This window comes from Nocardia gamkensis NBRC 108242, from assembly GCF_001612985.1.
GTDB lineage: Bacteria > Actinomycetota > Actinomycetes > Mycobacteriales > Mycobacteriaceae > Nocardia > Nocardia gamkensis.
This window is the reverse complement of the sequence record NZ_BDBM01000017.1, coordinates 110,514-157,231: the sequence shown is the minus strand read 5'-3', so window position 1 is coordinate 157,231 and position 46,718 is coordinate 110,514. Positions and strand designations below refer to the sequence as shown.

46 protein-coding genes (1 of these 46 only partly in view) are annotated in these 46,718 nt (G+C 69.2%); 30 read left to right on the top strand and 16 right to left on the bottom strand.

What is annotated here, in order from left to right; translation table 11 throughout:
- The first annotated feature begins 115 nt into the window (after positions 1 to 115).
- The 3 genes from NG1_RS16500 to NG1_RS35715 are packed head-to-tail and all read left to right on the top strand — an operon-like array spanning position 116 to position 1,930.
- Positions 116 to 847 (top strand): rhomboid-like protein, encoded by a 732-nt coding sequence (locus NG1_RS16500; RefSeq protein WP_062971747.1) that lies wholly within the window; start codon positions 116 to 118, stop codon positions 845 to 847.
- Between the two features lie 37 nt (positions 848 to 884).
- Entirely contained in the window at positions 885 to 1,574 is a 690-nt protein-coding gene (gene nucS, locus NG1_RS16495) for an endonuclease NucS (RefSeq protein WP_040865179.1), read from the top strand.
- Positions 1,575 to 1,621: 47 nt separating this feature from the next.
- Positions 1,622 to 1,930, top strand: a complete 309-nt coding sequence (locus tag NG1_RS35715; RefSeq protein WP_084498967.1) for an Rv1322 family protein — start codon at positions 1,622 to 1,624, stop codon at positions 1,928 to 1,930.
- 586 nt (positions 1,931 to 2,516) lie between these two features.
- Here the strand turns inward: NG1_RS35715 and NG1_RS16485 are convergent.
- The gene (locus NG1_RS16485; RefSeq protein WP_062971743.1) at positions 2,517 to 3,518 is read right to left on the bottom strand and encodes a coiled-coil domain-containing protein; all 1,002 of its coding nucleotides are present in this window, start codon (positions 3,516 to 3,518) and stop codon (positions 2,517 to 2,519) included.
- A gap of 86 nt (positions 3,519 to 3,604) precedes the next feature.
- Complete coding sequence (gene mce, locus NG1_RS16480; protein WP_309247347.1) at positions 3,605 to 4,078, bottom strand: methylmalonyl-CoA epimerase; 474 nt, start codon at positions 4,076 to 4,078, stop codon at positions 3,605 to 3,607.
- A gap of 128 nt (positions 4,079 to 4,206) precedes the next feature.
- Between mce and NG1_RS16475 the strand changes: the two genes are divergently transcribed.
- The 3 genes from NG1_RS16475 (at position 4,207) to NG1_RS16465 (ending at position 7,435) form a co-directional block, all read left to right on the top strand.
- A complete protein-coding gene (locus tag NG1_RS16475; protein WP_062971739.1) occupies positions 4,207 to 5,385 on the top strand; it encodes an acetyl-CoA C-acetyltransferase in 1,179 nt (392 codons plus the stop codon).
- A gap of 771 nt (positions 5,386 to 6,156) precedes the next feature.
- Complete coding sequence (locus NG1_RS16470) at positions 6,157 to 6,525, top strand: DUF3817 domain-containing protein (protein WP_062971737.1); 369 nt, start codon at positions 6,157 to 6,159, stop codon at positions 6,523 to 6,525.
- A gap of 61 nt (positions 6,526 to 6,586) precedes the next feature.
- On the top strand, positions 6,587 to 7,435 hold the full coding sequence (locus NG1_RS16465) for a tetratricopeptide repeat protein (protein WP_062971735.1): 849 nt from the start codon (positions 6,587 to 6,589) through the stop codon (positions 7,433 to 7,435).
- 192 nt (positions 7,436 to 7,627) lie between these two features.
- Here NG1_RS16465 and glgB read toward each other — a convergent pair whose 3' ends face one another.
- From glgB to NG1_RS16445, 4 genes are all read right to left on the bottom strand, one after another.
- The gene (glgB, locus tag NG1_RS16460) at positions 7,628 to 9,781 is read right to left on the bottom strand and encodes a 1,4-alpha-glucan branching protein GlgB (RefSeq protein ID WP_062971732.1); all 2,154 of its coding nucleotides are present in this window, start codon (positions 9,779 to 9,781) and stop codon (positions 7,628 to 7,630) included.
- Complete coding sequence (locus tag NG1_RS16455; protein ID WP_062971730.1) at positions 9,778 to 11,781, bottom strand: alpha-1,4-glucan--maltose-1-phosphate maltosyltransferase; 2,004 nt, start codon at positions 11,779 to 11,781, stop codon at positions 9,778 to 9,780. Before NG1_RS16455 ends, glgB begins: the two co-directional genes overlap by 4 nt.
- Before the next feature lie 99 nt (positions 11,782 to 11,880).
- The gene (locus NG1_RS16450; RefSeq protein ID WP_062971728.1) at positions 11,881 to 12,522 is read right to left on the bottom strand and encodes a LysE family translocator; all 642 of its coding nucleotides are present in this window, start codon (positions 12,520 to 12,522) and stop codon (positions 11,881 to 11,883) included.
- 152 nt (positions 12,523 to 12,674) lie between these two features.
- Positions 12,675 to 13,118, bottom strand: a complete 444-nt coding sequence (locus NG1_RS16445) for a hypothetical protein (protein WP_157114087.1) — start codon at positions 13,116 to 13,118, stop codon at positions 12,675 to 12,677.
- A gap of 293 nt (positions 13,119 to 13,411) precedes the next feature.
- Here NG1_RS16445 and glgP point away from each other — a divergent pair, with 293 nt between their 5' ends.
- The 4 genes from glgP to NG1_RS16425 all read left to right on the top strand — a co-directional run bounded on the left by glgP (position 13,412) and on the right by NG1_RS16425 (position 18,676).
- Positions 13,412 to 15,985, top strand: a complete 2,574-nt coding sequence (glgP, locus tag NG1_RS16440) for an alpha-glucan family phosphorylase (RefSeq protein ID WP_062971724.1) — start codon at positions 13,412 to 13,414, stop codon at positions 15,983 to 15,985.
- A 109-nt stretch (positions 15,986 to 16,094) separates the two neighbouring features.
- Entirely contained in the window at positions 16,095 to 17,456 is a 1,362-nt protein-coding gene (locus tag NG1_RS16435; RefSeq protein ID WP_062971722.1) for an NCS2 family permease, read from the top strand.
- A gap of 160 nt (positions 17,457 to 17,616) precedes the next feature.
- Complete coding sequence (locus NG1_RS16430; protein WP_084498966.1) at positions 17,617 to 18,150, top strand: DoxX family protein; 534 nt, start codon at positions 17,617 to 17,619, stop codon at positions 18,148 to 18,150.
- A gap of 133 nt (positions 18,151 to 18,283) precedes the next feature.
- Positions 18,284 to 18,676 (top strand): RidA family protein, encoded by a 393-nt coding sequence (locus tag NG1_RS16425; protein WP_062971720.1) that lies wholly within the window; start codon positions 18,284 to 18,286, stop codon positions 18,674 to 18,676.
- A 74-nt stretch (positions 18,677 to 18,750) separates the two neighbouring features.
- Here NG1_RS16425 and NG1_RS16420 read toward each other — a convergent pair whose 3' ends face one another.
- The 3 genes from NG1_RS16420 to NG1_RS16410 form a co-directional block, all read right to left on the bottom strand.
- Positions 18,751 to 20,799, bottom strand: coding sequence for an ATP-dependent DNA helicase (locus tag NG1_RS16420; RefSeq protein WP_062971717.1), 2,049 nt, complete (start codon positions 20,797 to 20,799; stop codon positions 18,751 to 18,753).
- Between the two features lie 57 nt (positions 20,800 to 20,856).
- The gene (locus NG1_RS16415; RefSeq protein WP_062971715.1) at positions 20,857 to 21,423 is read right to left on the bottom strand and encodes a nicotinamidase; all 567 of its coding nucleotides are present in this window, start codon (positions 21,421 to 21,423) and stop codon (positions 20,857 to 20,859) included.
- A gap of 118 nt (positions 21,424 to 21,541) precedes the next feature.
- The gene (locus NG1_RS16410; RefSeq protein WP_062971713.1) at positions 21,542 to 22,852 is read right to left on the bottom strand and encodes a nicotinate phosphoribosyltransferase; all 1,311 of its coding nucleotides are present in this window, start codon (positions 22,850 to 22,852) and stop codon (positions 21,542 to 21,544) included.
- A 123-nt stretch (positions 22,853 to 22,975) separates the two neighbouring features.
- Here NG1_RS16410 and clpS point away from each other — a divergent pair, with 123 nt between their 5' ends.
- From clpS to rdgB, 10 genes are all read left to right on the top strand, one after another.
- Positions 22,976 to 23,326: an ATP-dependent Clp protease adapter ClpS gene (gene clpS, locus NG1_RS16405; RefSeq protein WP_039796380.1), complete on the top strand. Its 351-nt coding sequence runs from the start codon at positions 22,976 to 22,978 to the stop codon at positions 23,324 to 23,326.
- Positions 23,327 to 23,348: 22 nt separating this feature from the next.
- Complete coding sequence (gene aosR, locus NG1_RS16400; protein ID WP_062971711.1) at positions 23,349 to 23,918, top strand: oxidative stress transcriptional regulator AosR; 570 nt, start codon at positions 23,349 to 23,351, stop codon at positions 23,916 to 23,918.
- Between the two features lie 61 nt (positions 23,919 to 23,979).
- On the top strand, positions 23,980 to 25,044 hold the full coding sequence (locus NG1_RS16395) for a P1 family peptidase (RefSeq protein ID WP_062971709.1): 1,065 nt from the start codon (positions 23,980 to 23,982) through the stop codon (positions 25,042 to 25,044).
- A 110-nt stretch (positions 25,045 to 25,154) separates the two neighbouring features.
- Positions 25,155 to 25,574 (top strand): M67 family metallopeptidase, encoded by a 420-nt coding sequence (locus tag NG1_RS16390; protein ID WP_062971793.1) that lies wholly within the window; start codon positions 25,155 to 25,157, stop codon positions 25,572 to 25,574.
- A gap of 33 nt (positions 25,575 to 25,607) precedes the next feature.
- Positions 25,608 to 25,880 (top strand): MoaD/ThiS family protein, encoded by a 273-nt coding sequence (locus NG1_RS16385; protein ID WP_040865198.1) that lies wholly within the window; start codon positions 25,608 to 25,610, stop codon positions 25,878 to 25,880.
- Between the two features lie 8 nt (positions 25,881 to 25,888).
- Complete coding sequence (locus tag NG1_RS16380; protein ID WP_062971707.1) at positions 25,889 to 26,851, top strand: cysteine synthase; 963 nt, start codon at positions 25,889 to 25,891, stop codon at positions 26,849 to 26,851.
- A gap of 52 nt (positions 26,852 to 26,903) precedes the next feature.
- Positions 26,904 to 27,632, top strand: a complete 729-nt coding sequence (locus tag NG1_RS16375; protein ID WP_373686178.1) for a rhomboid family intramembrane serine protease — start codon at positions 26,904 to 26,906, stop codon at positions 27,630 to 27,632.
- Between the two features lie 69 nt (positions 27,633 to 27,701).
- Complete coding sequence (locus tag NG1_RS16370) at positions 27,702 to 28,466, top strand: cyclic nucleotide-degrading phosphodiesterase (protein WP_062971704.1); 765 nt, start codon at positions 27,702 to 27,704, stop codon at positions 28,464 to 28,466.
- Between the two features lie 625 nt (positions 28,467 to 29,091).
- Complete coding sequence (rph, locus tag NG1_RS16365) at positions 29,092 to 29,862, top strand: ribonuclease PH (protein WP_062971789.1); 771 nt, start codon at positions 29,092 to 29,094, stop codon at positions 29,860 to 29,862.
- A complete protein-coding gene (gene rdgB / locus NG1_RS16360; RefSeq protein ID WP_062971702.1) occupies positions 29,862 to 30,473 on the top strand; it encodes an RdgB/HAM1 family non-canonical purine NTP pyrophosphatase in 612 nt (203 codons plus the stop codon). Before rph ends, rdgB begins: the two co-directional genes overlap by 1 nt.
- Before the next feature lie 21 nt (positions 30,474 to 30,494).
- On the opposite strand, the gene NG1_RS16355 is transcribed toward rdgB, so the two are convergent.
- From NG1_RS16355 to NG1_RS16345, 3 genes are all read right to left on the bottom strand, one after another.
- Positions 30,495 to 30,794: a DUF3817 domain-containing protein gene (locus NG1_RS16355; RefSeq protein WP_245659928.1), complete on the bottom strand. Its 300-nt coding sequence runs from the start codon at positions 30,792 to 30,794 to the stop codon at positions 30,495 to 30,497.
- A gap of 62 nt (positions 30,795 to 30,856) precedes the next feature.
- Positions 30,857 to 31,324: a hypothetical protein gene (locus NG1_RS16350; protein WP_062971787.1), complete on the bottom strand. Its 468-nt coding sequence runs from the start codon at positions 31,322 to 31,324 to the stop codon at positions 30,857 to 30,859.
- 258 nt (positions 31,325 to 31,582) lie between these two features.
- Positions 31,583 to 32,458 (bottom strand): oxidoreductase, encoded by an 876-nt coding sequence (locus NG1_RS16345; RefSeq protein WP_062971698.1) that lies wholly within the window; start codon positions 32,456 to 32,458, stop codon positions 31,583 to 31,585.
- 303 nt (positions 32,459 to 32,761) lie between these two features.
- On the opposite strand from NG1_RS16345, the gene NG1_RS16340 reads away from it, so the two are divergent.
- The 4 genes from NG1_RS16340 to NG1_RS16325 all read left to right on the top strand — a co-directional run bounded on the left by NG1_RS16340 (position 32,762) and on the right by NG1_RS16325 (position 37,602).
- Positions 32,762 to 33,424, top strand: a complete 663-nt coding sequence (locus tag NG1_RS16340; protein ID WP_062971696.1) for a TetR/AcrR family transcriptional regulator — start codon at positions 32,762 to 32,764, stop codon at positions 33,422 to 33,424.
- Between the two features lie 55 nt (positions 33,425 to 33,479).
- On the top strand, positions 33,480 to 35,513 hold the full coding sequence (locus NG1_RS16335) for a DHA2 family efflux MFS transporter permease subunit (protein WP_062971693.1): 2,034 nt from the start codon (positions 33,480 to 33,482) through the stop codon (positions 35,511 to 35,513).
- 62 nt (positions 35,514 to 35,575) lie between these two features.
- A complete protein-coding gene (locus NG1_RS16330) occupies positions 35,576 to 36,220 on the top strand; it encodes a PadR family transcriptional regulator (protein WP_062971691.1) in 645 nt (214 codons plus the stop codon).
- Between the two features lie 179 nt (positions 36,221 to 36,399).
- Positions 36,400 to 37,602 (top strand): FAD-dependent oxidoreductase, encoded by a 1,203-nt coding sequence (locus tag NG1_RS16325; protein WP_062971689.1) that lies wholly within the window; start codon positions 36,400 to 36,402, stop codon positions 37,600 to 37,602.
- Positions 37,603 to 37,780: 178 nt separating this feature from the next.
- Here NG1_RS16325 and NG1_RS16320 read toward each other — a convergent pair whose 3' ends face one another.
- Positions 37,781 to 38,572, bottom strand: a complete 792-nt coding sequence (locus tag NG1_RS16320) for a helix-turn-helix domain-containing protein (protein WP_062971687.1) — start codon at positions 38,570 to 38,572, stop codon at positions 37,781 to 37,783.
- Between the two features lie 86 nt (positions 38,573 to 38,658).
- Between NG1_RS16320 and NG1_RS16315 the strand changes: the two genes are divergently transcribed.
- Positions 38,659 to 39,102, top strand: a complete 444-nt coding sequence (locus NG1_RS16315) for a hypothetical protein (protein ID WP_062971685.1) — start codon at positions 38,659 to 38,661, stop codon at positions 39,100 to 39,102.
- Positions 39,099 to 40,118: a zinc-dependent alcohol dehydrogenase family protein gene (locus NG1_RS16310; protein WP_063910356.1), complete on the top strand. Its 1,020-nt coding sequence runs from the start codon at positions 39,099 to 39,101 to the stop codon at positions 40,116 to 40,118. Before NG1_RS16315 ends, NG1_RS16310 begins: the two co-directional genes overlap by 4 nt.
- 3 nt (positions 40,119 to 40,121) lie before the next feature.
- Here NG1_RS16310 and NG1_RS16305 read toward each other — a convergent pair whose 3' ends face one another.
- The gene (locus tag NG1_RS16305) at positions 40,122 to 40,844 is read right to left on the bottom strand and encodes an HNH endonuclease family protein (RefSeq protein WP_062971683.1); all 723 of its coding nucleotides are present in this window, start codon (positions 40,842 to 40,844) and stop codon (positions 40,122 to 40,124) included.
- Between the two features lie 682 nt (positions 40,845 to 41,526).
- On the opposite strand from NG1_RS16305, the gene NG1_RS16300 reads away from it, so the two are divergent.
- A complete protein-coding gene (locus NG1_RS16300) occupies positions 41,527 to 42,399 on the top strand; it encodes a haloalkane dehalogenase (RefSeq protein ID WP_062971681.1) in 873 nt (290 codons plus the stop codon).
- A gap of 64 nt (positions 42,400 to 42,463) precedes the next feature.
- Complete coding sequence (locus tag NG1_RS16295; RefSeq protein ID WP_062971679.1) at positions 42,464 to 43,324, top strand: RNA polymerase sigma factor; 861 nt, start codon at positions 42,464 to 42,466, stop codon at positions 43,322 to 43,324.
- A gap of 33 nt (positions 43,325 to 43,357) precedes the next feature.
- On the opposite strand, the gene mmuM is transcribed toward NG1_RS16295, so the two are convergent.
- Positions 43,358 to 44,242, bottom strand: coding sequence for a homocysteine S-methyltransferase (gene mmuM, locus NG1_RS16290; protein ID WP_062971783.1), 885 nt, complete (start codon positions 44,240 to 44,242; stop codon positions 43,358 to 43,360).
- A gap of 48 nt (positions 44,243 to 44,290) precedes the next feature.
- On the bottom strand, positions 44,291 to 44,953 hold the full coding sequence (locus tag NG1_RS16285; RefSeq protein ID WP_245659924.1) for a phosphate signaling complex PhoU family protein: 663 nt from the start codon (positions 44,951 to 44,953) through the stop codon (positions 44,291 to 44,293).
- 539 nt (positions 44,954 to 45,492) lie between these two features.
- Here NG1_RS16285 and NG1_RS16280 point away from each other — a divergent pair.
- A complete protein-coding gene (locus NG1_RS16280) occupies positions 45,493 to 45,888 on the top strand; it encodes a nitroreductase/quinone reductase family protein (RefSeq protein ID WP_062971675.1) in 396 nt (131 codons plus the stop codon).
- 70 nt (positions 45,889 to 45,958) lie between these two features.
- Positions 45,959 to 46,718, top strand: partial view of a calcium:cation antiporter gene (locus NG1_RS16275; RefSeq protein WP_210750853.1) — the 5' portion only. The gene runs 332 nt beyond the window's last position; 760 of the gene's 1,092 nt are visible here — the first part of the coding sequence; it begins with the start codon at positions 45,959 to 45,961; its stop codon lies off the right edge, out of view.

Genomic DNA, 46,718 nt, shown 5'->3' with positions numbered 1-46,718 from the left:
ATCGAGCGAACCGTGTGTTTCGCAGCACGATCGCAGGGAAATACAAGCGTACGCAGCGTGCGGTCGGGATCATGGATGGCGGGGAGGCCGTCTCACGCGAGCAACGGAGGTATGTATGGTCGTCGCGACGACGCCGGATCGCCCGGCGCCGGTCGAGCCCGCCACATCGGCGCAAGCGCGTTGGTGGCGGCCGAGGCTGCCCGCGACGGCGGCGTACTTGGCGGGGCTGATCGTCGTCTCGGCGATCTTCTCGGCCCTGAGCGACTCCGCGCAGACCAGGATGGTGCTGCACGCGAGCACGAATCTGCACAACCTGTTGAGCGGCCGGTTGGGAACGCTGCTCGCGAGCGCGTTCGTGATCGGTGACGCCGTCGGGTCGTGGGTCATCATCCCCTTGCTCGCCTGTCTGCTCGCCCTCGCCGAGCTGCGCTTCGGCGCGCTGAGACTGGTGCGGGTGTTCCTGGTCGGCCACGTCGGCGCCACCTTGCTCGTCGCGGCGGGTTTGTGGGTGGGCGTGCGAGCCGGGTGGGTCCCCGCGAGCATCCGCTGGGCCGAGGACGTCGGTGTCAGCTACGGGGCCATGGCGCTGATCGGCGCGCTCGTCGCCGCGATGCCGTACCGATGGCGCATCGCCTGGTCGACGGTGTGGTTCATCGTCGCGGTCGAGGGTGTGCTGATCGGACAGACCTTCACCCAGGCCGGGCACCTGGTGGCGCTCACGATCGGCACGGCGGTCGGATTCTTCATGATCTGGTCCAGGACGACCATCCGGCGACGGCTCACCCGGATCGAGGGCGCCTTGCTCGCCGCGAGCGCGGTGCTGGCGGCGATTCTGCTCATGGGCTGACGGCAGCCGCGATAGGGCGCTCGCCTACAGTGCTTGGGTGCGCCTAGTGATTGCTCGCTGTCAGGTCGACTACGTAGGGCGACTCACCGCCCATCTTCCGATGGCCCGAAGGCTACTGCTGATGAAAGCGGACGGCTCGGTGCTCGTGCACTCCGACGGCGGCTCGTACAAGCCGCTGAACTGGATGAGCCCGCCCTGCCGACTGGACGAACGCAACGGTGACGCGCAGCTACCGGACGGTGCGAAGGCGTTGTGGGTCGTCACCAACAAGGCCGGCGAGGAACTTCGCATCACCATCGAGGACATCGAGCACGACTCCTCCCACGAACTCGGCGTCGACCCGGGCCTGGTGAAGGACGGGGTGGAAGCCCACCTCCAAGAGCTGCTGGCCGAGCACGTGCACACGCTCGGCGCCGGGTTCACGCTCATCCGCCGCGAGTACATGACCGCGATCGGCCCGGTGGACCTGCTGTGCCGGGATGCCGACGGCGGCACGGTGGCGGTGGAGATCAAACGGCGCGGCGAGATCGACGGTGTCGAGCAGCTCACCCGTTACCTGGAGCTGCTGAACCGGGATCCATTGCTGGCTCCGGTCGCGGGCGTCTTCGCCGCGCAGCAGATCAAGCCGCAGGCGCGCACGCTCGCCGAGGATCGCGGCATCCGCTGCCTCACACTCGATTACGACGCCCTGCGTGGCACGGAGAGCAGCGAATTCCGCTTGTTCTGAACTCAGGGCAGTGCGGGGTGCGCAGGGGCGAGTAATACCCTTGTCGCATGCCTCGCCGGAAACCGCGTTCGGATCGCTACGCAGAGCGCTCGCGGGCCGGTGGCGCACCACTGGGAGACGTCTTCGGACGGACCGAGGCCGGTCCGGACGGTGCGGAGACGTATGTGGTGCGCGCCATTCCTGGCGCCCGCGCGAGCAAGACCTACCGCTGCCCCGGCTGTGACCACGAGATCCCGCCAGGGGTCGCCCACGTCGTCGCATGGCCCGCGTACGGCGGCGAAGACGACCGCAGGCATTGGCACAGTGGGTGCTGGAACGGGCGACAGACGCGCCGGATCACTCGTCGGTGGTCCTGACGCCGCGTCGCGGAGGCATCGTCGCGGGCGAGTAGGTCGGCAGCGGATGGGCGAGGTCGGTCGATTGCGGGAGGGTCTGCGCGCCTGACCCGCAGTACTGTCCCGGCGGCTTGACGGTGAGCACCTGGCGACGATTGCGGCGGCACGAGAGCCGCTGGTCGTCTGATGGTCCGGGTCGCCGCCGCGTTCGGCGAACAGCCGCTGCATGGTGGGGCGGGCGTGACCTGCATTCGTAGCCGAACTGCTCGGTGGCGTCGGCGCGGACTGGGCATCGCGGAATCCCGCGTCATCGACGACATGAGCCGCACGGGCAGTCGGCAGTTCCCTGCGACGGAGCTGCTCGTTGTCACGAAGCCGGTGCGGTTGGCGAGGGTAGAAGGGATCTCGTCCCTCCTCGGGGAAACGGGACGGACTCTGTTCGAGGATGACGAATCCCGGGTCCCTGATCAGATGGTGTTGTGCGCGTCGTCGAATGTCGCCGCGGCGGCGGGCCTGCCGGGGGCGGAATTAGGGAAGGCCGCCCCGGTGCGGAGCGGCCTTCGGTGATTTCGGTTGAGATTTGCTGCTGTCGCCGTTTGCTCCGACGTCAGTTGCTGATGTCGGCGCTCTCGCGCTCGTCCGAGTCGATGTCCTCGTCCTCGGTCGCGACCTCGGGGATAGCCTTCTGGCGGGAGCCGGTGACCGACTTTGTGTTGCCGCCGATCGACTTGCGCTGATCCGGAACACCGTCCAGCAGTTCGCTTTCCCGGTTGACCGCGGCGAGCATCGCGGGCACCGAGTCGAGCTGACCGCGGATACCGAGCAGCTGGGCGAGCACGCGGCCGCGCAGCACGCGCATCTCCTCGGCCAGTTCCTTCGCGTGCGCGATCTTGCGCTCGGAGGTCTGAGTGGCGGAGGTGATGAGGCGGTTGGCCTCGTCGGTCGCGTCCTTGATCCGCTGGGCGGCCTCGGCGCGGCTGGTGGCTTCCAGCTCCTCCATGGCGCGAGTGAGCTTGGTGCGACGCTCGGCCATGGTGGCCTCGAAGTCCTGCTGGGTGGCCTTGCGCTTCGCGTCGGCTTCCTTCGCGATGCGGTCGGCCTCGGCCTGGGCGGCCTCGATGATCTTGGCGGACTCGGTGCGTGCGTTCGCGAGGGTCTGCTCGAATTCGATTTCGAGCGCCTCGCGCTTCTCCTTGGTCTCCGCGAGCAGCGACTCGTACTTGCCACGCATCTCGGTGGCCTGCTGCTCGGCGATCGACACCATCTCCGCGGCCTCGGCCTGGGCCAGCGCACGGACCTCGGACGCCTCGTCGGAGGCGAGCCGCAGCATTCGGGAAATGCGGTCGGACATACCTTCCGCGGTGGTCGGCGGCACCGAGAGTCGGTCGACCTCCTTACGGAGTTCGTCGATCTCGTCGCGCGCGTCTTCCAGCTGGCTGGCGAGGTTACGTGCTTGTGCCGCAGCCGCATCGCGGTCGGTGGCGGTGACTCTCAGTTCCGCGTCGAAGCGGTCGAAGTAATTACGCACCTCGTCTTGCGCATAACCCTTGCGCACAACGGTGAAGGGCAGTGCAACGAAGCGATTGCGATCGGACTCGGGTGACGACATGGCACACAAACTACAGCCTGAAGACAGCCGATGGTGACTCGACTGCGAATGTCATTCCAACGAGTTTTCCCGACCTGACGGCGATACTAGTGCGTAACATTCGCGTTCGGTTCGACCAACTCGATCAGCACACCTCCAGCATCCTTCGGGTGGATGAAATTGATGCGGGAATCGGCCGTTCCGTGCCGTGGGGCCTCGTACAGCAAACGCAGACCCTTGGCGCGCAGGTGCGCGGAGACGGCCTCGATGTCGGTCACCCGGTAGGCCAGTTGCTGCAAGCCGGGGCCGTTACGGTCGATGAACTTCGCGATGGTCGACTCCGCGTTGAGCGGAGCCAGCAACTGCAGGGCAGTGGCCCGGTCCGGGGCGCCCGGCAGCGACAGCATCGCCTCGTGCACGCCCTGGGCCTCGTTGACCTCGCGGTGGGTCTCGATCATGCCGAGGTTCTCGGCGTACCAGGCGACCGCGGTGTCCAGGTCCGGCACCGCGATGCCGACGTGGTCGACCGCGGTGACGTAGTCCGCGGGGATGAAAGACGACTGTTCGATAACGTTGCTCACCATTCGAACGTAGCGCGACCTGGCACGGGGCGCGCAGGGCGCACCCGCTACCGTTGAGTAGAACACCTGCTCCCATGGTGCCCCGGTGCGGGCACGAGCAGGTCCGATCTACGAATGCGAGGCTCGTCGTGACCACTTCCGTGATCGTCTCCGGTGCGCGTACCCCGGTCGGCAAGCTGCTCGGAGGTCTGAAGGACTTCAGCGGTTCCGATCTGGGCGGGTTCGCGATCAAGGCGGCGCTGGAGAAGGGTGGTGTCGCGCCCGACCAGGTCGACTACGTCATCATGGGCCAGGTGCTCACCGCGGGCGCGGGGCAGATCCCGGCCCGGCAGGCGGCGGTGGCCGCGGGCATCCCGATGGACGTGCCCGCCCTGACGCTGAACAAGGTCTGCCTGTCCGGCATCAACGCGATCGCCCTCGCCGACCAGCTGATCCGCGCGGGCGAGTACGAGATCGTCGTCGCGGGCGGCCAGGAGTCCATGAGCCGGGCGCCGCACCTGCTGGAGAAGAGCAGGGAGGGCTTCAAGTACGGCGATGTGACCCTGCGCGACCACATGGCCTACGACGGCCTGCACGACATCTTCACCGATCAGGCCATGGGCGCGCTCACCGAGCAGCGCAACGAGACCGACCGGATCAGCCGGGAGGACCAGGACGCGTTCGCGGCGGCTTCGCACCAGCGGGCGGCGGCGGCGTGGAAGAACGGCGTCTTCGACGACGAGGTGGTCCCGGTCGCGGTGCCGCAGCGCAAGGGCGATCCGGTGCTGGTGACCACGGACGAGGGCGTTCGCGCCGACACCACCGTGGAGTCGCTGGCCAAGCTGCGTCCGGCGTTCCGTAAGGACGGCACCATCACGGCGGGCACCGCGTCGCAGATCTCCGACGGCGCCGCCGCGGTCGTGGTGATGAGCAAGGAGAAGGCGCAGTCGCTCGGGCTGAGCTGGATCGCCGAGATCGGCGCCGCCGGCGTGGTCGCCGGTCCGGACTCGACCCTGCAGGACCAGCCCGCCAACGCGATCGCCAAAGCCTGCGCTCGCGAGGGCATCTCGCCCGCCGACCTGGACCTGGTGGAGATCAACGAGGCGTTCGCCGCGGTCGGCGTCGCGTCCACCCGCAAGCTGGGCATCGACCCCGAGAAGGTGAACGTCAACGGCGGCGCGATCGCCATCGGCCACCCGCTGGGCATGTCCGGCGCCCGCATCCTGCTGCACCTGGTGCTCGAGCTGAAGCGCCGCGGCGGTGGCGTCGGTGCGGCCGCACTCTGCGGTGGCGGCGGGCAAGGCGACGCGCTGATCGTCCGCGTCTGATGTTCGTGGGGTGACACCCCACGCGGAGGAATCAACCGATGGCCGTCCCGAGTGGGCGGCCATCGGTCGTTCCGCCGATTCGAATAAGGCGAGATTCGTCACCGGTCCGACTCGCGTTCGCGCGGCTTCCGCGCAGGCGATGAAGGGTAAGCAGCCGTGGGCCACAACTCGAGTCCGAGGCGACCACGGGCACGCGAGGGTGCGACCGAGAGCCACCGGTTCGCGTGCCCTGTATTCGGCACTCGCGTACCGACGCGCTCGGCTCACCCCAACCCGGGGGACGTGCAGCCGGGCCGTCGGATGAGGGCTGCCTCCGCAGAACGGCAAGCGGGTGTCCTCGTAGTGTTGCGCCCCGCCAGTTTCGAGCGAAGCGACGAGCATGTTCGGTTCGTGCCCCGGCCGGCTCGCAGTCGGTGGCCGCGTGGGCGATCAAGGGCAAGCAGCCGGGGCCGCAACATGAAGTGGGGCGACCGCCGTGAACACGCGAGGGTGCCACCGAGAGCCATCGTTTTTGCGTGCTCTTCGTCGTGCGTTCGTATGCCGACGTGCCCGGCTCACCCTCAACCCCGGGTTTCGAGCGAAGCGAGACCGAGCATGTTCCGTTCGCGGCCCGGCTCGCGTCCGAGTGGCCGCCGCGTCCGCGACGAAGTCGCCAGCGGCGGCCACTCGGACGCGAGCCACAAGGGGGCCGCGAACACCCAGCGCCGCAGGCGCTGGAAATTAGACACAGCTCACTACGACAGTGTGTAGTGCATCCGGCACAATGGGCGCATGGGCAATGTCTTCGACCTGAGCACGGTGGCCAAGCGGTTTCGATTCGTCGCGGTGCTGGAGGCGATCTCCTGGTTTCTGCTGATCATCGGGATGGTGTTCAAGCGGATCCCAGAGCCGGTGCTGTGGCCGGTCAAGGTGTTCGGCATGACGCACGGCATCGTGTTCGTGCTGTTCGTGATCACCGCGATCGTCGCCGCGCGCGAGCTGGGCTGGAGTGCCAAGACGACCGTTCTCGCGCTGCTGTCGAGTATCCCGCCGTTCTGCACGGTGCTGTTCGAGGTGTGGGCGGTGCGCTCGGGGCAGTTGGGTGAGCTGAGCAACGCCGGTTCGGCCGAGTCCGGGGCACCCGCATCCGCCACGTCGTGACAAACTGGAAGTCGTGAATCGACCAGCCGCACGCCGTCCTTCGCCCGCTGTCGCCGCCGCCATGTCCGGCGCTGTCGATCTGTCCAGCCTGAAGCAGCCCGTGGCAAGCGCGGGCGGTGCGGCAGGCGGCGACCACGCGGTGTCGGAGGCCGATTTCGAGACCAAGGTCCTGCGCCGTTCCATGCAGGTGCCCGTGGTGGTCGTGCTGTATTCGCAGCGCAGTCCGGGCAGCGTAGAACTGGTGCGGACGCTGGAGCATCTGGTGGCCGCCGACGGCGGTACCTGGGACCTGGCCACGGTCGAAGCCGAGGCCAATATGCGGATCGCGCAGGCGCTGCGGGTGCAGGGCATCCCGACGGTCATCGCGATCGCGGCCGGGCAGCCGCTGGCCGATTTCGAGGGCGCGCAACCGGAGCCGCAGGTACGGCAGTGGCTGAACGCGGTGGTCGACGCGGTCGCCGGCAAGCTGGAAGGTGGCGAGCAGCCACAGGAGCCTGCCGAGGACCCGCGTTTCGCGGCGGCCGAGGCGGCGCTGGAGCAGGGTGACCTGGCCGGCGCGGAGGCCGCCTACCAAGCGATCATCGACGCCGAACCCGCGAACGAGGAGGCCAAGGGCGCGCTGCGCCAGCTCCGCTTCCTCGCCCGGGCACAGGAACTGCCGGAGTCGGCCATCGCGGATGCCGACGCCGACCCGTCGAACGTCGACGCCGCGATCCAGGCCGCCGATCTCGAGTTGTTCCAGCAGCGGCCCGAGGCGGCTTTCGATCGGTTGATCGCCGTCGTCAAGCGCACCTCTGGGGACGATCGCACCAAGGCGCGGACTCGCCTGCTCGAGCTGTTCGAGCTGTTCGACCAGGCCGAGCCGTTCGTCGTGGCCGCGCGCCGCAAGCTGGCCGCAGCGCTGTACTGAGTTCGCCGCGCGGGGTGGCCGCGAACCGGATCGCCGCGCAGCCTGCGGTCCGGTCCGGCTGTCGGACGATTCGCCGCTCGTGAACCGCGCGACTGCCGAGTGCCTGGCTTGTGCACAGTAGAGCTGTAGCGCCGGACATGATGGGTGGCAGTCCGGGCACGGTGCGCGGGAGGCGTAGCGGTTCTCGAGTTCCTAGACCGGACGCAGCCAGACCGCGCTGTGCGGTGCGAGCGTCACGGTGGCCGAGGCGGGACGGTCGTGCCACGGCTCGTCGGTCGCCAGCACCTCGCCCAGGTTGCCGAGGCCGGAGCCGCCGTAGCTCTCCGCGTCGGTGTTGAGGATCTCGAGCCAGCGGCCCCGGTGCGGCAGGCCGACCCGGTACGCGTCGTGCGTCGCCCCGGAGAAGTTGTAGACGCACGCCAGCACGGAGCCGTCGGAGCCGTAGCGCAGGAACGCCAGCACGTTGTTCGCCGTGTCGTTCGCCTCGATCCAGGCGTAGCCGCCCGGGGCGGTGTCCTGGCTCCACAGGGCGGGGTGGGCGCGGTAGACCGCGTTCAGGTCGCACACCAGCGCTGTGATGCCCTGGTGCAGCGGGTTGTCCCGTTCGTGCCAGTCCAGCCCGCGATCGTGCGACCACTCCTGGACCTGCCCGAAGTCCTGGCCCATGAACAGCAGTTGTTTACCCGGGTGGGCCCACATATAGGCCAGCAGCGATCGCACGCCCGCGGCCTTGGCGAAATCGTCGCCGGGCATCCTGGTCCAGAGCGTGCCTTTGCCGTGCACCACCTCGTCGTGGCTGATCGGCAGCACGTAGTTCTCGCTCCAGGCGTAGACCAGCGAGAAGGTGATCTCGTTGTGGTGCCAGGAGCGGTGCACCGGGTCGCGGCCGAGGAACCCGAGGGTGTCGTGCATCCAGCCCATGTTCCATTTCATGGTGAAGCCGAGACCGCCGACGTCGGTCCCGCGGGTGACGCCGGGCCAGGTGGTGGACTCCTCGGCGATCGTCACGACGCCGGGATGGTGCCGATGCAGGGTTTCGTTGAGGTCTTGCAGGAAGTCGACGGCCTCCAGGTTCTCCCGGCCGCCGTGCACGTTGGGCTCCCACTGACCTTCGGCGCGGGAGTAGTCGAGGTAGAGCATGGAGGCGACCGCGTCGACGCGCAGGCCGTCGATGTGGAATTCCTCGATCCAGTAACGCGCGTTGGCGATGAGGAAGTTGCGCACCTCGTTCCTGCCGAAATCGAACACATAGGTGCCCCAGTCGAGTTGCTCGCCCCGGCGCGGGTCGGCGTGCTCGTAGAGCGGTGTGCCGTCGAAGCGGGCCAGCGCCCATTCGTCGCGCGGGAAGTGCGCCGGGACCCAGTCCAGCAGGACGCCGATATCCGCCGCGTGCATGCGGTCGACGAACGCGCGGAAGTCGTCCGGGGAGCCGAAACGCGCCGTCGGCGCGTAGTAGGAGGTGACCTGATATCCCCAGGAGCCGCCGAACGGATGCTCGGCGATGGGGAGCAACTCGATATGGGTGTATCCGGTCGCTCGCACGTACTCGGCGAGCTGCTCGGCCAGTTCGCGGTAATTGAGACTCGGTCGCCACGAACCGAGATGCACCTCGTACACGCTCATCGGGGCGCGGGTGGGGTCGGTGGCGGAACGCCGCTCGACCCACGCGCGGTCGTGCCACGCGTGGTGGCTTTCGGTGACCACCGACGCGGTCGCCGGAGGATGTTCGGTGGCGAAGGCGAGCGGGTCGGCGTGATCGACGGTCCGCCCGTCGGCGCCGTGCACGCGGTATTTGTACTTGGTGCCCGGCTCGACACCCGGGACGAAGACTTCCCAGATCCCGGACGAGCCCAGCGCGCGCATCGGCGCGGTGTTGCCGCTCCAGCCGTCGAAGTCGCCGAACACGGTGACGCCGCGCGCGTTCGGCGCCCACACCGCGAACGAGGTGCCCGTGACCTCACCGTCGAGGGTGGTGTAGCGGCGCGGGTGCGCGCCGAGCACCTCCCACAGGCGCTCGTGACGTCCTTCGCCGATCAGGTGCAGGTCGAGTTCGCCGAGCGTGGGCAGGAAGCGGTAGCCGTCGGCGCTGATGATCGTCTGACCGCCGGGATAGGTCGTCACGACGCGATAGTCCATGATCTCCGGGTACGGCAGCACCGCGGCGAATACGCCGTGATCCAGGGACTTCAGCTCGTGATCGACGCCGCCGACCCGCACCGACACGGTCTGCGCGTGCGGGCGCAGCACCCGCACCGCCGTGCCGTCGGGGTGGGTATGCGCGCCGAGCACGGTGTGCGGGTCGGGATGGGTGCCCGCCGCGAGCAGCATGAGATCGCGCCGTTTCATCGCAGGGTCCTGCGGTAGGCCAGCTCGGTGCGAGCCTGCTGCGACACCGGGGGCAGCGCGATGATGTGCGCGACGGTGTGCGCGGGGTCCAACCGCACGTAATTGGTCTGGGCCCAGTGGTATTCCTCGCCGCTGACCTCGTCGTACACCACCGGATGGTCGTGCCACTCGCGGCCGATCGCGGGCAGATCCAGCGAGAGCATGCCCCACTCGGCGCCGTAGGGGTTGAGATTCACCACGACCAGCACCGCGTCGCCGCCGACGGGGTCGATCTTGGAGTAGGCGAGCAGCGCGTCGTTGTCCACGTGATGGAAATGCAGGCAGCGCAGCTGTTGCAAGGCGGGGTGCGCCCGGCGGATCTCGTTGAGCCGGGTGAGCCACGGCTCCAGCGATTCTCCGCGCGCGAGCGCCTCGGCGAAGGGGCGCGGGCGCAGTTCGTACTTCTCCGAGTCGAGGTACTCCTCGCTGTCGGGGCGCACCGCCTGATGCTCGAACAGCTCGAAGCCGGAGTAGACGCCCCAGGTGGGGGCGAGGGTGGCGGCCAGGACGGCGCGGATGGCGAACATCCCCGGTCCGCCGTGCTGGAGGCTCTCGTGCAGGATGTCCGGGGTGTTGACGAAGAGGTTCGGACGGGCCTCGTCGGCCTTCGCGGCCAATTCGTTGCCGAACTCGGTGAGTTCCCACTTGGCCACCCGCCAGGTGAAATACGTGTAGGACTGGCTGAACCCGCGCCGGGCGAGTCCGTAGAGCCGGGCGGGGCGGGTGAACGCCTCGGACAGGAAGATGACGTCCGGGTCGGTGCGCCACACGTTGCCGATCAGCCACTCCCAGAAATCGGCGGGCTTGGTGTGCGGGTTGTCGACGCGGAAGATCCTGACGCCCAGGTCGATCCAGTGCCGGACCACCCGCAGCACTTCGGCGTAGAGGCCGTCGGGATCGTTGTCGAAATTGACCGGGTAGATGTCCTGGTACTTCTTCGGCGGGTTCTCCGCGTAGGCGATGGTCCCGTCGGGCAGCGTGGTGAACCACTCCGGGTGCGCCTGCACCCAGGGATGATCGGGCGCGCACTGCAAGGCGAGGTCGAGCGCCACCTCGAGGCCGAGTTCGCGGGCCGCCGCGACGAATTCGGCGAAATCGTCTTCGGTGCCCAGATCCGGATGCACGGCATCGTGGCCGCCGTGCTTCGAGCCTATGGCCCACGGCGAGCCGACGTCGCCCGGCTCGGCGGTGAGCGCGTTGTTGCGGCCCTTGCGGTTGATTTCGCCGATGGGGTGGATGGGTGGCAGGTACACCACGTCGAAACCCATGGCCGCGATGCGCGGAAGCTCCTTCGCCGCCGTGGCGAAGGTGCCGTGCACGGGTTGGCCGGTGGCGTCGCGGCCGCCGGTCGAGCGTGGGAAGAACTCGTACCAGGAGCCGTAGAGCGCGCGGTGCCGCTCGACCTGGACGATGTGCTGCGGCCCCCGGGTGACCAGGTCGCGCAGCGGCGTGGCGCGCAGGATCTCGGCGACCTCCTCGGTGAAGGCCGGTGCCACCCGCGCGGGCAGTTGGTCGTCGCCGCGCAGCGCGGCCGCGACCGCGCGTAAGCGCTGGAATTGCTTCTTGGGCACGGCCTGGGCAGCGCGATCGAACAGGCGGGCGCCCAATTCGAGGTCGTTGGCCAGATCTGCGGCGCTCTGCCCGACCGCCAGCTTCGCCTCGATCGCCGAGCGCCAGGTCGCGATCGGATCGCTCCAGCCTTCGATCCGGTAGGTCCACACTCCAGGAGTGTTGGGGGTGAAGGTCGCGTTGAAGACGTCGGGCTCGTAGTCCGGCGTCATGCGGATGCGGGAGGGCCGCGAGGCGCCGGGGCCGCGGACGACGAGGGTGGCGGCGACGGCATCGTGCCCTTCTCGCCACACCACGGTGCGCACCGGGAATACTTCGCCGACCACCGCCTTGGCGGGCCGGCCGCCTGGGATGGACGGTGCAGTGTCATCGATAGCGATGCGGCCGGTCACGGGACCCAACCTACCGGTAACCGTCCCTCCGGACGGGATCGGCGATCTTTTCGTGCCCCGTCCCGGCCGCCGCGACGGCGGCTGATCCGGCTGTCGCGCTCAGCGCGCGTCGGCGGCGAGGCCGAGGCCGAGCGCGACCAGGACCGCGCCGAGCGCGCGTTCGACCCGCTGCCGGATCCCGGTGCGGCGCAGCCACGCGCCCGCGCGGTCGGCGGCCAGGACCACGCCGACGCACCACGCGGTGTCGAGCACCAACTGGATCAGCGCCAGGATCACCACGGTGGGCAGCACCGGACCGTCGGACGGAAGGAATTGCGGAAGGATCGTCAATCCGAAGACGGCCGCCTTGGGATTGGCCGCGATCGACACCAGCGAGGCGCGGAAGGCGGCGGCGGGTGTGCGACCCGCGGGGAGCATCTTCGTCATCGAACTGCCGAACTCGTCGCCGCCGCGCGCACCCCGCCAGGCCTGCACGCCGAGCCAGATCAGCACCAGCGCGCCGACGACGTGCAAGGCTGTGTTCACGGCGCGGTTCGCGACGAGCAGGACCGACAGCCCCGCCCCGCCCGCCAGCGTCCAGCCGAGCACGCCGATCTCATTGCCTGCCACAGCCGCCAGACCTGCGGCGCGCCCGTCACGTACCGCGCGCTGGAGGAACAACGCCGTCGCCGGGCCCGGCAGCGCGGCGATCAGCAAGCAGGCCAGCAGGAATTGCGGAAGAACGTCGACCCAGTGCGGCATCAGCCGATGCTGTCACCTCGGCGTGGCTCGGGCCACGAATTTTCCACAACCCCGCGCACAGTCCGGCAGCTGCGAGGTGCCCGGGTGGCCGCGGCCGGAGAGTGCCGCGCTGGTGGCCACCCGGGCGCTCACCTGACTGCGGGAAGTCACGCTTACGGCATGACCATGCAGGCGAAGCCGAGGTTCATCCCGTTGCCCACCGTCATCACCGGTGAGGTCCAAGCGGGACCGGTGCCCTGCACCGCGGAGATCGTGTGTTGCCCGGTCGCGTCGGGCATCCAGACGGTGGTCGCCTGGTTGCCGACCACGGGTGCGGGATTCGGGGAGAACGTGCCCGCGGCGTTGTCGGTGAACTGGACGGGTTCGGACGACGGAATGTTGTCCACCGTGGCCGTCACCCGGTACTGGCAGTTGGTCCCGTAGTTCCCGAAACCGAAAGTCATTCCTTGGGCCGGGCTCGCCGTCGCCGTCGTGACCGCCGCCCCGGCGGTGGGCGCGACGAGAACGAATGCCGCCGCGAGAGCTCCGAACCCCGTGAGCGCTGCTCCGGTGCGCGACCAGCGCCGATCGCGGGCGCGATTTGGGTGTGCTGTCATCCACATCTCGATCACTCCCGTACTGATTTCGGTTGGTGCGGCCGGTTGGTCCGCACAGCTTGTGGGTTTGCCCGGCGTTCTCGGGTTCACAAGCGAGTGCGGGTCTCGATCGGGTAGCGGGAGCGGGCGCGCCGGTGCGCGTCGTGTGGCCGTTCTGTGACGGTAGAGCGCGTTACGCACCAGCGGTCGGGCCGATCTCGTCGCGGCCCGACCGGGAAACGTGCTGGTCGAAAGGTTTTCCGGGGCGCGGTCACGCGGGGCGGCCGCGCCGGGCGCCGTGTAGTTTCTACCGAATGAAGGCATTGCGTCGTTTCACCGTCCGTGCCCATCTGCCCGAGCGCCTGGCGGCCCTTGGTGAGCTCGCCACGAATCTGCGCTGGTCGTGGCATCCGCCGACGCAGGACCTGTTCGCCGCGCTCGACCCGCGGCGGTGGCAGGAGATGGGACACGATCCGGTCCGGATGCTGGGCGAGGTACCCGCGGCGCGGCTGGACGAGCTGGCCGCCGATGCCGGCTATGTCGCGCGTGTCGACGCCGCAGCGGCGGAGCTGCGCGATTATCTGGCGGCGCCTGGCTGGTTCCAGCGCCGGGCGGGGGAGGAGGGGGTGCGGGGCATCGCCTACTTCTCGATGGAGTTCGGCGTCACCGAGGTGCTGCCGAACTACTCGGGCGGCCTCGGCATCCTGGCGGGCGACCATTTGAAGGGCGCCTCCGATCTCGGCCTGCCGCTGATCGGGGTGGGATTGCTGTACCGCTCGGGCTACTTCCGGCAGTCGCTGACGACCGACGGCTGGCAGGCCGAGCACTATCCGGCGCTGGACCCGCAGGGCCTGCCGTTGCGGGCGCTCACCTCCGACGGCTCGCCGGTGCTCATCCACGTGGCGATGCCCGACCGCAGGGTGCTGCGTGCGCGGGTGTGGATCGCCCAGGTGGGCCGGGTTCCGCTGTTGCTGCTGGACTCCGACATCGCCGAGAACGACCCGGAGTTGCGCGCGGTCACCGACCGGCTCTACGGCGGAGATCAGGAGCATCGCATCCGCCAGGAGATCCTCGCGGGCATCGGCGGTGTTCGTGCGGTGCGCGCCTACACCGCGTCCGCGGGGCTGCCCGATCCCGACGTGTTCCACATGAACGAAGGCCACGCGGGTTTCCTCGGTGTGGAGCGCATCCGCGAATTCGTCGCGGCGGGGCAGGATTTCGATTCCGCACTCGCCGCCGTACGGGCGGGCACGGTGTTCACCACGCATACACCGGTCCCGGCGGGCATCGATCGGTTCCCTATGCCGATGGTGCGGCGCTACTTCGGCGGTGCGCACGGAGAGTCCGAATCCGCCCTGCTGCCCGGTCTTTCGGTGGACCGCATCGTGGCGCTCGGCCGGGAGGCCGACCCCTCCGTCTTCAATATGGCGCACATGGGCCTGCGACTGGCGCAGCGCGCCAACGGTGTCTCGAAGCTGCACGGCGCGGTGAGCCGGTCGATGTTCGCCTCGCTGTGGCCGGGTTTCGACCCGGCGGAGGTGCCGATCGGTTCGGTCACCAACGGCGTGCACGCCACCACGTGGGCCGCGCGCGAATGGGTGGACAAGGCGCGCGAGCACATCGGCGCGGAACTGCTCGAGGAGGGGCGCGGCTGGGAACGGCTGCGCGACGTCGATCTCACCGAGCTGTGGTCCACCCGTAACACTCTGCGCGGCATCCTCGTCGACGAGGTGCGCCGCAGGGTGCGCGCGTCCTGGTTGGAGCGCGGCGCCGCGGAGGCCGAACTCGGCTGGGTGAACGGTGTCTTCGATCCGAATGTGCTGACCGTCGGATTCGCCCGCCGGGTGCCGACCTACAAGCGCCTCACTCTCATGCTGCGCGACCCGCAGCGGCTGCGTGCCTTGCTGCTGGACCCGCGGCGGCCGATGCAGCTGGTCGTCGCGGGCAAGAGCCACCCGGCCGATGACGGCGGCAAGGCGCTCATCCAGCAGGTGGTCCGCTTCGCCGACGATCCCGAGGTGCGGCACCGGATCGTCTTCCTGCCGGACTACGACATGTCGATGGCTCGCTACCTGTACTGGGGTTGCGACGTCTGGCTGAACAACCCGCTGCGCCCGCTGGAGGCGTGCGGCACCTCCGGCATGAAATCCTCGCTGAACGGCGGGCTCAATCTGTCCATCCGGGACGGCTGGTGGGACGAGATGTTCGACGGCGAGAACGGATGGTCCATTCCGACCGCGGAGGGCGTCCGGGACGAGCACCGCCGCGACGACCTGGAGGCCGCCGCGCTCTACGACCTGTTCGAGCGGGCGGTGGCGCCGCGCTTCTACGAGCGTGACGCGTCCGGGATGCCGGTGCGCTGGGTCGAGATGGTTCGCCACACTTTGCAGACCTTGGGACCGAAGGTCCTTGCTTCCCGGATGGTGCGCGACTACGCCGTGGAGTACTACGCTCCCGCCGCGGCGGCTCATCAGCGGGCGACGGCCGACGACTTCGCCGTCGCGCGGGCCGTCGCCGAGTACCGGCACCGGGTCGAGTCGGCCTGGCCGTCGGTCAAGGTGATCCAGGTCGACAGCGCGGGGCTGCCGGACACGCCGGTCATCGGGGCGCGGCTGTCGCTGACCGCGCGGGTCGAGCTCGGCGGATTGAGCGTGCCCGACGTGGTGGTGCAGGCGGTGCTCGGCCGGGTGTCGGCGACCGACGACCTCTCCGACACCACGACGGTCCCGATGACGCACACGGGGTCCGACGCCGGCGCCGAGCTGTTCACCGTCGACACTCCGCTGCCGCTGTCCGGCGCGGTCGGCTACACCGTGCGCGTGCTGCCGCACAACGAGCTGCTGGCCTCCGACGCCGAACTCGGGTTGGTCTCCGCGCCGAGCGCCTAGTCCCGGTGGCGCCGGTCACGATGGCGCCACCGCGGGTTGCCCCAGGTAGTGAACCGTCGGTTACCGTGCCCTTGGCACGCCCCGATTCGTTCCTCGACTGGAGTCACCCATGGTCACCGACGTTCTGCACCGGACTCGAGGACGCCTCGACGGGTACTTCGGCGTTCGCTCGAACGGCTCGACCGTCAAGCGCGAACTCATGGCGGGCACGGTCACGTTCCTGGCCATGTCCTATGTCCTCGCGGTGAATCCAGCGGTGCTCGGCGACCAGGGCGCTCTGGGCGACAAGGGCATCCCGATGCAGGCGGTGTTCACCGCCACCGCCGTCGCGGCGGTGTTCGGCACGCTGGTCATGGGACTGTGGGCCCGGTATCCGATCGCGCTCGCACCGGGTATGGGACTCAACGCGTTCTTCGCGTACACGGTGGTGCTCGAGATGGGGATTCCGTGGCAGGTGGCGCTGTCGGGCACGTTCCTGTCCGGCGTCATCTTCTTCGTCCTCGCCGTGACCAAGGTGCGCGAACGCATCCTCAACGCGATCCCGATGCAGCTGAAGCTCGCCGTCGGCGCCGGTATCGGGTTGTTCGTGGCCTTCCTCGGCCTGAAGAACGCCGGGATCGTGGTGAACAGCGAGGCGACACTGGTCACGCTGGGCGACTTCACCAAAGGCACCACGCTACTCGCGCTGTTCGGACTGCTGGTGACCGTGGTGTTCCTGGTGCGCGGCTGGCACGGCGCGGTGCTCTACGGCATCGTGCTGACCACGATCGTCGGCATCGTGAGCGGCTTGGTCGATCTGCCAAAGGGCGTGTTCGCCGCGCCGCAGGGGCTCGAGCACACCTTCGGTCAGGCGATCGTCCATCTGCCCGACGCGTTCACCGGCCAGATGGCCGTGGTGGTACTGACCATGCTGTTCGTCGACTTCTTCGACGCCTCGGGCACCCTGATCGGCGTCGCGAACCAGGCGGGCCTGCTGGACGAGAAGGGCAAGCTGCCGCGTGCCGCGAGCGCGCTGGCGGCGGACTCGGTGGGCACCATGGCGGGCGCGGTCATCGGCACCTCGACCACGACCGCCTATGTGGAATCGACCGCGGGCGTCTCAGCGGGCGGCCGCACCGGGTTGACCGCCGTCACCACCGCGGGCTGGTTCCTCGTCGCGATGTTCTGCTATCCGATCTTCGCGGTGGTCGCGGGCTCGGGTGAGGTGACCGCGCCCGCGCTCATCGTGGTCGGCATCCTGATGGCCCGGGCGCTGGGCCAGATCGACTGGAACCGTCTCGAGTACTCGGTGCCCGCGTTCGTCACCGTCGTGATGATGCCGCTGACGTACTCCATCGCGAACGGCCTTGCCATGGGCATGCTGCTGTATCCGGTGGTCATGGCGGCCAAGGGCCGGATCAAGGACGTGCACCCGGCGATGTGGGCGTTGATGCTGGTGTTCCTCGGCTACTTCTTCTTCCTCGCGGAGTAACCCCTCCGCTCGCTTGCGCTGAACCGTCCTTCCCACCCGAACGTGGAATACACCGAAACGTCGGGCCGTTGGTTCCTTCGTGCGAGAATCGGACCGTAGTCCGTTTATTCGCCGAGCTAACGATCGTGCTCCGAACGACAGCACAGGGATGAGGACCAGCATGACCATGAGATCCGTACTCGACAGAACCGGCACCGGCACCGAGCTGGACGGCGTCGCGACCGACATCGGCCTGCTGATCGTGCGGGTCGTCTTCGGCGGCTTGCTCGCGGCACACGGCGCGCAGAAACTCTTCGGCTGGTGGGGCGGCCCGGGCCTGCAGGCCAATGCCGACGGCTTCGAGCAGATGGGCTACAACCCGGGCAAGGTGTTCGGCACCTTGGCGGGCCTGAGCGAACTCGGTGGTGGCCTGCTCCTGCTGCTCGGTCTGCTGACGCCGCTGGCCGGTGCGATCGTGGTGGGCACGATGATCAACGCGATCAACGCCACCTGGGCCGGTGGTCTGCTGGGCGGTTACGAAATGGGCCTGCTGTTCGCGGTGGTCGGTGCTGCGCTGCCCTTCACCGGCCCCGGCAAGTTCTCGTTGGACGCCGGGCGTCCGTGGGGACGCCACGGATTCGTGTGGGGAGTCGGCGCGCTGATTCTCGCGATCGTGACGGGCGCGCTCACGCTGATCCTGAAGTGGGCTCTCTGAATCTCCGGCACAGCCGGATCAGCGGCGCGGTGACCTCGGTCGCCGCGCCGCGGTCGTTTGTTCGTGTCACACCGCGGACTGCCGGATCGTCGTTGTGTTGTCGCAGCACTTGTCGACCGAGCGAGGAGAAACGATGGCCGTGGAAATCAGCAACCCAGGTGAACTGCACGATCCCACCGGATTCGGCTACAGCCATGTGGCGGTGGCGCGCGGAGAGCTGGTGTTCATCGCCGGGCAGTACGACTCGGACGCCGAAGGGCACACCACGAGCACCGATTTCGCGGTTCAGGTGGACAACGCGTTCGCCAACCTCGGAATCGCCTTGCGCTCCGCGGGAGTGGACTATGCCGACGTCGCGCAGTTGCGGACGCACATCGTCGGCCACGACCTGGAAAAGCTGGCGGTGCTGGGCAAGAAGATCGCCGCGATCTGGGGTGATCGCCCGCCCGCGCAGACGCTGACCGGAGTGGCGGCACTCGCGTTGCCGGGCATGCTGTTCGAGGTCGACGCGGTGGCCGTGCGCTGAAACGCCGCTGCCGGACCGGGATCCGGTGATGTCCCCGCGCCGTGTGCGGAGCCTGGCGCGGGGACCGGCCGAAATCACACCGTCGCCGCCGCGGCCAGTCGGCGCAAGGCCTTGACCACGACCTCCGGGTCGGCCGTCTCCCAGTACGGCGGCAGCGACGCGCGCAGGTAGCCGCCATAGCGGGCGGTGGCGAGGCGGGAATCGAGGATGGCGACCACGCCGCGATCGTCGACGCTGCGCAGCAGGCGTCCGGTGCCCTGCGCGAGCAGCAGAGCCGCGTGGCTGGCGGCTACCGTCATGAACCCGTTTCCGCCCCGCATCTCCACGGCACGCTGCCGGGCCGCCAGCAGCGGATCGTCCGGCCGGGGGAAGGGGATGCGGTCGAGGATCACCAGGCTCAGCGACGGACCGGGCACGTCTACGCCCTGCCACAGCGACAGCGTGCCGAACAGCGAAGTCTCCGGGTCGTCGGCGAATTTGCGGACCAACGCGCCCGTCGAGTCGTCGCCCTGGCACAACACCGGGGTTTGCAACCGTGGGCGCAGCGCGTCGGTGGCCGCGCGGGCGGCGCGCATCGAGGAGAACAAGCCGAGGGTGCGCCCGCCCGCCGCGGTGATGAGCCGCTCGATCTCGTCCAGGTAGGCCGGTGCGAGCCCGTCGCGGCCCGGCGCGGGCAGGTGCTTGGCGACGTAGAGGATGCCGGACTTGGCGTGGTCGAACGGTGAGCCGACATCGAGCGAGCTCCAGCGCACGGTCTCGGCGTCCGAGGGCGGCTGGGCCCCGTTCGCGGTGGCCGGATCGGTGCGATTGCCCGACTGCGCGGGCAGGCCCCAGGTCACCGCCAGGCCGTCGAAGGAACCGCCGATCTGCAACGTGGCGGAGGTCAGCACGACGGTCGCGGTGCCGAAGAGCCTGTTGCGCAGCAGCCCGCCCACCGACAGCGGCGCCATCCGCAGCGAGCGGCGCACCACGCCGCGGATCTCGTCGGCGGCCAGCCAGATGACGTCCCGGCGCGCGGCGGGATCGGGCTCGTCGAACGCCGTCAGCGCGCGGACCGCGCTGTCGTGCACCTCGTCCAGCGCGGCCACTGCCATGGTGCGGGCCGCGGAGGTCTCCGGATCGCCCTGCGCGGTGGTGCTACCCGGCGGCGCGAGCGCGGTGCGCGCGTTCCAGGCGGCATCGCGGATCAGGGCCAGCACCGGGGCGACGCCGTCGGGCAGGGTGTCCCACCGCGCGGCGGGCAGCTCGTCCAGCACGGTGTGCCAGGCCTCCGCGGCGCCCTCCAGGCGGTCCACCTCCTGCTCATCGATGAGCTTGGCGCAGCGCCGGGCCGCCGCGCTGATCGCGGCGGAGGCCAGTTCGGCGGTGGCCACGCCGGTGACCCGGTCGACCAGCTCGTGCGCCTCGTCGATGACCACCACGTCGTGCTCGGGCAGCACCTGAATGCCGCTGATCGCGTCGATGGCCAGCAGCGCGTGGTTGGTCACCACCACATCGGCCTGCGCAGACTCGGTCCTGGCTCGCTCGGCGAAGCAATCCTGGCCGAAGGAGCAGCGCGACTTGCCGAGGCATTCCCGCGACGACACGCTGACCTGCCGCCAGGCGCGATCGCTCACCCCGGGGGCGAGTTCGTCGCGGTCACCGGTCTCCGTGTCGGAGGTCCACTCGTTGAGCCGTTGCACTTCGCGGCCGAGGCGGGAGATCGCGAACGCGTCGAACAGCTCCGCCTCGGCGGGCTCGTCGGGAATCGCGCTGTTGATCTTGTTCAAGCACAGATAGTTGTTGCGCCCCTTGAGGATCGCGAACTTCGGCGTGCGCCCCAGCGGCGCGCTCAGCGCGTCGGCCAGCCGGGGGAGATCGCGGTCGACCAGCTGCCGCTGCAGCGCGATCGTCGCGGTGGAGACCACCACGGTGCGGCCGGTGCGCACGGCGTGGCGCAGGCTCGGCACCAGATACGCCAGCGACTTGCCGGTGCCCGTCCCGGCCTGCACCGCGAGGTGTTCCTTGGTGTCGATCGCGTGGTCGACCGCGGCGGCCATCGTCGTCTGCCCGGCGCGCTCCTTGCCGCCGAGCGCCTGCACTGCGGTGGCCAAAAGATCGGAAACGGGCGGGAGTTCGGGCACGCGAGCAGCCTACTCGTCGCCTCCGACAGGGCAGGACGGTCGCCGAGACCGGGCGGTCTACCGGTTGACGCTCCCCTCCAGGTCGACGCCCGCGCCGCGCATGCGGTCCAGCGCGGCGGCGACCGTCTCCGGGGCGACACCCGCGGTGAGATCGAGCAGGACGCGGGTGTCGAAACCCTCGATGCGCGCGTCCAGCGCGGTGGCGCGCACGCAATGGTCGGTCGCGATGCCGACCACGTCGACCGCGTCGACGCCGCGCTCGCGCAGCCAGTCGGCCAGCCCGGTGCCGTCCTCGGTCGTGCCCTCGAACCCGGAGTAGGCCGCCGAGTACTCGCCCTTGGAGAAGATCGCCTGGACGTCCCCGGTGGCCAGCGCCGGGTGGAAATCGGCGCCCGGCGTGCCGACCAGGCAGTGCGGCGGCCAGGTGTCGACGTAGTCGGGCGCGTCGGAGAAGTGCGCGCCGGGATCGACGTGATAGTCCCGGGTCGCGACGATCGCGCCGTACTTCGCCGCCGTGAGGTACTCGCTGATCCGGGCCGCCACGGCGGCTCCGCCGGTGACCGCGAGTGAACCGCCCTCGCAGAAATCGTTCTGGACGTCGACGATGATCAGTGCCCGGGTCATGGTGACCTCCCGCGGTGTGCTGAATGACTGTTTCAGATTCTGCCGCTCGGTCGCACGCTCGTTCGCCCGACTCGCGGGAATTCTTGCTCTCTTCTGGTCTCCCGCGCGAGCGCAGGCCTCAGGCGAAGGTGGTCACCACGGCGGGCTCACCCGCGGAGAGCTTGAGGCCCTCCCACGGCAGGCTGATCAGGCCCCGCGCGACCAGATCCCGGCTCTCGGCGAGGGTGGGCAGGCTCTCGAGCTGCTCACCGCCGCGCACCAGCGGGACGAGCGGCTGCCTGGCTTCGAAGCCGTTCGCGGGCGGCACCGGTCCGGCCGCCGGGTAGACGATCTCCTCGACGATCGTTCCGGTGTCGCGGGCCAGGCGGATCACGTTCTTGGTGCCACCGCGGGATTGCTTGTGGCTGCTGCGTTTGGCGACCGGCACCCCTTCGACCTCGACCAGCTTGTAGACCATGCCCGCGGTCGGCGCGCCGGAGCCGGTGACCAGCGCGGTGCCGACGCCGTAGACGTCGACCGGCTCGGCGCGCAGCGCGGCGATGGCGTACTCGTCGAGGTCGCCGGAGACCACGATGCGGGTCTTGGTGGCCCCGAGTGCGTCGAGTTGGTCGCGCACCTGCCTGGCCAGGACGCCGAGATCGCCGGAGTCGATCCGCACGCCGCCCAGTTCGGTGCCCGCGACCTCGATGGCGGTCGCGACGCCCCGTGTGATGTCGAAGGTGTCCACCAGCAGCGTCGTCCCGACCCCGAGCGTCTGCACCTGGCTGCGGAACGCTTCGGCCTCGTGCGCCCCGTCGGGGCCGCTGTGCAGCAGGACGAACGCGTGCGCGCTGGTGCCTGCGCCCGGAATCCCGTAGCGACGCACCGCCTCCAGGTTGGAGGTGGCGTCGAAACCGGCCAGATACGCGGCGCGTGCGCAGTCCGGGGCGGCCAGCTCGTGGGCGCGCCGCGAACCCATTTCGATCATCCTGCGGCCGCCGGCGGCGCTGACCATCCGCGCGCCCGCGGCCGCGATCGCGCTGTCGTGATTGAGAATCGCCAGGATCAGCGTCTCCAGGACGACGCATTCTGCGAAGCTGCCGCGCACCGACAGGATCGGGGAGCCGGGGAAGTACAGCTCGCCCTCGGCGTAGCCGTCGATGTCGCCGGTGAACCGGTAGTCGCGCAGCCAGTCGAGCGTGCGCCGGTCGGAGAACGAGGCGGCGACGGCCAGCTCCGCCTCGCCGAAGCGGAACTGCCGCAGCGCGTCGAGCACCCGGCCGGTACCCCCGACGACGCCGTAGCGACGACCGTTCGGCAAACGTCTAGCAAACACATCGAACGTGCACTGCCGATGCGCTGAACCATCGGCGAGCGCCGCGGCGAGCATGGTCAGTTCGTACTGGTCGGTCAGCAGCGCCGTACTGGCGACGCCGTCACGCAGGTCCACGCTGTCACTGTAGACAGAACGGTCGGCTCACGGTGTCCGGCATCGGCTCGGTGAACCGGTGGAAACGCGAATCGGGGCTGCGTGGGTGTTGTTTATCCGGGGTCGAGTCGTACCCTTGACCGTATGGCCTTGTGCAACACAGTCCGGGGTGACGTCGTTGTGGACGCCGCGAACGCGACATTGTCGGCGGCACAGGCGACACCCGAAGCGGTCGAATACACCGAGATCCTGGAGGCGGAGGACCGCCCCTGGGTGACCGTCGTCTGGGACGACCCGGTCAATCTCATGCACTATGTGACCTACATCTTCCAGAAGCTGTTCGGCTACAGCAAAGCGAAGGCGACCGAACTGATGCTGAAGGTCCACAACGAGGGCAAGGCGGTGGTCTCGTCCGGTTCGCGGGACAAGATGGAGCACGATGTCCAGCGGCTGCACGCCGCGGGGCTCTGGGCCACCATGCAACGGGACGACTGAGCTGGACGACTACCCTGACGCCGTGCGCAAGTGGAGCAGGAAGAACTCGCTGAGCGGTCTCAAACTGCGATCCGAGATGGACGCACGTGAGGCCGATGTGCTTCGGTCGCTGGTCGGTGCGGTCTCCGGGCTGCTCAACGAGCGCGCCGAGTCCGCGCCCGACGACGACTTGGCCGCCCTCACCGGACTGCGATCCGGCAACACCATCCCGCCGGAGGATCCGCGGCTGCGCAGACTCCTCCCCGACTTCCATCGCAGCGAGCCCGGCTCGCCGGACGCCGAACGCGCTGATCTCAACAGCGCCCTGCGCGGATTGCACGAGCCCGACATCATCGACGCCAAGCTGGCGGCTGGGTCGGTCGTGCTGGACACCGTGCCGAGCGCGGGCGGCAAGATCGTCCTCACCCCCGAGCAGGCCGACGCGTGGTTGACCGCGCTCACCGACGTCCGGCTGGCGCTCGGCACGGTGCTGGACATCGACGCCGACACGCCCGACCATCTCGACCCCGATGATCCGCGCGCTCCGCACCTGGATGTGTACCACTGGCTGACCTGGATGCAGGACTCGCTGCTGCAAGCGCTGGCTCCCTGACCGGCTGTGCTGCGAAGATCGGCGCGAGGCGACCGGAAGTCCCGCGCCGTGAGGAGTAGAGATGGGCAACGCCGCACCGGGAGAACGTAATTCGATCACCGACGTGCCCGGAGTGCTGGTCGGGCACCACCACGTCCTCGACCGGGACGCGACGCTCGGCTCCGGCGCGGCGACGGGTTGCACGGTCGTGCGGGTGCCGGGCGGCGCGGTGGCGGCGGTCGACGTGCGCGGCGGCGGCCCTGGTACCCGCGAGACCGATCTGCTCGATCCGATGAACACCGTTCGCCAGATCGACGCGATCCTGCTCACCGGCGGCAGCGCTTTCGGCCTCGCCGCGGCCGACGGGGTGATGCGCTGGCTGGAGGAGAACGGCGCGGGCATCGTGATGGACCCGAGCGACCCGAGCCGGGTGGTGCCGATCGTCCCCGGCGCGGTGATCTTCGATCTTCCGGTCGGCGCGTGGGACATTCGCCCGACCGCGGAATTCGGCTATCGGGCCGCGGCGGCGGCGGACATCGACTTCGCCCGTGGTTCGGTCGGCGCGGGCGTCGGGGCGCGCGCGGGATCGATCAAAGGCGGGGTGGGCACCGCGAGCGTCGCGCTGGGCGAAGGCGCCGCCGCGGGGATCACGGTCGCCGCTCTGGTCGTGGCGAATCCCGTCGGCTCGGTGTTCGACCCGCGCACCGGGTTGCCGTGGGGGTGCGGCACCGACGGGCCCGATTTCTTCGACCTGCGGCCACCGAGCGCGGAGCGATTGGCGGCGGCGAACGCGCTGCCGGTGAAGGGAACCGTGCTCAACACCACGATCGGCGTCGTGGCCACGGACGCCCCGCTCGATCCCGCGGGATGCAAGCGGGTCGCAACAACCGCGCACGATGGGCTGGCCAGGGCGATCCGTCCGGCGCACTCGCCGCTGGACGGCGACACCCTCTTCGCGATCGCCACCGGGACCGCGGAGGAGGGCACGGATCTGCCGCTGCCGCCCGCTTTCCCCGCCGATCTGCTCGTGCTGGACGAGATCTGCACGGCCGCCGCGGTCTGCGTCGAACGCGCCGTCGTCGACGCGATCCGCTCGGCGCGTTCGGTGGCGGGCATCCCGGCCTACCGCGACCTGTTAGGAGTCTGAACAGGCGATGCCTCGAACCGGGGACCGGGCGACGTCGCCGGGGGAATACCCGAATATCCTGGCTCGTTGTCGACTGCGATGGGTCGGCGTTGTGGAAAGGTGTGCGACTCGTGCTGGTGATCAGGGCCGACCTCGTGGAGGCGATGGTGGCGCACGCGCGCGCCGATCACCCGGACGAGGCCTGCGGTGTGATCGCGGGGCCGGAGGGTTCGGATCGTCCCGAGCGCTTCATCGCCATGGTCAACGCCGAGCGTTCGCCCACGTTCTACCGCTTCGACTCCGGCGAGCAGCTGAAGGTGTGGCGCGCGATGGACGACGCCGACGAGACGCCGGTGGTCATCTACCACTCGCACACCGCCACCGAGGCCTATCCGAGCCGGACCGACGTGTCCTACGCCTCCGAGCCGTTCGCGCACTACGTGCTGATCTCCACCCGCGACCCCGAGCGGCACGAGCTGCGCAGCTACCGGATCGTCGACGGCGAGGTCACCGAGGAACCGGTGCGGATCGTCGACGCGTACGAGAACTAGACCGATGCCTGTTCGCGAAACCGAGGAGTACCCATGCCGGTAACCGTGTCCATTCCGACCATCATGCGCGGCCTCACCGGAGGTGAGAAGCGTGTGGAGGCCGAGGGCGCCACGCTGTCGGCGCTCATCGACGATCTCGAGGCCAACCACCCCGGCCTCGCCGAGCGCCTGCTCAAGGACGGCAAGCTCAACCGCTACGTCAACATCTACGTCGACGACGAGGACGTGCGCTTCGCCGGTGGCCTCGCGGCCGAGGTGCCGCAGGACGCCAGCGTCACGATCCTGCCCGCCGTGGCCGGAGGCTGACCCGTCCCGTGGCGCGTTACGAATCGCTGATCGCGACCCTCGGCAACACCCCGCTGGTCGGCCTGCGCACACTGTCTCCCCGATGGGACGGCGACAACCACGTGCGGCTGTGGGCCAAGCTCGAGGATCGCAACCCCACCGGCTCGATCAAGGATCGGCCCGCCCTGCGGATGATCGAGCAGGCCGAGGCCGACGGCCTGCTGCGGCCCGGGTGCACGATTCTGGAGCCCACCAGCGGCAACACCGGCATTTCGCTGGCCATGGCCGCGAAGCTCAAGGGTTACCAGCTGATCTGTGTGATGCCGGAGAACACGTCGGTGGAGCGGCGCCAGCTGCTTACCATGTTCGGGGCGCGGATCATCGATTCCCCCGCGGCGGGCGGCTCCAACCAGGCCGTGGCGCTGGCCAAGCAGATCGCGGCGGAGAACCCGGACTGGGTGATGCTCTACCAGTACGGCAACCCGGCCAACGCGTCGGCGCACTACGAGACGACCGGCCCGGAGATCCTGGCCGATCTGCCCGAGATCACCCACTTCGTCGCGGGTCTCGGCACCACGGGCACGCTGATGGGGACCGGCCGCTTCCTGCGCGAAAAGGTGCCCGGCATCGAGATCGTGGCCGCCGAGCCGCGTTACGGCGAACTGGTCTACGGCCTGCGCAACATCGATGAGGGATTCATTCCGGAGTTGTACGACGAGAGCGTGCTGACCAGCCGTTTCTCGGTCGGCCCATACGACGCGGTGAAACGCACCCGCGAACTTGTGCTCGAAGAAGGCATCTTCGCCGGGATCTCCACCGGCGCCATCCTGCACGCCGCGCTCGGCGTCGCCCGTAAAGCGGCGAAGGCGGGAGCCCGCGCCGACATCGCGTTCGTGGTCGCCGACGGCGGGTGGAAGTACCTGTCGACCGGGGCGTACGACGGCACGCTCGAAGAGGCGGAAGAGCGGCTCGACGGCCAGCTCTGGGCCTGATTCCCCCGGTACCCTCGATGTGGCGGGGCCACGTCCCCGCCACGGCGAGGAGGTGGCCATGGCCGGCGCGGGACTCGGGGCGTCGTTCGACCCGGATCGGATCGCGGCGATCCGCGCGCGACCGGGTGAGCCCGTCGGTGCGCCGGGGCCGGCCGCGCCGCCGACCGGCGGCATCGGCGCGATCAAACAGCTGTGGCTGCGGGCCGGGGTGCTGATCGCCGGATTCGTAGGGGTCCTCTACGGAATCGAGGGCGTCGATACCGCCCTCGGTGGGCGGCTCGACTCCGCGGGTATCGAGCCGCGCCGTGCCGACGGGCTGACCGGCGTCCTGTTCGCCCCGTTGCTGCACCATGGCTGGCCGCACCTGATCGGCAACACGCTTCCGGTGCTGGTGCTCGGCTTCCTCGTGTTGCTGGCGGGCCTCGGGCGCGGGCTGGCCGCGACCGCGATCATCTGGCTGGTGGCGGGCTTGGGCGTCTGGCTCACCGGAGCCACCGGCAGTGTGCATCTCGGCGCGTCCTCGCTGGTATTCGGCTGGTTGACCTTCCTCATCTCCCGCGGCTGGTTCGCCCGCAACATAGGGCAGATCGTGCTCGGTCTCGTTGTGCTCGTCCTCTACGGATCGCTGCTGTGGGGTGTGCTGCCCGGACAGCCCGGAATCTCTTGGCAGGGGCATCTATTCGGCGCGTTGAGTGGATTGCTGGCCGGCTGGGTACTCTCTGGAGATGCACGACGAAGCCGCCGCGGAGCCCGAGCCGGAATCGGCGCTGCGCCGCGGTGAGCGCGCGGCCCGCCGGAGAATGTGGGGGATCCTTTCTTGAGTGAGAAATCCGCGTGGCAGCATGGGGGAATGCGCCTTACCGTCCTCGGGTGCTCGGGCAGTGTGTCCGGCCCGGACTCTCCTGCGTCGGGTTACCTGCTGACCGGCCCGGACATGCCGCCGACGGTCATCGATTTCGGCCCGGGAGTGCTCGGCGCGTTGCAGCGTCACGCCGATCCCGGTGAGGTCGACATCTTCCTGACCCATCTGCACGCCGACCACTGCCTGGACCTGCCCGGTTTGTTGGTGTGGCGTCGTTACCATCCCACTCCGCCGGAGGGGAAGGCGATCGTGCGCGGCCCGTCGGACACCTCGGTGCGCATCGGCAACGCCTCCGCCGAGGTCGGCGGAGAATGCGACGACTGGTCCGACGTGATCGACATGCGCCCCTGGGTGGAAGGCGAGCCGATCACGTTCGGCCCTGGTCACACCGTGACCGCGCGCCGGATGTTCCACCCTCCGGAGTCCTACGGCCTGCGGATCGTCACCGCGAGCGGACGCACCTTCGTCTACACCGGCGACACCGCACTGTGCCCCCAGGTCCACGAACTCGCGCAGGGCGCCGACGTCCTGATGGCGGAGGCCTCCTGGACCCACGACCCGGCGAATCGTCCCCCCGGCATTCACCTTTCGGGCACCGAGGCAGGCCAGATCGCCGCCGAGGCAGGCGTGAAGGAACTCCTGCTCACCCACATCCCCCCGTGGACCTCCCGCGAGGATGTGATCGCCGAGGCGAAAGCCCAGTTCACCGGCCCCGTACACGCGGTCGCCCCGGGCGAAACCTTCGATATCTGACCGAACCCGAGTCAGGGCGCGGGCAGACCAGTAGATCTCCTCGACGCGCATAACTGCCGCTGAAGGCTGTAGCTCGGCAATGCGGCCGATACGCCCGCGTCGGTATGTGCCCGTAGCAGTCCCGAGAGCATCCACGAACACAACAAGCAGCACCCCCGCTCCGATTGGGTGGCTCAGAGGGTTGGTTCTCGGCCCGCGTTGTTCCGCCGCGCCCAGCGCACTCAACCCCGTCTTTCGAGCGAAGCGCGACCGAGCATGCGCCGGTTCGCGGCCCGGCGAGCCACAAGGCCCCGAACACCCAGTGCGAAGCCCTGGAAATTCGACACAGCCCGGCCCGCGTTTGCGCGGCCGCCACATCCATGACTGATCACCGGACGACCGCCGACCACTGCGGGCCGCGTGCACGATATCCAGAGCTCGCGCCCCCACGCGCCCAGCGCACCTCCACTCCCGGTTTCGAGCGAAGCGAGACAGAGCATGTTCCGTTCGCGGCCCGGCTCGCGTTTGCGCGACCGTCGCGTACGCGACGAAGGAGCAAGCGGCGGTCGCGCAAACGCGAGCCACAAAGGGGCCGCGAACACGCCGCGACGAAGTCGCGGCAAATCCAACACAGTAGGCTGTGGCCGTGTCGAGACGAGCCGATGGCAGGGCGGACGATGAGCTCCGCGAGGTCCGGATCACCCGTGGTTTCACCACGCACCCAGCTGGTTCGGTGCTGGTGGAGTTCGGGCAGACGCGGGTGATGTGCACCGCGAGCGTCACCGAGGGGGTGCCGCCGTGGCGACGCGACTCCGGATCGGGCTGGCTCACCGCCGAATACGCGATGCTGCCCGCCGCGACGCACACCCGCAGTGGGCGGGAATCGGTGAAGGGCCGCATCGGCGGACGCACCCAGGAGATCAGCCGCTTGATCGGCCGGTCGCTGCGCGCCTGCATCGACCTTGCCGCGATCGGCGAGAACACCATCGCGATCGACTGCGATGTGCTCCAGGCCGACGGCGGTACCAGGACGGCCGCCATCACCGGCGCCTATGTGGCGCTGTCGGATGCCGTGACCTATCTCGGCGCGGCGGGCGCGCTGGCCGACCCGCAGCCGATCTCGTGCGCGATCGCGGCGGTGAGCGTCGGCGTGGTCGACGGCCGGGTGCGTCTGGATCTGCCGTACGAGGAGGATTCGCGCGCCGAGGTGGACATGAACGTCGTGGCCACCGACACCGGAACTCTGGTGGAGATCCAAGGCACCGGCGAGGGCGCCACTTTCCCACGCTCGACGCTGGACAAGCTGCTGGACGCCGCGCTGGCGGGCTGCGAGCAGTTGTTCGTCGTGCAGAAGGAGGCGCTGGCGCTGCCGTATCCCGGCGTGCTGCCGGAGCCCGCCGAGGCGAAGAAGAAGTGATGACCCGCCGTCTGCTGGTGGCCAGCCGCAACGCCAAGAAACTGAACGAACTGCGCCGCATCCTCGACGAGGCGGGTATCGCCGGGATCGAGATCCTCGGATTGGACGACGTTCCCCCGTACGACGAGGCGCCCGAGACCGGCGCGACATTCGAGGAGAACGCGCTGGCCAAGGCCCGCGACGGCGCCGCTGCCACCGGGTTGGCCTGTGTCGCCGACGATTCCGGCATCGAGGTGGACGCGTTGAACGGGATGCCCGGTGTGCTGTCGGCGCGCTGGTCCGGCAGGCACGGTGACGACGCGGCCAACAACACGCTGTTGCTGGCGCAACTGTCGGACGTGCCGGACGAGCGTCGCGGCGGCCGGTTCGTGTCGACCTGCGCGCTGGTGGTGCCCGGCGGCGCGGAGACCGTGGTGCGCGGCGAATGGCCCGGCTCGATCGGGCGCAAGCCGGTCGGCGACGGCGGTTTCGGCTATGACCCGCTGTTCATCCCGGCGGGCGGCGATGTCACGGCCGCTCAGTTGACGCCCGCCCAGAAGGACGCGGTGTCGCATCGCGGGCGGGCGCTTGCTCGGTTGACGCCCGCCCTGGCGGCGCTCGCCGAAGGCTGACGCGAGCGGCGATCGGTCGGTTCAGACGCCGAAGTCCTGCTTGACCTGCTTGGCGTTGACGTGCTCGACGAAGAACGACAGCAGCGGGATGGTGCCTGCGAGCAGGGTGCCGACGGTGCGCAGGGCCGGCCAGCGGACCTTGACCGCGAGGTCGGCGGTGACCAGCAGGTAGACGAAGTACACCCAACCGTGCACGACGGCGATCCAACTGGGGGTGTGCACGTCGAAGCCGTATTTGGCGATCATCTCGCCGGTGAGCAGCAGCAGCCAGAGACCGGTGATCCAGGCCAGCGCCCGGTAGCGCAGCAGCGCCGGGCGGATCTTGGCGGCGTTGCCTGCCGGGGCCGGGACGGCGGTGGTCTCGGTGGAATTCTCGCTGGTGGTCAACCGGCGCTCCTCTCGCTGGTATGCAGGCCTGCCGCGCGGACCTGGTCATCGATGTCGTGGGCGTGCAGCGCGGCCAGGTACCGGTTGTACTCGGCGAGCACGGGATCCTCGTCCTGGACGGCCTTCGGGCGCTCGGGTAGCAGACCGGCCGGCAGCTCCGTGGGCGCGACCGGTTTCGTGGCGCGCCCGGCTGCGGTGGAAGCGCGCGGCCCCGCCGCGGTGGACTCGTTCTCCTGGGCGCCGGCCTCGCGCTCGAGCCGGACGAACCGGAAGTACGCGAAGACGGCGAACCCCGCGAACAGGGGCCATTGCAGCGCGTATCCGAGGTTCTGGGCGGTGCCGCTCGCGGATTCGTACCGCTCCCACTGCCACCAGGCCAGCGCCAGGCAGCCCAGCGCGGCGACGATCACCAGCGCGATGAGGGCCGGGCGGTTGTGTGCCGAGCGGCGGGGGGAGGCGGACACGGCTTCCACGGTACCCGTTCTACTACGCGGGCCGTAGAGCCAGGTACGCCGTTCTGCGCAGGCTGGGACTGTACTCCGGTCCAACGCTGGGGCGGCTGTCGGCCGGGTGCGGGGCCGGCTCGACCCGAGCCGGTCGGCTCTTGGGCAGGCAAGGACCGCTCGCCACGGATGAGCCGTTGCGAGCGAGCGGTCCGCCGGTGCCCCCCTGGCGATGAGCCGCCATCCTCGCGGGGCACCGATCCTCGGACTGTGCCCGGCTCAGAACGGGTAGATGACGCCGGTCTTGCGTTCGGACTCGGCCCACAGCCGCTGCCACAGCTCCCGGTTCTGCGACAAACGGGTGGACGAGGAGGGCCGCACCGGTCCCTGGCTTCCGAAGAGCCGGGTCGGCCCCCAGTAGATCTCGGGATCGGCGTCGGGCATGGTCGCGGCGAACAGAGTCGAGTGCGCGGCCTTGGCGGGCGAGTGGCCGATCAGACGAATGAACGGCTTCGAGACGTAATCGAGCGGCGTCTCGGTGTGGGCGAAGAGGTCGGTGGCCGAGACACCGGGGTGCACACCGTAGGAGCGCTTGTCCGAGCCGGATTCCCGCAGCCTGCGCTGCAATTCGCGGGCGAACATCAGATTGCACAGCTTGGATTGCGCATAGGCGAGATTGCGCTGGTAGCGACGGTTCTCGTAGTCGAGGTCGTCGATCCACAGCTTCGGGGTCTGCTTGTGCGCGATGCTGGAGAGGGTGACCACCCGGTCCTTGATCCGGTCCAGCAGCAGGCCGGTGAGCGCGAAGTGTCCGAGGTGGTTGACGCCCCACTGGGTTTCGAACCCGTCCTTGGTCCGCGAGAACGGGATGTTCATCAGGCCCGCGTTGTTGACCAGGACATCGAACTCACCACCGGCGTCGGCGAACTTGCGCACCGAGGCCAGATCGGCGAGGTCGAGTTCGGCCACGCGGACGTCGCCGTCGATGCCGCCGGCGACCTCTTTCGCCTTGACCGCGTTGCGGCAGGCCATGATCACGGTCGCGCCCTTGGCCGCCAAGACCTTCGTGGCGACGGCGCCGAGACCGCCGTTCGCGCCGGTGATGACAAAGGTGCGCCCCGTCTGGTCCGGGATCTCAGTTGGTTTCCACGCCATGCGTCAACCTTACTTTGGAGTAAGTTCCGGGGGAAGGGTTTCGAATCGATCGTCTCAGACGCGGATGCTCGTGTCGCGGAACATGCCCGCGACACGAGCTCTCACCAGATTTTTTCAGCGGCCACTGCCGATGGGTTGCTGGAAGGCGGCCGCGAGGATGGCGCCCACCGGCGCACCCGCGAACCGGTCCTTCAGCCACAGCAACGCGCGCGGTGTGATGGCGCGGATCACAAGAACGGATACCTCCGGCTCCGGTGGTAAGGCATGGTTCGCGGTCGCCGCGATTTCGCTACGGTGAGAGATGTGACGGCGACAGTGGGCAGGCAATACGGCGGGCGTGCCGTCGTGGAGCGGAAAGCCGAGCGGCGTCGGCGGTTCCTCGACGCGGCCACCCGGATCTTCGCCGAGCGCGGCTACGCCGATTGTTCGCTGGCCGACGTGTGCGCCGCCGCGGGGTTGTCCAAGCGACAGTTCTACGAGGAGTTCCAGGCCAGAGAGGACGTGCTGGTCGCCGCCTATGACCGGATCCAGGACGAGGCCGCCGCCGCCGTGCTGGGGCGGCTGGGTGATCTCGACCCCCGCTTCGACCTGCCCGCCGCGATGACCGCCGTCGTGACGGCCTACCTGGCCTCGATCGGCTCCGATCCCTACCGCGCGAAGGTCGCGTTCATCGAAGTGGTCGGGGTGAGCGACCGGATGGAGCGGCACCGTCGCGAACGACGACACGAGTGGGCGTCCATGCTGGAGTCGCACGTGGTGCCGGTGGTCGCTCCGGGTTCGCGGGTGCGTGGCGCGCCGGGGTGGGGTGCGAGCGCCTTGATCGGCGCGATCAACGGGCTGGCGCACGAGTGGGTGCTCGCCGACCCGCGTCCGACGGTGGCCGAGCTCGTGGATCTGCTGGTCCCGATCGCGATGTCGCTGATCGAGCGGGCGGACGAGACGGCGTCCGAGGACCTGCCCGGCTGATTCGCTGTCGTGTCGCTGGATATCCATCCAAGCGGCGAAGTCCCATACTGAGCTGATGGCCGGTTCGGTTGCTGTCGCCGCGGACCCCGGTGCCCCGATGGGCAGGGCCAAGACCAACATCGTGTTCGGCACCATCGTGCTCGGCATGCTGATGGCGGCGCTGGACCAGACCATCGTGTCCACCGCGCTGCCCACCATCGTCGCCGACCTCGGCGGGGCGGGGCACATGGCGTGGGTGGTCACCTCGTACCTGCTCGCCGAGGCGGTGGCGACGGCGCTGGCGGGCAAACTCGGCGATCTGTTCGGCCGCAAACTGGTGTTCCAGGTCAGTGCCGTGATCTTCATCGTGGGCTCGATGGTGGCGGGCCTGGCGAACGGCATGCTGCTGCTGGTGCTCGCCCGCGGCATCCAGGGCTTCGGCGCGGGTGGACTGATGGTCACCTCGATGGCGCTGATCGCCGACATCATCCCGCTGCGGCAGCGTGGCAAATACCAGGGTGCGCTGGGAGCGGTGTTCGGCGTGACCACGGTGATCGGTCCGACGCTGGGCGGCCTGTTCACCGACCACGCCAGCTGGCGCTGGTGCTTCTACGTGAACGTGCCGGTCGCCGTGGTGATGATCGTGCTGGCGGCGCGGACGATCCCGCGGGTGCGGGCCGCGGCCAGGCCGATCATCGACTACGCCGGAATCGGCCTGGTGGCGCTGGGCGTCTCCTGCCTGATCCTCGGCCTGGAATGGGGCGGGCAGCAATACGCGTGGGGATCGCCGACGATCATCGGCCTCTTCGCCGGGGCGGTGTTCCTACTCGTCACATTCGTGGCGGTGGAGTTGCGAGCCACGGAACCGATGCTTCCGATGGAGTTGTTCCGCAGCCGGGTGTTCACGGTGTGCTCGATCCTCAGTTTCATCGTCGGTTTCGCGATGCTCGGCTCGATGACCTATCTACCCGCGTATCTGCAATACGTGGACGGGGTCTCGGCCACCATGTCGGGCGTGCGCACCCTGCCGCTGGTGGCAGGCCTGTTCACCACCTCGATCCTGTCCGGGCAGGTGGTCGGCAAGACCGGGCGCTATCGGTACTTCCCGATCGTGGGCACGCTGGTCATGGCGCTCGGCCTGTACCTGATGTCCACGATGGGCCGGACCACCGGCACGTGGCTGGAGTCGCTGTACATGCTGATCCTCGGCCTCGGCATCGGACTGGCCATGCAGGTGCTCACCATCGTCGTGCAGAACACCGTGCCCTACGCGCAGCTGGGCACGGCGACCTCCGGCGTCACCTTCTTCCGCACGCTGGGCAGCGCCTTCGGCACGGCGATCTTCGGCACCCTCTACAGCAACGAGATCGGCCCCGACCTCGCCGCCGCGCTGGTCCGCGTGGGTGTGGTGACACCGGCTGTGGCGGCGGACCCGCAATCGCTGCGCGCGCTGCCCGCCGAACAGTCGGCGCCCATCATCGACGCGTACGCGGACTCCATCGACCACGTGTTCTTCTGGGTCGTGCCGGTCGCGCTGGCCGGATTCGTGATCGCGTGGTTTTTGCCCGAGGTGCCGCTGCGGGACAGCGCGCGGGCGGGCGCGAGCGATGTCGGCGAGGGGTTCTCGGTACCCGACTCACCCGATCGCCTGGTGCAACTGGAAAGGGCCATCGCGGGCACCATGCGCAGGGCTCGGGAGGGGGATCCGATCGGCCCGCGCATCCTCGCCGACGCGGACAGCGACCTCACTCGCGGAGAGGCTTGGGCACTCGGGCAGGTGTATCTGCGCGACCGGCTGCGGGGCCACGCCACGCTGGCCGAGATAGCGCGCGAGCACCGACTGCCAGAGGAGGTGATCGAGCCGATCTACGACCAGGTAGGCGCGGAGGGGTACCTGATGCGGGAGGGGCAACGGTTGCGGCTCACCGACTCCGGCACCGCCGAGCTGGACCGGATCAAGGCGGCCTGGCGGCGCTGGCTCGACGGCAGGCTCGACGACTGGAACGAAGCCGATCCGGCCGATCGCGCGCTGCTGGACCAGGCGTTGACGAACATCGCCACGAAGTTGCTCGAAGAGCAGGCGCGGGAGCAGCAGACGGTGCCCGCCTGAATCGCTTGCGGCTTATTACTCGTAGACGTATATTCGTACACGAGTAATGAGGAGGTGCCGCGATGAAGAAACGCAAGGTCGACAACCTGCTGGCGCTCGCGGTGCTATCCGTGATCATCGAACGCCCGATGCACCGGTACGAGATCGCGCAGACCCTGCGCGACCGGGGCAAAGACCACGACATGGCGATCAAGTGGGGTTCGCTCTACACGGTCGTGCAGAACATGGCCAAGGTCGGCTTCCTCGAGGTGGTCGGCAGCGAGCGGGCGGGCGCGCGACCGGAGCGGGTGATCTACCGGATCACCGACGCGGGCCGCGCCGAGATGGCCGATTGGACCAGGGAGCTGCTGTCGACTCCGGAACCGGAACATCACCGGTTCGTCGCGGGTCTGTCCATTCTCGCGGTGCTTCCGCCCGCCGAGGTGGTCGAACTGCTCGGTACCCGTCTCGAAGCGCTGGAGCAGACCATCGGGACGGTTCGCCGCGAACTCGGCGAACTCGCGGGCGCGCTGCCGCGGCTGTTCGTCATCGAGTCCGAGTTCGGGCTGGCGATGCTGGAAGCCGAGGCGGCGTGGACACGTTCGCTGCGTGACGAGCTGACCGAGGGCACCTTCCCGGGACTGGCGCAATGGCGTGAGTGGCACGAGCGCGGCGCGCTGCCGTCGGAGATCACCGAGCTGGTGGAGAGGGGGATGACCGAGAACTAGCCGAAACCGGACCCGGCGTGGTGCGGCAACACCGCCGCCGGGCCCGATCGAACAGTCTCGAACCGCGCCCGCGAACGCGCACCCGGCTACAAGGCTGGCAACCACAGGATAACCGGGTGGGTGGCGCGTGGGTCGGTGCGGGAACCGAAACCCGTATCGCACGAATCCTGGAGACACCCATGTCCACAACACGTACCGCCCTGGTGATCGGTGGCGGCATCGCCGGCCCCGTCGTCGCGACGGCCCTGCGCAAGGCGGGCATCGAAGCCTGCGTCTACGAGGCCTACCCCGGCCCTTCCTACGGCATCGGCAGCGGACTCGCGCTGGCGCCCAACGGCATCGCCGCCCTCGACATCATCGGAGCGGGCGATCCGGTCCGCGAGATCGCGCTGCCGGTCACGAAGATGAACATGGCAGTCGGAGACAAGGTGCTGACACTGCCGGGCCTCTCCGATGTGCCGCCGCTGCAAGTGGTCGACCGCAGCGAGTTGCATCGAGCGCTGCACCGGCACGCGACCGCGGCGGGGGTGCCGTTCGAGTACGACAAGCGCCTGGTCGACGTGCACGAGGACGAATCCGGCATCACCGCCCGGTTCGCCGACGGCAGCACCGCCACCGCCGACGTGCTGATCGGCGCGGACGGCATCCGCTCGCGGGTGCGCACGCTGATCGACCCGAACGCCCCCGGTCCCGGCTACACCGGCATGCTCGGCTTCGGCGCGACCACCGAGTGCGACGCCGAGATCCCGGCCGACACCATGACCTTCGCGTTCGGCAAGCGGGCGTACTACCTGTACTGGCCGCTCGGCGACGGGCGGGTGGCCTGGGGTGCGAATCTGCCGCACAAGGAGTACCTGTCGCTCACCGCGGCGCGGGCGGTACCGAACGCGCACTGGTTGAAGATCCTGCGCGAGACCTACCGCGACGACAGCCCCGGCGGCGAACTCGCTCGCCGCACCACCGAGGACCAGCTGGAGGTGGTGGGCGCGCTGCACATCATGCCGCCGGTGCCGCATTGGCATCGCGGACGCATCGTGCTGGTCGGCGATGCCGTGCACGCCCCGTCCAACAGTTCCGGCCAGGGCGCGTCGCTGGCGATCGAGAGCGGTGTGCAGCTGGCCAGGTGCCTGCGCGATCTGCCCGCTCCGGAGGCGTTCGCGGTCTACGAGCGGCTGCGGCGCGAGCGCGTGGAAGGCGTCGCGGCCCGGGCGGCGAAGATCAACCACAGCAAGACGCCGGGGCCGGTGGGACGCAAGTTCATGCAGCTGCTCATGCCGCTGATGGCCAAGACCGTGATGAAACCGGAGAAGACCATGGGACCCGAGCAGCGCTACCGGATCGATTGGGAGGCACCGGCCGAGCGCGAACTCGCGGCGGTGTGAGTCGAGGGTGAAGTCCCGCAGGGCCGACCTGCGGGACCGATCCTCGGGTGCGCGGCGATTCGGCGGCGGCAATCGGAACCTGGCAGACCGCCGGATCGACACGGTTCCTGGTCGCCGCCCAGCCCGCATGTCGAGCCGGTCCAGCATCGGCTGGTCGTGGCGGGCGCGATAGCCCCGATCAGCGTCGTGCCGCGCGTTCGCGCAGAATTCGCGTGGTCTGCTCGTCGCCGGGCAGAAACGCCTCCAGTTGCAGTTCGGCGAGCGTGACGTCCACCGCGGTGGCGAACGAGGTGAGCGTGGTGATCAAACGCAATTCCCCTTCGGCGCAGCGCAGGCGCAATGGCACCGCGAAACCCAGATGCCCCGGTCCCGGCTCCGTGGACGGCAGATAGGTCTCCAGCTCGTCGATCAGCTCGTCCAGGACGGGATCGGGGCTGCGGGCCATCCGGTTGCGCAGCGCTTCGGTGACGTGCCTTCCCCATTCGGGCAGGTTGACCACGCGGGCGGCCAAGCCGTCCGGATGCAGCGCGAGCCGCAGCACGTTGACCGGTGGTTCCAGCAGCCACGGTGCGGCGCCCTCGGTGAGCACGTCGAAGGCGGCGTTGGCGGCGAGCAGGATGCCGTAGGGCCGCACGACCAGCGCCGGGTAGGGCAGATGGCCGTCCAGAATGGCGCGTAACGCCTCCAGCACCGGCGCCAGTTCCACGGTGTCGAGTTCCGATTCGGGGAAGATCGGCGCGTATCCCGCGGCCAGCAGCAGTCCGTTGCGTTCACGCAGCGACAGCTCCAGTGATTCGGCCAGCCGCACCACCATGGTGCGGCCGGGGCGCGAGCGGCCCTGCTCCAGGAAGCTCAGGTGACGCTGCGTGGTGTCGGCGCGGATCGCGAGGTCGAGCTGGCTGACCCGGCGCAGCGTCCGCCAATGCTTGAGCTGCCGGGCGAAGCCGGTGGACTCGATCGCCGTTGTCATAGCAGCAGTATCGGCGGGCGGGCAGCGGGCTCGCCATACCCTGCGGGGAATCGCACAGACTTCGAACGGCGGCAAAACTCTGCCGCATGAGCAACAAATTCGATGAGCAGGAACTCTCGCGATTCGCCGAACGGTACATCGCGTTGTGGAACGAGCCCGACGCCGAAGCCAGGCGCAAGCGGATCAGGCAACTGTGGTCCGAGGACGGCGCCCAGGTCCTGGTGGATCCGCCGCAGGGTATGCGGGAAGCGTTGGCCGCGCTGTCCTTCCCGATCCCGACCGTGGAGATCCGTGGTTATGAAGCGCTGGACCGCCGCGTCGACCGGGCGTACGACGAGTTCGTCGCTCCCGGTGAGCACGTGTTCGTGGCCGAGGGGCAGGCGGTGCGCCTCTCGGTGAACCTGATCGGCCTGACCTGGCACATGGTGACGAAGGCCGACGGCGCTGTCGTGGGCGGCGGATACGACGTCATCGCGCTCGACGACGACGGCCGGATCCGGTGGGATCACCAGTACATCGGCGTCGCATGAGGCAAGCCGTCGCCTACCATCTCGACCCCGCGCGCGGCGCGGGCGCGCTGACCGCCGCACCGCAGGAGATGCCAGTGCCCGGCCCACGGCAGGTGGTGATCCGGGTGCGGGCGGCGTCGCTGAATCGTCGCGATCTGATGCTGGTGGACGGTACGTACCCACTGCCTGCCACCCCCGGCGTCGTCCCGCTCAGCGACGGTGTCGGCGAGGTGATCGCCGTGGGTGACGACGTGACCCGCGCCGCGGTGGGCGACCGGGTGACCGCCACCTACTTCGTCCGCTGGGTCGACGGTCCGCAGCGTCGGTCGCACGTCGTCGAGCAGTACGGCGCCACCCATCCCGGCATGCTCGCCACTTATGCCGTGCTGGAGGAGGATTCGGTGGTGCACGTGCCAGGTCACCTCACCGACCCGGAAGCCGCGACGCTGACCTGCGCCGGGGTGGTGGCGTGGGCCGCGCTGAGCACGCCGTCGCCGGTGCGGCCGGGCGAGACCGTATTGACCGTCGGCAGCGGATCGGTGGCGCTTTTCGGCGTACAGCACGCGAAAATGCACGGCGCCAGGATCATCTCGATCACCTCGAGTGATCGCAAAGCCGAGCGGTTACGCGCGCTCGGAGCCGACGAGGTGATCGATCGCAGCCGGACCCCGGATTGGGAAAGCGCCGTGCTGGACCGCACCGGCGGTGACGGCGTCGACCACGTCCTCGACGCGGTGGGCATGCCGACACTGGCGAAATCCGTGCGGTCGGGCGCGTACAACGGGCGGATCACGATGATCGGCGCGATGCCCGCCACCGACCCGCCCGCGGGCAATCCATTCGGCGCGTCGTATCTGTCGATCCGCCGCATCGCGGTGGGCAGCCGAACGGATTTCGAGGCGATGAACCGAGCGATCGCCGTCCATCGGATGCGTCCCGTCATCGACCGGGTGTTCGCGTTCGAGGACGCCGAGGCGGCCTACCGGTATCTCCGCACCGGTGATCCGTTCGGGAAGGTGGTTATCGAGATTCCCTAGGACTCAGGGGCAGGCGGTCAGGATCCGCGCCATGGCGTCCTTCTCGGCCGGGGTGACCCAGAGCTGGTAGGCCGCCTTGACCTGGATCTGCCTGGTCAGGTAGGCGCAGTGGTAGCCCTTGCTCGGCGGCAGCCACTCGGCCGCGTCGGAGTCGCTCTTGGACTGGTTGGTCGGGCCGTCGACGGCTTGCAGGTTCAGCGGGTCGTTGGCCAGGTCGCGGCGGCGTTCGGCGGAAAGCTGCTGTGCGCCTTTCTGCCAGGCGTCCGACAGCGCGACGACGTGATCGATCTGCACGTCGTCGGAGGACTTCGTGCCACGCTTGAAGGCGATGGTCTTGCCGGTGTACGGGTCGGCGAGCGTCCCGGTGGCGACGATGCACTTGCCCGACTTGAAGGTCACGTCGGTCATATCGCGCTGGAGGATGTCGTTACGGGTGTCGCAGCCGTTGCCGCCGCCGGGCACCGAGACGTTGTCGGACCAGGGCGGCCCGAATTCGTCCCGGCTGTAGCCGGTTTTGGGCGCGCGTTCCGCCACGCGCAGGGAGTTGAGCAGGGCGAGAGCGTCGCGGCCGGGAATCGGGGCGGCGGCATCGGCGCACGCCCGGCCGCCGGAACCGCATCCCGCCGCCGTCGACTGGCTGGGGTGAACCGAGGAGCAGGAGATCAGTCCGATGGAAGTCGCCACCATGATGCCGATCAGAGCCAGCCGCCGCGTTGTGGACTTCATCGAACTTCCTAACGCCGAACCCACTTGAAACTGTAACCGGCGACAAGGTATCCAGTGGCAGGGTTCGCGCAACCCAACGGCACGTATGAGATTCGGCACAGCCGGCCGTTAACGGGCGATGCGCCAGAGCGATCGGACAGGAGTGGGCCCGCCCCCGAATCGCCGTGCCGGCGCCGATTCGGGGGCGGTCTATCACGAGGAGGCCTGAGGAGCCGCGCGGTTGTGCGGATGGTTGTCCACTCCGAAAACCGCACTGGTACGACACCACGGGGCTGATGAGGGGGAGGTCCCGAGGTGTCGAGCCGCGCCTGCTCCGGACTCACTCGTGACGATCAGGGGTGATCGGGATCGGGGGTGACCAGGGAAAGTCCCTACCGGGTAGGGCGCCAGCACGCATCCGCTCCATCTCGATCTCACTTGGTCCTACGTATCAAGACAGTAGATAGGACGCGTGGTGATTGGCAAGTTCGTTCTGAGGGATCGGAAAATTTCTCAGCCGATCTTCAGTTTCGGCCATGTATCTACTGCATGGGTACGGATGTGTACATGAGATGACAGTGCGGTGCGGGGGTCGCCGTCCGGCTGGCTCCGTGTGTGACGATGATCACTTCGCGTCACAGGCACGCGAATCGTGTGTCGAAACGGGTGTGGGCAAGCAAGCCCGACCTGAAAGGACCACATCATGCCGACCGTCGACGTTCTCGACTCCTTCATCAACTACCGCGACACCGGAGTGGGGGACACCCCGGTGGTGTTCCTGCACGGCAATCCGACCTCGTCCTACCTGTGGCGCAACGTGATCCCGCACGTCGCCGATCGAACCAGGGCGCTGGCGCCGGATCTGATCGGGATGGGGGAATCCGGCAAGCCGGACAGCGGCTACCGCTTCACCGACCATGCCGCCTACCTGGACGCCTGGTTCGACACGCTCGGCCTGGACCGGGTGGTGCTGGTCGGGCACGACTGGGGCGGAGCGCTGGGCATGGACTGGGCCGCGCGGCATCCGGGCCGGGTGCGCGGCATCGCGCTGATCGAGACCTTCTTGCGGCCGATGCGCTGGGACGAACTGCCTGCGCTGGGCGCCGAGTTGTTCCGCAAGTTCCGCTCCCCGGAGGGCGAGCGGATGATTCTGGAGGAGAACACCTTCATCGAGTTCAACCTGCCGAAGGGCGTCGCCGACCTGGCCGCCGAGGATCACGACGTGTACCGGGCGCCGTACCCCACCCCGGCCACACGCAAGCCGCTGCTGGTGTGGCCGCGTGAGTTCCCGCTGGACGGCGAGCCCGCCGACGTGGTGGCGCTGGTGCGGAACTACGGCGAGTGGGCGGCCGCCACACCCGAGGTGCCGAAATTGCTGATGGCGCTGGAGAACGGCGTCGGATTGGGTGCGGCGGAGGCGATCGACTGGGCCGCGAGCACCTTCGCGAGCGCCGAGGTCGCGCCGATCGGCCCGGCGGGCCACCACGCGCCGGAGGATCGGCCGGACGAGATCGGCCGGGCGGTCGCGCAGTGGCTCGACCGGCACGCCCTGGTCGGTGCGGCCGCTCGCTCGTGACCTCGTGCCCGGTGTAACCGGGGCGTGCTTGCGCCGACCGCGACGCAAGCCGAATGATGGCCGGATGAGCACCGAGCACGACCGGGTCGCGGCGGAGGAGAAGGCCATGGTCGCCCGCGCGGTCGCGGGCGACCGGGAGGCCATCGCCCAGGTGGTGCGCCTGCTACAGGACCCGCTGTATCGGCTGGCCCTGCGCATGGTCTGGCGGCCCGCGGAGGCCGAGGACGCGACGCAGGAGATCATGGTGCGCGTCCTCGACCATCTGCACAGCTGGCGCGCCGAGGCGAAACTGCTCACCTGGGCCTATCGCATCGGCGTCAATCACCTGCTGAATCTGCGGCGGCAATCCCCGCAGGAGGCCGCGCAACTGAGCTTGGACTCTTTCCGGGACGGGCTGGCCGACGGATTGTCGGAGGCGGATCACCGCGGGCCGGAAGCGGTGCTGCTGACCGCCGAGGTGCGGCTCACCTGTAGCCAGGGCATGTTGCAATGCCTGGCCCGCGACGAACGGATCGCCTTCGTGCTCGGTGAGGTGTTCGAGCTGAGTTCCCCCGAGGCCGCCTGGATCCTCGAGGTCACCCCGGCCGCCTATCGAAAGCGGTTGCAGCGAGCCAAGAAGCGGCTCGGGAACTTCCTGAACGCGACCTGCGGCCTGGTCGATCCCGCGGCGTTCTGCCGCTGCTCGCGCCGGGTGGACCGAGCGCTCGCCTCGGGACGGGTCGACCCGCGCCGCCCGGTGTACGCGCGCCATCCGGTCAGCGCGGGCGGTCGTACCGCGGCCGAGGCCGAACGGCAGATGATCCGGTTGCACGACGCGGCGTCGGTGCTGCGTGCTCATCCGGACTACGCCGCGCCGCAAGCGAAGATGGACGCGATCGCGGGGCTGCTCGGTTCCGGTCGTTTCCCCATGCTCGAACAGACATGACCCGAACGGCGGCTCGCGTCGCGGCCGAATCGCTCAGCCGGGCGTTACGGGGCCGGACAACCGTAACTCCCTTGCGAGATGGGCGATGTGGGCGGGGCCGACACGGCAGCATCCGCCGATGATCCGCGCGCCCCGCGCGTACCAGTCGCGGGCTTGTCCCGGCGTGAACTGTGGGGGACCGGTCCAGCGCCGGCGCGCCGCATCCCAGCCTTCGCCGCTGTTGGGGTAGGCGACCACGGGTTTGCCGGTGCGGGCGGCGAGTTCCACCGCGACCGGGACATCGGCGGGCGCGCAACAGTTCACGCCGATCGCGACGATCGAGGCCGAGTCCGCGGCCACCGCGAAGGCGTCGGCGAGCGGTTGACCGGCACGGGTGCGGTCGCCGTCGATGGTGTAGCTGAGCCATGCGGGCACCCCGAGCTCGTCCACCAAGTCCACCAGTGCCTCGGCCTCATCGATATCGGGAACGGTCTCCACGGCCAGCAGGTCCGCGCCCGCCTCGGCGAGCACCTCCATACGCGGCCGATGCCATGCTCGCAGTTCGGCCACGGTGCGGCCGTAGCGGCCACGATATTCCGATCCGTCGGCGCGCGCGGCGCCGTACGGGCCGACCGAGGCGGCGACCCACCGGCGCCGCCCATCGCCTGCGCGGGCATCGCGCGCCGCGCGGGCCAGCGCCACGCCGGGCTGCCACAGCCGCACCGATTCGGTCCTGGTCAGCCCGCGCGCGGCGAAACCATCGAGGGAAGCCTGATAGGTCGCGGTGGTCGCGATGTCGGCACCCGCGCGGAAATAGGCGGCGTGCACCGCCTCGATCGCGGCGGGTTCGTCCACGAGCAGGCGCGCCGACCACAACGCGCCGGACAGGTCGTGGCCGCGCGCCTCCAGCTCGGTGGCCAATCCACCGTCCGAGATCAGTGCCCCCGCCGCGGGGTCGAACAGCACGGTTCCACTGTAGGACGCCGCTTATTCGTCGTCGCTGGGCTGGGCGGTCGGTGGCACGCCGGTGTCGAGGAAGCGGATGAGCCGCTCGATGCGAGCCGTGTGGTCGACGCAGCGTTCCAGGTGATGCCCCAGCAGGGCGATATCGATCGCTACCTCGGTGGACGGCTGGGTCGCTGGTTCGCGCAGCGCGGAATGCAGCTGCTGGTGCAGCGTTTCCATCGGGCGACCGGCGGGCGTCTCCTCCTCCGGCAGGGGGTGGCGGCCCGCGACCGCTTGCCCGGCCAGCGCCGTGCGCTCGGCCGCCAGCTTGCCCATCGCGGCGAGGATGTCCAGGATCGGTTGCTCCGCCGCGTGTCCGGGATGACTCTGGTACACCTTGTCGGCGACGCGGCTGGCGAGCCGGCCGATGCGGGACAGTTCACCGGCGATCTGGATCGCCGTCACCACGTGCCGCAGGTCGCGGGCCACCGGCGCCTGTAATGCCAGCAGCACCACGGTGCGCGCCTCGCACGCGCCGTACATCTTCTGCAACTGCTCGTCGAGCGCGAAGACCTCGTAGGTCGCGGTGAGATCGGCGTCGACGAGCGCGTCGGTGACACGCTCGACGGCGTCGTGGGCGAGCGTGCACATCAGCGTCAGATCATTCGTCAACGCGATGAGCTCGGCAGTGAACTGGGTGCGCACCGCCAAATTCTCACCCATGGAGGGGCGCGGGGTCGATTCCTTGCCGGATGTTCTTCGGTAACGGCATCGCCACGGCCGGCCGGCCTCGCGGAGGGGGACGCCGGCGACCGCCCGCTCATGAAGCCGTGAGCTCGGCTGAAAGCCGCAGTTCCAGCATCTTTTTGGAGCTGCATCGCGCCGCGGCGAAACCGGCGCGCGAGATCCGGGAACCAGGGGCCGATCGCCCGGCGAACCCGCTGCTGGTCGATGGGAACTCAGCGGATTCGGGGAGAGATATTGCGAGACGGCTGATTTGTGGCTCGCATCACACAAAGGTATTGGTACACAAGAATCCTCGGTCGATTGCCCACCGCACGCTCCACGCGGTCCGGTGCGGCGGCACGACCGATCAGCACTGTGCGATGCGAGGCGCGGCCGTTTGCGCCCCGATGCCTGACAGTGCCATAGCGCACCGCATGCGGGCTCGTGCCCTGTTCGACGCCCGAAACGCGGACACGGCGCGGCCTGCCGACGGGTGTGACCGGTGCTACCGTCGCGGCATGCCGAACTTGCGCGACATCCAGCATCGGGTGGTGACAGCGTTCCAGCGCCGCGTGGGCAATCCGCTGCTCAGCACGCTGCCCGGGCAGACCCTCCTGGAGACCACGGGCCGGGTCAGCGGGCAGCCGCGGACCACTCCGATCGGCGGGCGGCGGGTCGGGCGGGAGTTCTGGCTGGTGTCCGAGTTCGGCGAGCGTTCGCAGTATGTCCGGAACATCAAGGCCGACAACCGGGTTCGGCTGCGGTTGCACGGGCGCTGGCACACCGGCACCGCGCATCTGCTGCCCGAGGACGACCCGCGTGCCCGCTTGGCCGCCCTGCCGCGCGCCAACAGCGCGGCCGTGCGGCTCGTCGGCACCGATCTGCTCACCGTGCGCATCGATCTGGACGACTGAGCCCGCGCCCGGGGCGCGGCTACCGATCGCCCGATCGGGATGCGAATAGTTTGCTGGGACGATGGTGGGCATGATCCGTGTATTGCTCGCCCGCTGGACCGTAGTGGTACCGCTGCTGGCCGTCCTCGCCCTCGCGGCCACCTGGGGCCGCGGTCTGCCCGGTGTCGCGGTGACGATCGTGGTGGTGGCGTTGATCGGGGCGGTGCTCGCGGCGGTGCACCACGCAGAGGTTGTCGCGCGCCGCGTCGGTGAACCGTTCGGCTCGCTGGTGCTGGCCGTCGCGGTGACCGTGATCGAAGTCGCGCTCATCCTCACCCTGATGGGCCAAGGCGGTGACAAGACCGCGACTCTGGCCCGCGACACGGTCTTCGCCGCGGTGATGATCACCTGCAACGGGATCTTCGGTCTCTGCCTGCTGGTGGGCGCGTTGCGGCGGCGGGTGGCGGTGTTCAACGCGGAAGGCACCGGTGCGGCGCTGGCCACCGTGGCGACGCTGGCCACGCTCAGTCTCGTGCTGCCGACCTTCACCACGAGCAAGCCGGGTCCGGAGTTCTCACCCGCGCAGCTGGCTTTCGCCGCGGTGGCCTCGCTCGCGTTGTACGGCTTGTTCGTGCTCGTGCAGACGGTGCGTCATCCGGGCGACTTCCTGCCGGTCGAGGTGGGCGGCACCGTCGCCGACGGCGACGAGCACATCGATTTGCCCAGCGTGCGTACCGCCCTCACCGCCCTGGCTCTGCTGCTGGTCGCCCTCATCTGCGTGGTGGGGCTGGCGAAGGTGGTCTCGCCCGCCGTCGAGTCGGCGGTGGAGTCGGCGGGACTGCCGCAGTCGG

Excerpts from the sequence above, each read along its gene's own strand:
- NG1_RS16500 (WP_062971747.1), top strand. The coding sequence starts at position 116 with ATGGTCGTCGCGACGACGCCGGATCGCCCGGCGCCGGTCGAGCCCGCC.
- NG1_RS35715 (WP_084498967.1), top strand. The coding sequence starts at position 1,622 with ATGCCTCGCCGGAAACCGCGTTCGGATCGCTACGCAGAGCGCTCGCGG.
- NG1_RS16485 (WP_062971743.1), bottom strand. The coding sequence starts at position 3,518 with ATGTCGTCACCCGAGTCCGATCGCAATCGCTTCGTTGCACTGCCCTTC.
- NG1_RS16470 (WP_062971737.1), top strand. The coding sequence starts at position 6,157 with ATGGGCAATGTCTTCGACCTGAGCACGGTGGCCAAGCGGTTTCGATTC.
- NG1_RS16465 (WP_062971735.1), top strand. The coding sequence starts at position 6,587 with ATGTCCGGCGCTGTCGATCTGTCCAGCCTGAAGCAGCCCGTGGCAAGC.
- glgB (WP_062971732.1), bottom strand. The coding sequence starts at position 9,781 with ATGAAACGGCGCGATCTCATGCTGCTCGCGGCGGGCACCCATCCCGAC.
- NG1_RS16450 (WP_062971728.1), bottom strand. The coding sequence starts at position 12,522 with ATGCCGCACTGGGTCGACGTTCTTCCGCAATTCCTGCTGGCCTGCTTG.
- NG1_RS16445 (WP_157114087.1), bottom strand. The coding sequence starts at position 13,118 with ATGACAGCACACCCAAATCGCGCCCGCGATCGGCGCTGGTCGCGCACC.
- glgP (WP_062971724.1), top strand. The coding sequence starts at position 13,412 with ATGAAGGCATTGCGTCGTTTCACCGTCCGTGCCCATCTGCCCGAGCGC.
- NG1_RS16435 (WP_062971722.1), top strand. The coding sequence starts at position 16,095 with ATGGTCACCGACGTTCTGCACCGGACTCGAGGACGCCTCGACGGGTAC.
- NG1_RS16430 (WP_084498966.1), top strand. The coding sequence starts at position 17,617 with ATGACCATGAGATCCGTACTCGACAGAACCGGCACCGGCACCGAGCTG.
- NG1_RS16425 (WP_062971720.1), top strand. The coding sequence starts at position 18,284 with ATGGCCGTGGAAATCAGCAACCCAGGTGAACTGCACGATCCCACCGGA.
- NG1_RS16415 (WP_062971715.1), bottom strand. The coding sequence starts at position 21,423 with ATGACCCGGGCACTGATCATCGTCGACGTCCAGAACGATTTCTGCGAG.
- clpS (WP_039796380.1), top strand. The coding sequence starts at position 22,976 with ATGGCCTTGTGCAACACAGTCCGGGGTGACGTCGTTGTGGACGCCGCG.
- NG1_RS16395 (WP_062971709.1), top strand. The coding sequence starts at position 23,980 with ATGGGCAACGCCGCACCGGGAGAACGTAATTCGATCACCGACGTGCCC.
- NG1_RS16385 (WP_040865198.1), top strand. The coding sequence starts at position 25,608 with ATGCCGGTAACCGTGTCCATTCCGACCATCATGCGCGGCCTCACCGGA.
- NG1_RS16370 (WP_062971704.1), top strand. The coding sequence starts at position 27,702 with ATGCGCCTTACCGTCCTCGGGTGCTCGGGCAGTGTGTCCGGCCCGGAC.
- rdgB (WP_062971702.1), top strand. The coding sequence starts at position 29,862 with ATGACCCGCCGTCTGCTGGTGGCCAGCCGCAACGCCAAGAAACTGAAC.
- NG1_RS16345 (WP_062971698.1), bottom strand. The coding sequence starts at position 32,458 with ATGGCGTGGAAACCAACTGAGATCCCGGACCAGACGGGGCGCACCTTT.
- NG1_RS16335 (WP_062971693.1), top strand. The coding sequence starts at position 33,480 with ATGGCCGGTTCGGTTGCTGTCGCCGCGGACCCCGGTGCCCCGATGGGC.
- NG1_RS16330 (WP_062971691.1), top strand. The coding sequence starts at position 35,576 with ATGAAGAAACGCAAGGTCGACAACCTGCTGGCGCTCGCGGTGCTATCC.
- NG1_RS16325 (WP_062971689.1), top strand. The coding sequence starts at position 36,400 with ATGTCCACAACACGTACCGCCCTGGTGATCGGTGGCGGCATCGCCGGC.
- NG1_RS16320 (WP_062971687.1), bottom strand. The coding sequence starts at position 38,572 with ATGACAACGGCGATCGAGTCCACCGGCTTCGCCCGGCAGCTCAAGCAT.
- NG1_RS16315 (WP_062971685.1), top strand. The coding sequence starts at position 38,659 with ATGAGCAACAAATTCGATGAGCAGGAACTCTCGCGATTCGCCGAACGG.
- NG1_RS16310 (WP_063910356.1), top strand. The coding sequence starts at position 39,099 with ATGAGGCAAGCCGTCGCCTACCATCTCGACCCCGCGCGCGGCGCGGGC.
- NG1_RS16305 (WP_062971683.1), bottom strand. The coding sequence starts at position 40,844 with ATGAAGTCCACAACGCGGCGGCTGGCTCTGATCGGCATCATGGTGGCG.
- NG1_RS16300 (WP_062971681.1), top strand. The coding sequence starts at position 41,527 with ATGCCGACCGTCGACGTTCTCGACTCCTTCATCAACTACCGCGACACC.
- NG1_RS16295 (WP_062971679.1), top strand. The coding sequence starts at position 42,464 with ATGAGCACCGAGCACGACCGGGTCGCGGCGGAGGAGAAGGCCATGGTC.
- NG1_RS16280 (WP_062971675.1), top strand. The coding sequence starts at position 45,493 with ATGCCGAACTTGCGCGACATCCAGCATCGGGTGGTGACAGCGTTCCAG.